The organism is Rheinheimera metallidurans (assembly GCF_036983985.1).
Classification (GTDB): Bacteria; Pseudomonadota; Gammaproteobacteria; order Enterobacterales; family Alteromonadaceae; genus Alishewanella; species Alishewanella metallidurans.
The window spans coordinates 1-57,671 of record NZ_JALAHQ010000003.1; the positions used below are offsets into that span (position 1 = coordinate 1).

The following is a 57,671-nucleotide window of genomic DNA, read 5'->3' on the forward strand; positions in this document are numbered from 1 at the left end:
AAGTGAAACGCAGCTGCGACGATGGTAGTGTGGCATTCGCCATGCGAGAGTAGTTCACCGCCAGGCTCCCAATTCAAAAAAGCCCGTCTCGTAAGAGCCGGGCTTTTTTACTATTTCTCCGCCTAGCTTGCTAAGATTATTGCATCGAGTTTGCGGAGTATTGGTTGCCTGAAAGCAGCGCAAGATCAGCCGCGGTAATTCTCTCACGGTAAAACAAGCCTTTTAAGCCTTGCAAACCACCGGTATGAAAAAAGCTCAGCCTACTTCCTGCTGCAATAGCGCCGGAACTAATTAGTGAAAATACCCCAGCCAGTGCTTTGCCAGTATAAACCGGTTCAACATAAAGCTGATGCCGCGCTAGATCACGACAAAACTGCAATAACGTCTCGTCAAACTGTCCGTACCCTTTACCGGTGAAGGCCATATTAATTTGCCAATTTTTGTTGGTACTGTCGGTTGTTAATAGCTGCTTGACGCGTGTTGGTAACGACTGATCCTTTACGACAGCAATACCTAATATATTGCTGGCATGCCGCTCAATAAGTCCGGCTAAGGTGCCGCCACTGGCCGTTGCTGTAGTAATTAAGTTAGCTTTACCATCTGGCGTATTAAGTAAGTCAAGCTCTGTTACGCCTCGCACGCCAGCCTCAGATGAACCACCTTCTGGTACGATTAATAGCGTTGGGTGTTGGCTCTGTAATTGACTAATAAATGCGGGTTCTGAGCGGCGTCTGTAGGTTGTTCTATCTAATGCATGTAGTTGCATGCCCATACGCAAGCAAAACGCTAAAGTGGGGTTTGCTGTATCTAACGTGTCTGTTCTAACGTAGGCCACGCTTTGTAAGCCAAGCCAATTGCAGCTGGCGGCAACCGCCGCAAGATGATTAGAAAACGCGCCACCAAAGGTGAGTATGCCGGATTTGTTTTCAGCGACAACCTGTTGTAGGTGATACTTCAGCTTAAGGCATTTATTACCCGAGACTTCAGGCAAAGAAGTATCAAGATGGCTAATCCAAAGCTGAATATGCTTTTGTTGTAACAACGGATGCTGCAATAGCTGCCAACGTTGTTTCGTCGCAATAAGCTGGTTTTGGCACGAAAGCGGCATTATTTAGAGGTTTTTTTCAGTAAAGGTTCATATTTTGTCATTATACTATGTCAATTTTTTAATACTGGTAGAAAAATTCAACCAGAACTTGGTTTAATTGAATAAAAATGTAAGATAAAGCTATTCACATGGCGGTGACTTACTTAGAATAACCTCCAGCTTTTTTATCTTCACTGTTATGCTACGACAAAACGGTGCTGAGTAGTGTCTGTTTACTCAGGTTTATAAGGATCCGGTTCTTTCATGTTTAATAAATTGCGTGGCCTATTTTCAAATGACTTGTCCATTGACCTTGGTACAGCTAACACTCTTATTTATGTTAAAGATCAAGGTATAGTGCTAGATGAGCCGTCCGTAGTTGCTATACGGCAGGAGCGGGCAGGTGGACCGAAAAGTGTTGCTGCAGTAGGTCATGCTGCAAAGCGCATGCTGGGTCGTACGCCGGGTAACATTAAAGCGATTCGCCCGATGAAGGATGGTGTTATAGCTGACTTCTACGTAACAGAAAAAATGTTACAGCATTTTATTCGCCAAGCACACAGCAATAGTTTTTTTCGGCCAAGCCCTCGCGTTTTAGTGTGTGTACCTTGCGGTTCTACGCAAGTAGAGCGTCGAGCCATTAGAGAATCAGCGCAAGGCGCTGGTGCACGAGAAGTGTATTTAATTGATGAACCAATGGCTGCGGCTATTGGTGCTGGCTTACCGGTGTCTGAAGCGACCGGCTCTATGGTAGTCGATATTGGTGGTGGTACCACTGAAGTCGCTATTATCTCTTTAAATGGCGTAGTTTACTCATCATCAGTGCGTATAGGTGGCGATAAGTTTGATGACTCTATCGTTAATTATATTCGTCGTAACTATGGCATTTTAATTGGTGAAGCCACGGCAGAGCGGATTAAAACCGAAATTGGTTCTGCTTATCCTAGTGACGATGTACTAGAGATAGAAGTTCGCGGCCGCAACTTAGCTGAAGGTGTCCCGCGTAGCTTTATTATGACGAGCAACGAGATTTTAGAAGCACTGCAAGAGCCCTTAGCCGGCATTGTTAGTGCGGTTATGGTTGCGTTAGAGCAGTCTCCGCCAGAATTAGCATCAGACATTTCAGAGCGCGGTATGGTATTAACCGGTGGCGGTGCATTATTGCGAGATTTAGACCGCTTATTAATGGAAGAAACTGGGATCCCAGTTGTTGTAGCCGATGATCCGCTAACCTGTGTTGCCCGAGGTGGTGGTAAAGCATTAGAGATGATTGATATGCATGGCGGTGATGTGTTTAGTTATGACTAACTGAACTTATAGATGTATTTGAACCTGTATGAACCAGATTTATAGCAGGCGCTCTTCATTACCACTACGGTTATTTTTAGCTGTGGTGTGTAGTGCTGGATTAATGTTTTTAGACCGCTACACCGATAGTTCAACGCAATTACGTAGTTACCTTTCTACTGCTGCTACCCCATTTTTTTACGTTGCCAGCTTACCGCAAACCTTATTCTCTGGCGCTTCTGAGCAGTTTATGTCGCAGCAAGAGATGTTAGAACAAAATGCCCGTTTAAAAGAGACTCTGCTCAAGCAAAATGGTCAGCTACAATTGTTGCGTTTTTTGCAGCAAGAAAATGAAAAGCTACGTGCATTGCTTAGCTCTACTGCCGTTGTTGAAGATAAGCTGCTAGTTGCTGATGTGCTTGCGGTTTACAGCCATCCCTTTAGCCATCAGGTAATGTTAAATAAAGGCAGTAATGATGGCGTAACAGAATTTCAACCCATAATTGATGAGCAAGGTGTGGTTGGTCAAATTGTTAGTGTTGGGCCAACAAGTAGCCGAGCACTTCTAATATCAGACAACACTCATGCTTTATCAGTGCGTACCGAGCGTACGGGTGTGCGAGCCGTTGTTGAGGGACTAGGACAGTGGGATGTATTGCGGGTGATGTATCTACCGCACAGCACCGATATTCGCGAAGGTGATCGCTTATTGACATCTGGTTTAGATGGGCGTTTTCCTGAGGGTTATCCTGTGGCTCGTGTAACCATGATTAGCCAAGATGCAAACCAACCCTTTATGGTGGTTTATGCCGAACCTTTCGCTAGATTAGACCGAATTCGTCACGTTCTACTGCTGTCTGGCCGCACTGTGGCTCCGCTAGCACCTATGATACCAGAAGCACAGGAGCAGCCTTAATGCGTAAACCACAGGGCCTAGGCTTTATTTACTTGTCATTACTGGTTGCGTTGCTATTAACTGTAATGCCCATGCCACAAGCAGTTAAACTGGCGCGACCTGATTGGGCATTGTTGGTTTTAATGTATTGGACCATGGCATTGCCGCAGCGTGTCGGTGTTATTACGGCATTTTTTACCGGCGTTATTGTCGACGTGTTGGTAGGTACAGTGCTTGGTGTTAATGCGCTGGCATTTTCTGTAGTTATGTTTGTTTTGGCACAGCATCACCTAAAAATGCGTAATTTTGGTGTGCTACAGCAGTCATTAGTGCTGGGTATCTTACTCGCTTTTTACCAACTACAATTGTTTTGGTTAAGCCATTTTCTTACCGGCGTAAACTTTAGGCCGCAATATTTGTGGCCAGCGCTTACGGGCATGCTAGTTTGGCCTTGGCTATTTTGGTTATTACGCCGCTATCGGCGACAATTGAAGATCCAATGACTTACCCAACCATCGCTTTAGCTTCTTCTTCTCCGCGGCGCCGTGAACTGCTGACACAATTAGGTGTCAACTATGAACTGGTTAAAGCCGATATCGATGAAACCCCGTTTAATAATGAATCTGCAGTGCATTATGTGCAGCGGCTGGCCTTAGCTAAGGCTCGCGCTGGCTTAGCGCGATTAAGTGTCGAGCTACCTGTGCTAGGTGCTGATACCATTGTTGTCGTTGATGGCAATATCCTAGGTAAACCAGCAAGCTTTGCTGAGTTTAAACTGAGTATGCAGTTGTTGTCTGGGCGCAGCCATCAGGTAATGACCGCAGTGGCACTAGTAAGTCATACTCGGCAGCTACAACAGCTGGTTTGTACCGATGTGTACTTTCGCGTGCTTAGCGAAACAGAAATTAGCCATTATTGGCATAGCGGTGAGCCACAAGATAAAGCAGGTGGTTATGGCATTCAAGGCCTGGCAGCAAAGTTTATCCAGCGTATTAACGGCAGTTATACCGGTGTCGTCGGCCTGCCTCTGTGTGAAACTGAACAAATGCTACGACAGTGGCAGGAGCTAGAATGAGTGCAGAGTTACTGCTAAACGTCACCCCAAGCGAGACTCGGGTTGCACTAATTGAAAATGGCGTACTGCAAGAGCTGCATATCGAGCGCCAAGCAAGGCTAGGTTTAGTTGGTAATATTTATATTGGTAAAGTAAGTCGCGTTTTACCGGGAATGCAAGCCGCATTTGTGGATATTGGTTTAGATAAAGCCGCGTTTTTACATGCTTCCGACATTGTGCAGCACGACAGTCTAAGCGAACTGGACGGCCGGCCACAAGCGAGCAAAGACATTCGCGTGTTGGTGCACGAAGGCCAGTTTTTGTTGGTGCAAGTGGTTAAAGACCCGCTGGGCACCAAAGGCGCTAGGCTGACGACAGATATTACCCTCCCTTCGCGTTATTTAGTGTTTATGCCGGGTTCGCCGCATGTTGGTGTGTCGCAGCGTTTAGAAACCGAAGCTGAGCGGCAACGGCTAAAAGATATTGTTAGTCAGTATTTAGATGACAGTGGTGGTTTTATTGTTCGTACCGCCGCAGAGGGCGCCAAGGAAGAAGAGTTAGCACAAGATGCAAAGTTTCTCAAAAAACTCTGGGCTAAGGTTATTAAGCGCAAGCAAAAAACGCGTAAAGAAAGTGTTGTTTATGAAGATCTTACTTTAGCTTACCGTATTCTTCGTGATTTTGTCGGCACTGAATTAGAGCGAGTGCGGGTTGATTCTAAAATAACCTATCAGCAACTTACCGCGTTTTGTGAAGAGTTTATTCCGCATATGACACCCTTGCTCGAATATTATCCTGGTGAGCGGCCGATCTTCGACATGTTTGATGTGGAAAATGAAATACAGCGCGCATTAGAACGTAAAGTACCGTTAAAAAGCGGTGGTTATTTGATTATTGATCAAACCGAAGCCATGACCACCATTGACGTAAATACCGGTGCCTTTGTTGGCCATCGTAATTTAGAAGAAACCATATTTAATACTAATACCGAAGCGACCCAGGCTATTGCCCGCCAGCTTAGGCTGCGTAATTTAGGTGGTATTATTATTATCGACTTTATTGATATGCAAAGCAGTGAGCATAAACGACGGGTATCTCATAGCTTAGAGTTAGCGCTGTCGCGTGATCGGGCGAAAACCAATATTCATGGTTTTTCAGCGTTAGGCTTAGTGGAAATGACGCGAAAACGAACCCGCGAAAGCTTAGAACATATTCTGTGCTCTGAATGCCCTGTTTGCGAAGGGCGTGGTAGTTTAAAAACAGTAGAAACGGTGTGCTTTGAAGTGCTGCGAGAAATAGTCCGCGTAAATAGAGCCTATGCGGCCGATAAGTTTATGGTTTATGTGTCGCCAGCAGTAAAAGATGCCCTAACTAATGATGAGTTTCACAGCCTAGCTGAGCTTCAAGTATTTATTGGCAAGCAAATTAATATTCAAACAGAACCGCTTTATACTCAGGAACAATTTGATGTGGTGATGATGTAGTGCAAAAGGTAAAACAGTTTTGTTTTTACTGTTTACACAAACTCTGGCTGACACTGGCCGTGTTGCTGGTGCTTTTGGCTGTGTTTATTTCGCTATTACGTTATAGCCTGCCGTATGCCGATAATTACAAGCAGCATATTGAACAGTTAATTCAAAGCCGTTATGGCGCTGCTGTGCAAATTAACGAGCTTAGCGCCGGTTGGCAAAAGTTTGGCCCCGCACTGTTACTCAACAACGTTAAGTTATACAACGACCAGCAACAGTTGCAGCTTAGTATTGCTGAAACTCGCGTGCAAATCGATTTTTGGCGTAGCATACTAAATCGGCAACTCACGGCTAAGCATTTCGAACTGGTTGGCCTGAAATATCATATTGATGCAAATAGCTTGCTTGCCGGTGAATCGGCAGCCGCCTTAGATACCGCTCCGGTATTAGCTGCATTAGAAACGTTGTTTTTTCAGCAGCTGGCCTACTTTTCGGTGCTAGATAGCCAGTTAATACTACAAAGTGAAAACGAGCTCGACGTTGTTGTTAATATTAAACAGCTTGATTGGGCCAATAGTAGTAACCGCCATCAGGGCTATGGTGAATTATCTTTAGCTGGTGTTACTGTTAATACGTTATCGTTTATTTTAGATCTGAACGGTAACACGCTAGACTCAGCGTCTGGCCAGCTGTATTTAGAGGGTGATAAGTTAGACGTATTACCTTGGCTGGCAACTATTTTGCCGCCTAGCCAAAAATTACAACAAGCGAGCATTAATTTTAAGGCTTGGGGCAGTATTGATAAAGGCTTATTACAACGTATCCAAGTAGAGCTAGCCGATAACAGTGTAAGTTGGCAGCGAAATGCCGAGAGCCATTTATTGCGTTTAGGCCAAGGCCAGCTGTTATGGCAGCCCACCGCAAGCGGCTGGTCATTATACTCTGGCGCGCTAACCATGGCTGCAGAGCAGCAACAGTGGCAAGACCTACAACTGCAGTTACATCATGCCGATGGTGTCTGGCAAGGCGGACTAAATAACTTTCGTCTTGAGGCCGTTACACCGCTGGCAAATTTATTAGCAGATGATATTGAGCTACTGCAAAAGCTAGTACTGCATCAGCCAAGTGGCCATCTAAAGCAATTGCTTTGGCGCATTAGTGATAAAAAATGGCAACTTGCTGGGCAGTTTGATGCGCTACATTTAGCACCTAGCAATGATATTCCCGGTGTTAATGATATTTCCGGACAGTTTTGGCTTAGTAATGCTGTATCTAAGTTAGTCGTGCAGGCTGAGCATGGCGAGTTAAGTTGGGACGGTTTATTTACTCAGCCCACCGCCTACGACAGCCTTGCTGCTACCGTATATTTGCAGCCTATAGCCGATACTTGGCAAGTATTAATACCGCAGTTCAGTTTAAGCAACCCTGATTTACAGCTAGATGCGAGTATCAAGTTTGAACACCGACTAGAAATTCTTGCCCGTGTACAGCAAGTTAATGCCGCAAATGCCAGCTTATATTTTCCGCAGCGTTATATGCCAGAATCAGTGCGTGACTATTTAACCCCAGCTATTAGACAAGGGTTAGTAACAAATGCCACCTTGCTGTGGCATGGTGTGCCAAATGAGTTTCCGTATCATGAGCAGCAAGGTGTATTTCAGGTGTTGGCTGAAGTAGAGCAAGCTGAGTTCGCTTTCGCCCCTGATTGGCCAGAACTTACCCAGCTAAGTGCGACACTATGGTTTGAAAATGCGGCTATGTCGATTCAATCTAATGCCGGAGAGTTAGCTGGGTTAGCGCTAGAGCAAAGTGTAATGGCAAGCATTCCTGATCTGTTTCATGCTGATACTATCGATATTTATATTCAGCAACAGTTGCCGGCGGAAGACGTAACTGCATTAATACAGCAATCGCCATTGCAGCCTAATTTAGGTGCAACACTGCACTATCTTGGCGCAGTTGGTATGGTGCAAGGTGACGTTAAGCTAGCCATTGGCCTACATCAGCCTTCGGTTTTAGCCACTGGCGATGTCAGCTTTTCTGATATAAGCCTGACATTGCAAGCTCCAGATATGTATTTGTCTAACATTGCCGGTAAATTATCCTTTGAAAATGAGCGCATTTTTGCTGACAACTTAACATTAAGCTGGCGCGGCTTGCCATTAACGGCAGCATTGCAGGGTAAAGATAGCGATGCGGGTTATCAGCTAGCGCTGCAAATGCAAGGTAAGCAGGGTGCAAAGCCGTTGTTAGATGCCGTATACCCACCGGCAGCTGTGTTAGTTGATGGTAATACGCAGTGGCGGTTACAGTTGGCGCTGAGTTTGCCAGAGCAAGGCTTTAGCTATAGCGCTAAACTGCAATCAACACTGCAAGATACGGCGTTATTGCTACCAGCGCCTTACAACAAGCCCGCCGAGCAAGCTACTGAGCTAACAATAACTGCTGATGGCGATGCCACACGCTCATTATTAGCGGCACACTTTAATCAGCAATTACATTTTCATGCCGAATTGCAACATGACAACCAGCAGTTTAGCCGTGTGCATCTTATCGCTGCTGAGCATGACAGTGGTTTAAACAATGCTGGTTTTTTGGTTAGTGTGGACTTAGCCAAATTAGAATTTCTGCCTTGGCTTGAGTTGTTACAGCAGCAATTATCTGCCAGTGCACCGTCTGGGCAGCCGTTATTTCCAGAATTATTGCGTGTAGCAGGTAGGGTGCGTCAGCTTGATGTTGCTCCCGGCGTGGCGTTAAATAACACCGTATTTGAGCTAAACCAGTTGCCAGAGCATTGGCAGTTACAGCTAAATGGCACCGAAATAGCGAGCCAGTGGTTGTTTAGTAAAAACTGGCAGCAACAAGGTATTAGCGCGCAACTAGATTATTTGCATTTACCTATGCCACCGCAAGAAGCTACCGATACCGAGCTGGTTGCGCAGTTGGCACAAACTGCACAGCGCTGGTTATTAGAGCTGCCACCATTAACGCTTAGTTGTGCTGACTGCTCTATCGGTAATTATCAGTTTGGTCAGGTGCAAGCTAAAGCCCAGAGCACAAATAATCAGTGGCAGCTTACTGAGCTAACTGCTCGTTATAAACGTAACCAACTTAGTGCTAACGGCTATTGGCAAGACGATGGCTTACTGGGGAAAACTGAGTTTAGCGGTAAATTAAAATCTAATAATTTAGGTGCGTTACTAAATGAATATCAGATTACCTCGGCTATTTCAGGTAGTGCGGCAAATATTGATTTCAGCTTAGGCTGGGCTGGCGCCCCTACGCAATTCGAGCTGGGTAAACTTGCGGGTAATATCAGTTATAAACTGGCGGATGGTTCGTTAACCGAGGTTAGCGATCAGGGTGCTCGGTTGTTTTCGTTGTTTAGCTTAGACTCTTTACTGCGCAAATTGCGCTTAGACTTTCGTGATGTATTTTCTAAAGGCTTTTTTTATAACAGCATGAGCGGTAATTTGGCGCTGTCAGACGGCGTAGTGCAAACCAGTAATGCCGCTATTGACGGTGTACCCGGTAGTATACAAATTCAGGGTTATGCCGATTTAGTCAGTGAAAAAATAGATTACCAAATGGCGTTTTCGCCTAAAGTTACTTCAAGTTTACCCGTAATTATTGCTTGGATGGTAAACCCGGCAACCGGTTTAGCCGCGCTGGCGCTAGATGAAGTATTTCAAAGTGCCGAGGTTATCTCAAAAATCAATTTTACTGTTACCGGTACTTTTAGCCAGCCGGTAGTTACAGAGGTTAACCGCCACAGCAAAGAAGTGCCTGTGCCAGTGCGAGTAGCGCAACCGGATACCGTTATCGAACAACCCTCAGAGCAAAACTTAACACCAAAGCGGAACCCAGCACATGGCTAATTGGCGTTTGTCAGCGATTCAACTAACTAGTACACCGGAACCTGCGCAAAATTTTGCCCAGGTAGTTAACTATTTGCAGCAGCTGTGTGCCACCCATGCTGATGGTTTGCCGCATCTGGTAGCATTACCGGAATGCTTTGCCATTTTTGGTGGCCGCGATGGTTTGCAGCTAGAGCAGCAAGAGGTATTAGGGCAGGGCGTGATACAACAAGCCTGTGCCGCGTTAGCTAAGCGGTTTGGCGTGTATTTGCTGGCAGGATCTTTGCCTACCACTAGTCCAGAACCACAGCGCTTTAGCGCGAGCAGCCTATTATTTGCTCCTGATGGCAGCCTAATAGCTGATTATCAGAAAATGCATTTGTTTGATGTACAAGTGGCCGATAATACCGGTAGTTACTTGGAATCGGCCACTACTTACCCTGGGCAAAAAATTACTCTAGCCACGGTTGCCGAACTAAAGCTTGGCTTATCGGTGTGTTATGATGTGCGCTTTCCAGGTTTAATGCAGGCGCTTGGCGCACGTGGTATGAATGTGTTAACCGTACCTGCCGCCTTTACTAAGGTAACCGGCACTGCGCATTGGCATACCTTATTAAAAGCGCGGGCGATAGAAAACCAATGCTTTGTGCTGGCGCCTAATCAAACTGGTGTACATGCTAATGGCCGCGAAACTTATGGCCATAGCCTAATTGTTAGCCCGTGGGGCGAGGTGCTGGCTGATGCCGGTACCGAAGCCGGCTGGGTTTCAACCGTAATAGATTTAACCGATTGTGTACGGCTTAAGCAAAAAATGCCCGTGGCACACCATAACCGATTTAACAGTGAGCTCAAACCATGACTGCACCCGAGCAGAACCTGATCACCGCTTCAGAACTAACGGCTGATGATCTACAGCAAACGCTAGGCTATTTATTTGACCATCAGCTCGATTTTGCTGATTTGTATTTTCAATCCAGCGTGCATGAATCCTGGGTATTAGAAGATGGCTTAGTAAAAGACGGCTCGTTTAATATTGAGCGCGGCGTAGGTGTGCGAGCTATTAGTGGTGAAAAAACCGGTTTTGCTTATGCCGATACCATTAGTGCTGCAGCCTTAAAGCAAGCAGCTACCGCCGCGCGCGGCATTGCAATACAAGGCCAGCAGGGCAGTGTTAAAGCGTTTAGCAAAAGCGGTAATAGCAATATTTACCTGCCGTGTGAGCCGTTACAAAGCGTAACTAACACCGAAAAGGTAGCGTTACTGCACCAAATTGAAGCCTATATTCGCACCCTCGATAGCCGCGCCGAACAGGTAATGGTGAGCTTATCTGGCGTATACGAAGAAATATTAGTTGCAGCCAGTGATGGTACTTATGCTAGTGATATACGGCCATTAGTACGCTTAAACTGTTCAGTATTATTGCAGCAGGGCGACAGACGCGAGCGCGGCAGTGCAGGCGGTGGCGGTCGTACTACCTATCTCTATTTTACTGACTTAGTTAATAATGAACCGCGTTGGCAAAATTATGCCCGCGAAGCGGTGCGCCAAGCGCAAGTTAACCTAACTGCTATTGATGCGCCAGCTGGCGCAATGCCAGTTGTATTAGGCAGTGGTTGGCCAGGCGTATTACTGCATGAGGCAGTAGGGCACGGTTTAGAGGGCGACTTTAACCGCAAGGGTTCATCTACCTTCTCTGGCCGTATTGGTCAACAGGTGGCGTCTAAACTATGCACTATTGTTGATGATGGCACCTTAGCACATCGACGTGGCTCACTAAACGTAGATGATGAAGGCGTGCCAAGTCAGTACAATGTGTTAATAGAAAACGGTATTCTTAAAGGTTATATTCAAGACAAACACAATGCTATGCTGATGGGTGTTGCACCAACCGGTAACGGTCGTCGCGAGTCATTTGCGCATTTGCCGATGCCACGTATGACAAATACCTATATGTTAGCTGGCCAGCATGATCCACAAGAAATTATCGCCAGTGTAAAAAAAGGTATTTACGCGCCAAACTTTGGTGGTGGTCAAGTAGATATCACTTCCGGCAAGTTCGTGTTTTCAGCCTCTGAGGCCTACCTTATCGAAAACGGTAAAATTACTGCGCCAATTAAAGGCGCTACGTTAATTGGTAGTGGCCCAGAAGCGATGCAGCAGGTATCTATGGTTGGTAATGATCTAGCACTTGATGCCGGTGTTGGTGTGTGTGGCAAGCAAGGCCAAAGCGTACCGGTAGGCGTAGGCCAGCCAACTTTAAAGCTAGACATGCTAACGGTTGGTGGTACTCAGCATTAAATTTATAACTGGCTAGATTTAACCGCCTAGCCGGTAAAAACAACCCAGCAGGAAATTTAAACAATGGCAGCATTTGGCACGGTATTTACCCCGGAGATGATAATCTCTCGCTTTAATAGTAATGGTTGGAGTACGCCAGAGGTAGTGGCAAGCAACAGTATTAATTTGCACCCTGGTGCGCATGTGCTGCATTACGCCAGCACCTGTTTTGAAGGCTTAAAAGCCTTTAAACATGCAGATGGTTCAATTTATATCTTCCGTATGGAGCAAAACGTAGCGCGTTTGCAGCAAAGCAGTGCGTTATTAACCTTGCCTAAAGTTGATACTGCCATGCTGCGCCAAATGATTTTAGATATTGTAAAACGTTATGCTGTCGATGTACCAACGCCGCCGGGTTCTATGTACATTCGCCCTACACATATCGGTACGGAAGCCTCTATTGGTAAAGCTGCGGCGCCAAGCTTAGAGTCTATGTTATATGTGCTGTTATCACCGGTTGGCGACTACTTTGCTGGCGGCAGTAAAGCACTACGTTTATTGTTAGAAGACAACGCCCGCTGCGCTTCACACATGGGTATGGTAAAAAGTGGTGGTAACTACGCCAGTGCCTTGCAACCGATTATTAAAGCGCGGGCTACGGTAAATGCCGATCAGGTATTGTTTTGCCCCAATGGCGATGTGCAAGAAACCGGTGCGGCAAACTTTTTACTGTTCGATGGCAACGAAATTATTACCAAAGCGTTAGATAGCTCATTTTTGCACGGCATAACCCGTGACTCTATTTTAACGCTAGCCCGAGACCGTGGTATGAAGGTATCAGAGCGCGAGCTTACAGTAGACGAATTATTAGAACGGGTGCAAAAGCCGGGTACGGAAGCGGCACTGTCAGGTACGGCTGCGGTATTAACGCCAGTAGGCACGCTAATTCATAATGGTAAAGATTATGCAGTGGGCTCAGGCACTAGCGATACTACTAACGCACTGCGTCAAGCACTGAATGATATTCAATGGGGTAGCGCTGAAGATAAACATGGTTGGTTAACCAAGGTTTGTTAGTTAGCATCTAGCTTATAATCGCGTTGTCCACACCAACACGTGGTAAAAGGTTGGTTTAGGACAACGCTATTTAACTACTCTTTATATCTAACTCGTGTTTAGCTGCGTTTAACTTTTAAGAATTAACGGTTTAATTAACTGAAACAGCTCGCGGTAGGCTTTTGGCGGCAGTTGTTTTTCTTGTTCTTTTTTCGCATTACGAATTAGTTGGCGCAACTGCTGGGTATCGACCGTTGGGTGATCGGCAATAAACGCGGTAACTACGTCGTTATCTTCTAGCATTTTATCGCGCAACAGCTCTATTTTATGAAACTGCCGCGTCGCCGCTTGGTTAGTATTACGCAGTAGCGCTAAGCCTTGCTCTAATTCTTTTAAATCACGATCACGCATTAGGCGGCCAATAAACTGAATATGGCGGCGCAGCGCTTCGTGTTTTTTACTTAATTTATCGGCCAGTAACAGCGCGGCCACTAACTCTTCATCTAGCGGTAGTTTGGCGCGGGCGGCTGGGCTTAATGCCACTAGCTCTTCGCCTAACTCTTGCAGGGCGTGCATTTCGCGTTTTATCTGCGACTTACTCTTGCCTTCTTCTTCGTCCCAAGTGTCGCCGTTTATAAAATTAGTCATTGTGTTGGTTCGCATTAGCCATAATGTTGCTAAGTATACATGATAGTAGCGCACAGCAGCAGCCAGCTTTCGCAGACTATGATAAACTTGTGGCAAATAATTTGGCTGAACTAACATTATGCACGTAACACAACCGACTATTTGGCAAGAAATTGACGAAGTAAAACAAGCTGTAGCTGAAGTTCTGGCCCATGCTAAACAGCTAGGTGCAACTAGCGCAGAAGCATCAATGAGCCGTACCAAAGGCCTAAGCGTAGAAACCCGCCACGGCGAGGTAGAAACGGTAGAGTTTAATCAAGACGGCGGTTTAGGCATTAGCCTGTATTTTGGCCAGCGCAAAGGCTCGGCATCTACTGCCGACTTAAGCCCGCAAGCACTACGTCGCACCGTTGAAGCCGCGGCCGATATTGCCCGTTATACTTCGGAAGACCCACACACCGGTTTAGCCGAAGCGGGCTGGTTAGAAATGTCGCCACCTAATTTAGACCTATACTACCCTGATACCATCGGCACTGATGAAGCCATAGCGTTATGTGCCAGCTCTGAAGAAGCCGCATTTGCAACCGATAAGCGTATTACCAACTCAGAAGGTGCGTCGTTTTCATCGCATACTGGTTTAAAGGTTTACGGCAATAGCCATGGTCAGTTGGTAGGGCATCCTAGCTCACGCCACAGTTTTAGTTGCGTAGTTATTGGTGAAGACGGCGACGATATGCAGCGCGATTACAGCTTTACCGTCGCGCGTCAGTACAGCAAATTGCTGGATCCAAAACAGATTGGCCGTGAAGCGGCATTAGAAACTATCGCGCGATTAAATGCGCGGCAAATTCCGACACAAAAAGTACCAGTAATATTTCGCGCCGATATTGCTAGCAGCTTGTTTGGCCATTTAGTGTCGGCTATAAGTGGTGGCAGCATTTACCGTAAGTCGAGTTTTTTATTGGATAAAGTAGGCCAGCCAGTTATGGCGCCAACGGTGACTATTTTAGAGCAGCCACATATAAAACAAGGCTTAGCATCTAGCCCGTTTGATGGCGAAGGTGTCAAAACCCGCGATCTTATAGTAATAGAACAGGGTGTATTAAATACTTACCTAACTACTAGCTATTCGGCGCGTAAGCTGGGTATGGCTAGCACTGGGCACGCCGGTGGTATTCATAACTGGCTAATTCAGCACGGCGATGCTGACTTGGCGGCATTGTGTCGTCAAATGGGCAAAGGCTTGTTAGTAACCGAGTTAATGGGCCAAGGTGTCAATACCGTTACTGGCGATTATTCGCGCGGCGCCGCTGGCTTTTGGGTTGAGCATGGCGAAATTCAGTTCCCAGTAGCTGAAGTAACCATTGCCGGTAATTTAAAAGATATGTTTATGCAAATTGCCGCGATAGGTAATGATGTAGACCGCCGCGGTGGCGTGTTAACTGGGTCGATACTGATTAGCCAAATGCAGGTAGCCGGTAGTTAATATTCATTGCTAGAAATAAAAAAGCCCCGCAGTTAGTTGCGGGGCTTTTTGTTGGTGGTGCTTGTTATTACTTAAGTGACTTGCTGTGGGTTTGCTCACACCAACACGCCGTAAATACATCCCTGTAGGCTCGTTTATAAACTTCATCCATGAAGTTTATCCTGCGGACCAGCGGAGCTGTTCAAATTCGTTCCTGACGAATTTGTCAGACATCCATGTCTTCAACGGTCGGTTTAGAGCAAGCACACAGCCAGCGTGGTTCGGATTAATCGACTTTAGTTTTTAAACCACGACGAATTAACAGCGCGTCAGTCGTTGGTTCTTGGCCACGAAAGGCTTTATACGACTCCATCGGCAAGCGTGAATTGCCCACAGCTAAAATATTTTTCCGATGATTTTGGCCATTCTCTAACTTTAAACCGCCTTGTTGTTGCACATAAGCAAAGGCGTCGGCGGCTAAAATTTCGCTCCACATATAGGCATAATAACCGGCAGAGTAACCGCCACCCATAGAATGCGAAAAGAAGGTGGATTTATAGCGTGGCGGCACCGCAGCTAGTGTTATACCGTGCTTTTTAAGTGCAGCAGCTTCAAAGGCATTAACGTCTTGTAGTGGCTCATCCGCGCTTAATGAGTGCCATTCCATATCCAGTAGCGCCGCTGACAAGTATTCTAAGGTATCAAAACCTTGATTAAAGCTACGTGATTTGATCACTTTCGCCAGTAGTTCAGCAGGAATAGGTTCACCGGTTTGATAGTGCTTAGCGTAGTTAGCAATAACCTCAGGGTGAGCGGCCCAATCTTCTTGGAAGGTTGACGGAAACTCAACAAAGTCGCGAGATACCGATGTGCCCGCTAGCGTAGGGTAATTTACGTTAGAAAACATGCCATGCAAGCCGTGGCCTAGCTCATGGAACATGGTGGTAACGTTGTCATAACTAACTAAGGTTGGCTCGCCATCTGGGGCTTTAGGAATATTCATTACGTTAACCACCACTGGCTTTTGACCAAGTAGTTTTGACTGGCCAACAAAGCTGCTCATCCAAGCGCCGCCGCGTTTACCGTCACGCGCAAAGTAGTCGGCATAAAAAATGGCTAAGCTTGAGCCGTCAGTATCAAATAATTCATAGGCTTTTACATCTGGATGATAGGTCGGTAAATCGGGTCGTGGTTTAAAGGTAACGCCATATAAGCGATTAAAGGTGTAAAATACCCCGTCTTTTAACACCCGCTCAAACTCAAAGTATGGCTTAACTTCGTTTTCATCTAAGTCATATCTGGCTTTGCGCACTAGCTCGCTATAAAACTCCCAATCCCAAGGTTCAAGCTCAAAGTCTGCACCAGTTTGTTTCATCATTGCGCTAATAGCGGCCGCTTCTGTATTGGTATTTGCCACAACCGCTGGCACCATGGCACCTAACATATCAAACACCGCTTGGGGTGTTTTTGCCATTTGCGACTCTAAGCCATAGCTAGCCCAGCTGTCATAGCCTAACAACCGCGCGCGCTCTGCCCGTAATTGCGCTAAACGAGCTACGATAGGGCGGTTATCGGTAGAGCCGGTTTGGTTACGGTTTGCTGACGCTTGCCATATTTTTTTTCGCAACTCACGGTTAGTTAACTGGCTTAATATTGGCTGGCGCGTAGTGTTAGTAAGGCCTAGCAAATATTTACCTTCGTGGTCTGCTTCGGTTGCGGCTAAGGCGGCGGCAGTAATTTGTGATGCTGACAAGCCATCGAGTTCCGCTTTATTATCTACTACTACGGCAATGTTTTTTGTTTCAGCCAGCAAGTTTTGCGCAAACTGGTTGGTTAGCGTTGAATGCTCTTCGTTTAGGGCGCGAATGGCGGTTTTTTGCTCATCGGTTAGCTGGGCACCCGCGCGAACAAAGCGCTCATAATACACTTCAATTAAACGCACCGACTCAGCGTCAAGCTTTAGCTCATTGCGCTGGTTATATACGCTTTTAATGCGGGCAAACAATTGTGGGTTAAGGTTAATGTTGTCAGAATGCGCCGCCATTTTTGGTGCTAGTTCAGATTGTATTTCACGGCGTTGCGGGTTTGAATTAGAGCCAACCAAGTTGTAAAAAATGCGCGAGACACGGGTAAGCAGCTCACCACTTTTCTCCAGCGCAACGAAAGTGTTTTCAAAGGTAGCTGGCGCAGGGTTGTTCGCAATCGCCATTACTTCGGTAATTTGCTGCTTAATACCTTCTTCAAAAGCCGGTAAAAACTGGCTGTCTTTAATTTCGGCGAAATTCGGCGCTTCGTATTGCAATGTGCTTACACTCATTAGCGGGTTGGTTTGAGCCAGTTCGACCATTGTTGTTACCTCGGTTTCGCTTTGCGGCGCAGTGTTCTTCGTAACCGCCGTATCGTCTGAACAGGCTGATAACGCCAGCGCTGCGGCAACTGAAGTGGCAATAAAAGAGTTTCGCATTAGTATTTTCCTACAAAGTAAATTAACAAAAGGGTTTATAGCTGTAACGCTGCAATATAGGGTAAATCGAAATAGAAGCAGCTACCATGTTGTGGTGCTGGTTTATAACCCATATTACCCTGCATCTGGCTAATTAAGCTGTAGCTAATGGCCAAACCTAGCCCTGTGCCGGCATAGGCGCGGCTATCTGAGCTATCTGCTTGGTTAAAGCGGCTAAATAATAACGGCACAAAGTGCTCTGCTACACCGTTACCTTGATCTTGCACCTGCAGCCTAATGTTATCTGCAACTACGCTAATGCTTATAGAGACGCTGGTTTTTGCTGGTGAAAACTTTATCGCATTACTCAATAAGTGCTGCACCACGTGCTGTAAATGTGCGGCATCGGCATTTACGTTAATCTGTTGTAGTTGTTCTGGGCATTCCAGCATTAGCGGCGTATCAGGATGCAGTAGCTGCGTTTGCTCAACACATTGCTGCACTAACGGTAATAATGCAACGGGCACAAGTTCGACATTGAGTGTACCGCTTGTTATCTTTTCTACATTCAGTAAATCGTTTACTAACTCAGTAAGCTGATGGCAGTTGGCTTGCGCCAGTTGTAACATACGCTGTTGCGATGGGTTAAGCGCGCCTAACGCACCTGACACCGACAAACCCAGTACGCCGTTTATTGATGTCAGAGGGGTGCGCAGTTCGTGGCTAATGGTAGAAATAAACTGCTGTTTTAATTGTTCAGTTTTGTGGCGCTCGGATAAATCTCTAAGTACCAATAGCTGTTTTTGTTGTTGCTGTAGCGTGATCTGGCTGCGCAGCACCATTATTGGAAATAAACTGTTATCGCGTCGCCGGCCTTGAGTTTCAAACTCAGTTTTAGCGCTAGACGTGGCACTATATAACTCATCTAAGCGTTCTGGCTGCGCTAAAAGCTCTGACCAATGCATGCCCGGCAGCGTATTCGCCGCATAGCCAAACATCGGATAACACGACATGTTAACTTGCTCTATGCTGCCATCTAACGAGGTAGTAATAATGGCGTCGTTTACGTTATCCATCATGCTGCGTAAATACAGCTTACTTTGCTGTTGTGCCGCGGCACTTAAGCGGAGCTTTTGCCAAGAAATAAGCAGCCAAGCTAACAAAACAATAAGCAGTACTGTGCCAGTATATGCCGCTATGCGAATGTACCATACCCGATCTGGCGGTTTAGCCAATGAACGTACCGCCATTTGCCATAAAGCACCGCGTAAATTAATGCTCAGCAACAGGCTGTCATCATAAAATAAGCGGTTATCGCCATAAAACACCGTACCGCCGTGGCCAAGCTCCGACAAGTTACGAATGGCAACCTGCACATCTTGCTCTGTGGTTTGTTTTTCTAATAAAGCCCACACTGAATTTATATCAACAACCGTACTAATAAGGCCCCAATATTTATCGATGCCCAAGTACACAGGTATGCGGTAAATAAAGGCAATACCGCCCTGAGTTAAATCAACAGGCCCTACTAACCGCGCCTCATGCTGGGCAATAATGCTGGCTATTTCTGGCCACTGCTCGGTTAAATCGGGATAGTACAAACCAATGGCTTGTTCATTACCTAACGTAGGGTAAATAAAACGCAGTGTATTTTGCGGCGCGACACTAATATTGCGAATATGCCTAGCCTGCCGCGCTAAATCCGGCAGTAGCATATTTAATTCTCTATCTGAAATATTGCCGTTATTGGCCTGTATGTGCGCAGTAAGACCCAGCGTAAGATAAAGTGGAATACTAAGTTCAGATTCAATAAGCGCACGTAACTGCCCCGCACTGGTCACCTCGTGCCGAAACTGCAAGCTACGAGCATGCTGCTGCTCATGTTGCACTAAGGTTTCGGTGGCCAATATGGCGCAAAGTAGCAGCACTAATAACAACAGGCATTGCCAAAAAGATAACAGAAATTTATTACTCATTAGCCAATGCGCAGTACCAAAATTAATAATTAGCACCACTCTATCGCTAAGCGGTTGAACTTGTAAATACGTTGCCCAATTCTAACTGCGGAAAAAACGCGCTGATAAGCAATAGACAGGCAGGTTAAGGCTGTCTATAATGCGCAACTTCTGTATAACAGCAGATTACGCACCCGTAGCTCAGCTGGATAGAGTACTGCCCTCCGAAGGCAGGGGTCCCGCGTTCGAATCGCGGCGGGTGCGCCATAAAACATTAAAACCACCTTCAGGGTGGTTTTTGTGTTTTTAGCACTTGCCCGATGAGAGCGCGTTGCTCGACCAAAATGTCGAGAGCGTTGTTGATATGCTCTGCTAGATAATTAATGGCGCATCACGTATACCGACTCAGTTTCTACGCATATAACTTTAATGATACCAAACAACACATTACTAACTGCTAGTGGGCTGCTTTGCGGCCACAGAGAAATTTCACGTTTTATCCGCTTTACGATAGTTACCTTGATAATCAAAAATTCGTTCTTGTACCTGCCAATAACGCTTCTTTTTGCGGGCAATAACGAAATCAGGTACTGGCAATAAGGTTTTTATTGCCAGTACTTGTTCAAGCTGGCTGAATGCTTGTGGTAATTGGCTATTAGCTAAGCGCCGACCAAATAACTTATTAAAGATATTACGCTGTGCCGGTTTACTGAAATCAAACCACTCGCTAAGCTCTTCGCCGTCTTCACCGTGATAGGTAATTTTTAACTTACTTTTATGGTTGCTAAGCGTGTTATCTATCGTAGCTTCGGCATTTAAGCTAATGCCAGCACAGCGAATTACCATAGCGTCTTTTAGTTTTAGTGCATCGCGTAGCTGGTCATCGGGGTCAATAATGGCATTTTTACACTGATGGCAATTACGCGCGGCAATATCATTCTCGCTGCCGCAGTGCGGGCATGCTTTAAAACGAAAGCGATAATCACATTGTTCAGGGCGCGGGTTAGGCGCTGTAAGCTCGTTATCTTCATCAGTTTCTAATAGCCCCTGACAACGGCGGCCATAGTGTTCAATTACTTGGCCGTTACCGTTTGTTTTGCCCCAAAATATATTGGCAAAGCCACAGCCTGGGCATAATACCTGCACCGGCTCAGTGTCGGCGTTTGGTTTTTTTTCACCCACCTCAGGATGATATAAATTAATATTATTCCCCGCATAATCAATAACTAGGCAGTTTTGTTTGCCTTCGCTTAAACGTAAACCACGGCCTACAATTTGCTGATACAAACTCACTGACTGAGTAGGGCGCAAAATAGCAATAAAATCGACATGGGGCGCATCAAACCCCGTTGTAAGTACAGACACATTAACTAAATACTTTAACTGGCGCTGTTTAAAGCGCTGGATCAGCTTATCCCGCTCACGCTGCTCAGTGGCGCCGGTAATTAATGCGGTGTGTTCTGGTGGCAAATAGCCGATGATCTCCTTAGCATGATCTACTGTTGCGGCAAAAATCATCACTGCTTGGCGTTTAACGGCTAGCTCTGTCACTTGCTCAATAATGGCTTGGGTAACACGTTGGTGCTTGCTTAACAGCTGGTTCACGTCCTTGTCAGCGTACTCGCCAAAGCGGTTTTGCGTTAGCGCTGAGAAATCATATTGCGCCACCGCGGCGTCAATTAACTCAGGCTTAGTTAAATAGCCTTTATTAATCATATAAATCAAAGACAGCTCGTTAATGCAGTGCACAAAAGGTTTGTTTTGCTCGTCACTCTGGTTATGGCAGCTGCGCACAAAGCCACGATAATGATAACGGTAGATCCAACCCGTGCCTAAGCGATAAGGTGTGGCGGTAAGCCCCAGCACTTTAAGGCCGACATTTTGCTGGCGCAGTTGTGCAATAATGCGCTGATACTGGCTGGTCTCATCGTCACTGACTCGATGACACTCATCAATAATAACTAAAGAGTATTCATCTTTAAACTGCGCTAAACTTGCCGACACAGACTGCACGCTAGCAAACGTTACCTGATAACGGTGTTCTTTACGGTTTAACCCCGCAGAGAAAATACCCCCCACTAAGCCATAACTTTGGTATTTAGCATGATTCTGCTCAACCAGTTCTTTTACGTGAGCCAGTACCAGAATTTTACGCCGTGCAAGACGGGCCAACTCGGCAATAACTAAACTTTTACCGGCACCGGTCGGCAACACTATTACCGCAGACTCATCTGATTTACGAAAGTGCTTTACCGTGGCATCAACGGCTTCCTGTTGGTAAGGCCGCAGTTTAAAAGGCGCATTCATTTGGCATTACTTAATATGATTAGGCTCAACGCAGCCATATTAACAAATACTGCCGCTATTACTTGCCCGCCAGCAAAAAAACGCCGAACATATCAAAATGCTGTGTTGGCTGATAACTTACCCTGTGCTCTAGCCCCGCGGTAGTCCCCCTCATTTTTAATGGAAGTTAGCGGTAGAATTACGCTTAAATTAGATCACTACTTAAATATTTATTTTTGTAATATCAGTGGCTTGTGAGCGTAAGTGCCTTGTTCTAGCTAAAATGTTATCACTTACTTTATTGAGATATTCAATATCTTTAAGTGTGATAAATGTGTCGTCTTTCATGGCGTTGATTAACTGCTTACTGGTAAGTAAATCAATAACTATATCAGCTAAGTTTATTAATAAACGTGTTAAGAGTTTTTTGTTGATGCCGCAAGTTTCTGCGAAATCAGCTAGTTGATAAGCATTTATATCGTTTGGTTCAAACTCATCGCCCATTGCCATGGCTAATACGTGTTTAAATTGATTAAACATCGCTACATTAACGAGATCGTAGCTTGGGGTAAATTTACTGGTGTTTTTATCAAAAAATATTGATATGTTTTTACCATGGCTATCGTAGTTGTTGATCATTAAGTTGAACAACTGCCAGTTGATAAGTATTTGGGTGCTTTGAGCTGGAGCACTCATCGTTTTACAAAATGCGAATAGACTCTCTAAATTTGCACCGTCTCGTATATGCTTTACGTCACGCCCGTCGCCTAAGTTTCGCTCATATTTATAGTCCCTAGGTAAATTTAATGCTTGGCAGCCATCAATAACATGCCGGCGCATAACTTTATTTGTATTACTTACATATTTACGATCAAATCGGGTGACGAGGAGGGCAGGATGTTTTCCAAACCTGACAAATTTAACGTCTGCCGTAGGTAACTTTGCGGCTGCCGATAGTCTCATACAAAAGTATTCATTTAGAACTAGGTTTGGACAACTTTTTTTTTCAAATTTAATGATATGGGTTGAGCATAATGAGCCATCCCCAAATCCTATGTTATTTTGGTCGTCAATAAACACGTTTAGCTTATCTTGAACCCCTGCAACACTTAGTCGCGGTTTGTCGTCCCAAATAAGTAATCCAAGCTCTTCTTTATGATCTAAGCGCGTTTCTAACTCTTCGGGTTCTAGATGCCTGAATATAGCTTGAGAGTTTGTACTGAGTTGGTTATTTGGAGGTGATAATTTTCTAAATGTTATGGCCCCAGCAAGATCATTCCCTAGCTCTCGTACTTGTGAATAAACATTTTTTTCGGATACGCCTAAGTTTTCAGCTAGCAAGGTTCTTGCTTGGCCTTCGGGTAATGCGTTGTCAAAGTAGTTATATGCTACTTCGGGCAAATGCAAGTTATCTAAAGAGAGACTAGGTGATATTGCAAAGCCATTTTTTTGCCAATACTCATTATATTTTAACTTTAATAAGTTGGTGGTTTTATCTAGAAACAGTGTGCCTATTAATGTATCAGCATAATTAACATCTAAAGAATATGCTGATTCGAGTGTAACTTTAGTATTCATAGCTTTTAAATCCACTCATCGTTTAAAGAGGAGTCTTGTGGATCTAATAACTCATTGGTAATGAGTTTGATCCCTAAGCCATTGAGTACTGAAAAAATAGCAGACAAAGTGCAATTAGCATTGCCATTTTCAATACGGGATAATGTATTGATACCGATCCCACATAATGCAGCACAATCAGCCAGTTTTAGGCCTACCCCTGTTCTTTTCGCTTTGATTAGTTTGCCTAACACCTCAGCATTATCAATAAATGGAGAAGTAGGCATTTCTGACGCAATTACTTTATTAGCCATAAAGATTCTCTATTATTCATCGCAAACGGTGATTATATTTAAAATTTCTGATTTTGCAATAATATTCACCACTTACGGTTAATATATGCTTAGCATTAGCTTCAAACGCACTAATCATCGATATTGGTTAATTATTGTCGTGGTGGTTAAACTATTCTTATAGATAGGAATAGCATTATAACAACTGAGAGTTATTACCATGAAACGCAAAGATGATGTTGCTCGCTTTAAAGTTAAAGAAAAGTGAGTGATATTGAAAACGACATAGGCAATCTTTGACAAGACAACGTTAGCGGCGAAAGCCGGTACTCCTTTGCACGGTTAAAGCTAGACATAATAAAGGGTAGTAAAGAAGTTAACGAGTTAAGCTTGGTTTAACCCTAGTTTCATACAGCAGCGTTAACGCTTCATCTATTGTCATATCTTCGTCTTCACTTAAATAGCGGTCTACTTGTTTGTGCACAAAAATAACTGCTTGCTTATGCTGTTTGGCAAATTGGTTACAACGCGTTTTTAATTGCTTTTGAAACGCTTTATCAGCTACTTCCTTATGGATGGCGATAATCGCTTTTTCAAAGCTATTATCGTGGTCAGCAAAATACTCTTTAAGGGTGTTTTTAGAAATTCGATACGCTTTACTGGCAAAGTCTAGTGCATCTCTAAATGTGGTAAATTGCTCGCCGAACACATCAAAATGCTGTGCTGGCCCATAATTTACTTGGTGCTCTAGCCCCGCGGCTTCAAACTTAAAACCCGGAAACAATAAGCGATTGGTGGTCTCTTCACCCAGTTGCAAACCTGCTGCCACACTGTGGCGCAAACTAAAATCTAAACCATCTAATTCTTCTTTTGACCACATTTCATAAATAGTAAGCGCTTTATCGTACTTTTTCGCCAGCCTTTTTTTAGCAAAGTCTTTGCGCTCATCAAGCGAGCCCGCTTTACACATTTTCAAATGCTCATAACACTCGTTACAACATGGTATTTTTAAAAATTCAGACGGTTCTTTGGTTGCCAGATAAAACTCAAGATACTGTAAAGGCGGAGCATAATCGTGCTCGCTCGCAATACAGCCGCAATAGAAACAAGTATTAAAATTAGCGCTGTGAGAAGGAATTAATAAAAAGTACTGCTTATCTATAACCATTAAATTACCAACGTAAAAGTGTTTATTGCAGTCTGCCAGGCGCAGTGAATCATTATTAAGTTAATCTGCCTAGAGTTTCTAACTTATATCAGTTAAATTGCCAATAATTAAATGCGTAATTAATAGCAAAATTGCTGTCAAAAATACCCCAAGGAACGGTGAGTTGTATGCCTAATTCCACGCTCACTTATTATAACAACAACGCACAAAGCTTTAGTGATTCAACTCGCAATGTTGATATGTCGGCGTTATATGCTGAGTTTTTACCTCTTATACCCGCACAGGGTTTTATCGTTAGTTGTATTAGCACTGAGGGCAAATGAACAAACTTGATGATTCTTTAATGCATTATGTTGATACCGATTTTACTGAGCTTGATGTAGCTTGTAGTGAAATTGACGGTAAGACCTTTGCTAATTGTACGTTTAAGCGCAGTAATTTTAGTGAGGCCACGTTGTCGAGTTGCCGCTTTGAAGAGTGTGAGTTTGTTAGCTGTAATTTAAGTTTGGTGAAAATTCCAGATTGTGTGTTTTATGAAACAACCTTTACTGATTGTAAACTGCTGGGGGTTAATTGGACGAGTGCGCGTTGGTCTAACGTAAAAATGCATGCGCCCATTAAATTTACCGGTTGTGTTGTTAATGACAGTTCATTTTATGGTTTGCACCTTGCTGAAATTCAATTTCAACACTGTAAAATACATGACGTCGATTTTACTGAATGTGTACTGGACGATGCCAGCTTCTGTTTCTCTGATTTAAGGCACAGCGTATTTAGAAACACGAGCTTAAATCGGGCCGATTTTGTTGATGCCACAAACTATCAAATTGATATATTTTGTAATCAGTTAGAACAAGCTAAGTTTTCATTGCCTGAAGCCTCGTCATTGCTTAACAGTTTAAATATCGAGCTATACGATTAATCTTTATGATTATTTTGGTGCCCAATATCATTTAAGTAGGACAATTATGAACAAAACTAACAGCGGCGCGCAGGCCTATCAGCAACAAGAGCAAGGCTATCGCGATCGGGCGTTAAAAATGTATCCTTGGGTGTGCGGGCGCTGTGCCCGTGAATTTGTGCATTCTAATTTGCGTGAGTTAACGGTGCATCATATCGATCATAACCACAGCAATAACCCAGCCGATGGTAGCAACTGGGAATTACTGTGTATTTATTGCCACGATAATGAGCACAATAAGTATCACGAATATGTTATGTACGGCGGCACCACCGAGCAAAAAGTAGCCGCGGCCACGCATAACCCGTTTGCCGATTTAAAAGCGCTGCTTAATAAGCCTAAATAGCCGTATAAAACCGCAGCTAAGCTTTAAATTGGCTTTAGTTTACTTCCGTAATAAACTGCTCGCGACTGCGGCGTACTTTGGTTAGGTTTACCAACCAGTCGCCGTCATCAGCACGGTAGCCAAGTGGCATTAACAGTACTGAGCGTAAGCCTTTTTCTTGTAAATTCAGTATTTCATCTACTTTAGCCGGATCAAAGCCTTCTATTGGCGTACTGTCTACTTTTAGCTCTGCTGCAGCAATAAGCGCTGAACCTAAACCAATGTATGCTTGACGCGCAGCATGTTGGTAGTTGGTTTCAGCATCGCGCGGCGGGTAGGTGTTAAGTAGCTGGTTGCGGTAGTTTTCCCAACCTTCGTTTTTAAAACCACGTATATCATTGGTTAAATCAAACATCTGGTTAATACGCTCTGCGGTGTAGTTATCCCACGCGGCAAATACCAGTAAGTGAGAGCAGTCGGTGATCTGGCTTTGGTTCCACGCATGCGGTTTAATTTGTTCACGCACGGCGTTATTCGTAACCACCAAGACTTCATAGGGCTGTAAACCGCTTGAAGACGCGCTTAAGCGAATAGCTTCAAGTATTAAATCAACCTTATCTTGGGCAACAACTTTGCTTGGGTCATACTTTTTGGTGGCATAACGCCATTCTAAATTGTTAATTAAACTCGACATCTACTACTTCCTTACTACATAAGCCAACAACGGCATAAATTATGGGCTGATTATACGTTATGTCGCTTCGGTTGGTTTAGTTAAAGTTATTCTAATATAGACAAAATTAACCTGTAATTTGGCATTGAAAATGCGGCGCGTTGCCCGTAGCGGTATTAAAAAAATAAGCTATTGCGTTGTACCGATACTCGGCCATCCGAGAATAGCCAGCGGCCTTTAGCCATGACGGCTTTGAGTTCTAGGCTGGTTTTGTCTATGAGTAATAAGTCAGCATCCGCACCAACTTTCAGGTTACCTTTGTGTGGTAACTTTAAAATGCGCGCAGGGTTGGCCGTTACCACGCGCAGAGCGTGCTCTACCGGTACACCTAGGCGAATCGCGTCGATCATTTCTTCATATAAACTGGCAATGCGGCCTTCACCTAAGCCGATAAAATTATTTTGCGCATCAAATACCGGCAGCGAAGCATTGGCGTCAGATGAAAAAGTCAGATGTTGCAGATTAGCGCCGGCGTTAACCGCTTGCAGTAGTGCGTCGGCACACTTAACTTCGCCCATAGCAATATCTTGTGCGGTGGTGCTGGTGGTTAAATCGATATAACCGCCTTGGGCAATATATGCAAAACCCATTTGCAGTAGCTGTTGATTACGGTTCATATGGGTGGGATAAAACTGAGTGATAGGAATATCGGTAGTGGTTGCCACTTGCAGTAGTTGCGCAATGCCTTCAGGCGAGGGGCCAACGTGCACGCTAACAATACCGGCTTTGCCGGCCAGCATGCCGCCAACCCGAGCTTGTGATGCCAAACGTGCTAACTCTTGTACCGTAGGCTGCGACGAGCGGTGATCAGCAATGGCAACTTCGCCAACGCCTATAAACTTGTCAATTAGCACGATATCTTGCAGCAAATCACCCATCAGCGTGTAGGCTGGGATTTGATAAGAACCGGTGTGACAATAACAAGTTAGGCCTTCTTCATCTAATGCATGCGCTTTAGCTAACAGGTTGGTGAGGGTGCGGGTAATGGCATCTGTGCCTAGCACGCCAACGAGGGTGGTAACGCCGGCGGCAATCGCATCGGCGACTTTTAGCTCGGAAGTGCGGCTGCGAAATCCGCCTTCGCCGCCGCCGCCAATAATATGTGCTAATGAATCAACTAAACCAGGTACAACCCAGCAGTCGCTGGCGTCTACCGTTTGCACTATCTCACCTTGCAGTGTTGCTTGCTCACCTAATGCGGCTATTTGCTGGCCGGCTACTAATAAATCAGTTTGGCCTAAAGGTTCTGGCGAATAACAGATCCCGTTTACTATTCTGGTGATCATAAAAATCTCTTCTTCTTTGGCTGACAGCAGCCGTTAATAACCTATGGCAACGGCGACAAACATTGTCAGCATGCTCATTGTTGTTAGTAATAACCATAACGGCCACATAGCGCGTAACCACTGTGTAAATTCAACGCCAGCAATAGCTAAGGTGCCCATTAACGCGGCTGATGTGGGATAAAATAGATGAGCCAAACCATCGCCGAGTTGAAACGCTAAAACGGCAATTTGCCGACTAACGCCAACCAGATCCGATAACGGCGCCATTAGCGGCATAGTAAGTGCGGCTTGGCCGGAGCCAGAGGTAACAAAGAAATTAAAGCCACTTTGAAACACCAGCATGGCCTGTGCAGCAAATAGCTCGGAATGGCCGTTAATACTGGTCGCTGCGTAATGCAGCATGGTATTTAAAATAGTGGGTTGCTCAGGGTTGGTGCCGCCAAGCAGTAAAATAATACCTTGTGCTATGCCGACCACTAATGCGGCCGGTAACAGTTGGTTTGCGCCGGTTTTAAAGGCGTCGACATAATCATTTAGGCTGGCGCTATTAAGTTTAAGTACCGTGCCTAAGGTCATGCTAATAATGGCCATGACAAAAAACTGTGTGGCAATTTCACGCAAAAAATAGCCCTGCATTACTACACCCCACACCACCCATACCATACCGCCCACTAGCGTGAGTACTACTAACGAATGGCCCCAGCGAAATTGATGGCTAATTTCAAAGTCGGTTTTTATATCCGCTTTACGTCTAAGCCGTTCTGCGCGCCAGATAAACCATGCGATATAAATTAAGGTAAACACCAACCACATAGCAATACGAAAACCAGAGCCAGATAAAGGCTGCAAGCCAGCAATGCTTTGGGCGATAGCAACAGAAAATGGGTTCATCCACGAGGTAGCAAAACCAATTTGGGTGGCGCCATAGGTTAATAAGACTGCTGTAATAGCGTCATAGCCCAGCATGCGAACCAGTGGCACCAACAAGATGGCAAAGGCCATTGCCTCTTCACCCATACCAAAAATAGCGCCGCCGAGTGAAAAAAACAGCGCCATAACCGGTAGTAAATAACGGGCTTTATGCTGCATTTTGCTAATTAGCAGCTTTAATAGTTCGTCAACGGCGCCGGTGCGCAGTAACACGCCAAAACTGCCGCCGACTAGGAGAATAAAAATAATTACGCCAATAGCTGAGCCATTTCTAGAGCCTGAGGTCATGCCATCGAAAAATGCGGTCAGCACACCGGTTTTTTCGCCATCGGCAAATAATGATACTGCCTGCGGCTCGCCGTTAAATGCGCTACGGTAGCTATCGGCAACTAATAACTGCCGCCCGGTATTGGCATCTAGCGCGGTGTCAAACTGGCCTTGTGGCACAATTAAGGTGAGTAACGCAGAGCAAAGCAGCACCGCAAACACAATAAGCAAGGTGTCTGGCATGCGCCAGCCGCTATTTATTGACTCTGCTGGCAGCTTACTCATAGTTCACCTGCAAACTCATGGGTAAGTTTAGGTAACGCCACCGACCATCGGCACGTTGGCAGGCTTGCACTTGGCCGGCGTCGGCTTGCCAGATCCGGCCATCTGCGTTGCTATAGGTGTTGGGCGCTACCTTGCTGTTTTCCATTAGATCTGGCGTAGCACATTGCAATGTAGCGCGCTGAATGCCGTGCTGAAAAAATGCACTGTCACCCGCGAGTAAGTGGGTAAACTTCATGCCGGTTGCAGCCCAGGCGGTGGTTTTATCCGTTGGTTTTACTACTGTCGTTTTTGTTGCGCTAGTATCGGCAATCCAAACACCACCGCGGCCTTCAACCTGCAGCTGTGCGCTGTCTGGAGTAGTAAAGTTGGCGCGCAGTACGGTAGCTTCATCCATGCCAAAGCCAAAATTGGTATTGGTATCGATGAGTAAGCGTAATAACCGGCCTTCGCGGTTGCGCTCACGAAAATGGGTGTCGGTAACACCTAACGTAAAAGACTGTAAGCCTCCTGCTACGCGATAGGTTAACAAGCTGCTGTCTAGCTTAGAGCTACAGCTTTGGTGAAACTGGCACAAAGGGGCATTAGGTTCGTCAGCATAGGCGCCATAGCGCAAGGCTTTACTGGTTTGGCCGCCACTGATCATGGGGAAGTTTTTTACCGGATGTCCCGATTGCACCGCAGTGCCGGCACTAGAACCCGCCAGCGGTACACCGGCATTAATGCGTTGGTGCAGTAGCTGTGCTAGTTCAGTAAATTCGCCCGGTTTTTTCTGTAAGCTGCGCATGGTGTGCGACTGATCACCACCGTTAATAAAAATGGCGTCGGCTTGCTCAAGTAATTGCCTCATTAGCGCCGGCTCACGGCACATTTTCTGTTGATAAGCGGCTAGCTCTGGGTAGCGTGCGGCGCGTTTATATTGGCCATTCCAGCGAAATCGGTCTTGATCTAAGGTCTCGCAATTACCCGCTTGTACTAGCGCAGGTTCAATGGGTAGCCACACCGCATTGGCTCCGGCGGCGTTAAATAATTGCAGGTAATAATCGACCCAATCCATAGAGCTATTCGATGAAGCGGTAATTAATACCAGTGTAGGTTTTTGTGTTAACGCTTGTTGTGCTGCGGCCGCATTTAGCTGTTTAGCCCGCGCTATGGCGCGGTTTTTTGCTGACTGAATAAAGTGCTGAAACATCTGCTGTACATAGAGCTCAGTACCATCAAAATACACTTTAACCTGCGCGGTGCTGCCATCTTGCAATACGGGGCGCTGTTCAAATATATCGTCGAGTAGGTTCTGCTCATCGTCTGATAAATCAAAACGCTTAAATTCGTTGTACCAGCTATCTTCTGACCAGCTTTTGTTGAGCATCTGTTGCAGTTGCGTCAGTAATTCTGGTTTTACCTGCTGTTGTCGAATGTGGTTAGCCGGCCACGCAGTTAAGGCTTTTAATTCGTTTAGCGTTTGCGGTTCTGGTCGAAAATGTTTTTCGCGCACCGCTTGGTGTTGTGTAAAGTAAGCCTCCGCTGCAGCTGTTTTATCTGGCGCGCAGCGCGATATTTCTACACTCGAACAAATAGGCTCTCCGCCACCAAATAGCCAGAGTTCTTTGCCAGTAACACTGTTTGTAGCCGGTTCTATTGCTTGCACGTAAGCCGCGAAACACAGCGCTAACGGCAGTAACAGTTGCGAGCGCAGTAGTAAGCGTTGGTTATAGGTTTGATTAAACATTACATCAGATCCCGTTGGCATTGTTGGCTATAACATATAGCGCAACCGAACAAAAAGACGGGCTGTTTACACAGCCCTGCCTTAATTTTAAAGCGAGTGTTTAGAATGAGTAACGCGCGGTTAAACGCACAGAGCGCGGGCTCTGATAGTTTTGATCGTTTAAGAAATTCGGGTTTTGCCCCGCATCTTCCAGCGACAAATCACCTTTTTCATTGTATTCGGTTACTCGGCCCATATTTAATACGTTAAACACGTTGGCTTGCAGTAATAGGCCTTTTGCCCAGTCCGGGCGATATGAGAGGCCTAAATTTACCGTGTAGGTCCAAGGTGTACGGCCAAACTGGCCACGTTGCGTTAATTCTTGCTCGCCCGTGGCATTGCGACAATACAGGCTAGACGCGGCATAGCGCTCAAATACCTCATATTCGGGATCGTCTTCGGCAAACGGAGGATAACCAAAGCAGCTAACCGGGCGACCCGATTGCAATAATACGTTGGCCGATATTTCCAATTGCTCGGTTAGCTCATAACCACCAAATAGTTTAACGGTGTGACGACGGTCGTTTGACAGGTAGCCGTCGGTGCCATCAACAAACACTTTGTGGTCAAAATCGTTGGTTAAACCCGGCGACTCAGACTCTAGCCAGCTATTCACTAAGCCTTCGCTATTACCTTGGCTTTTTGCAAAAACGTAACTGCCTTGCATGTACCAGCCGTTATCGCTGGCGCGCTCAACGTTAAACTCGAGTGCTTGGTAAGTCCGTTTATAGTTGTCTAGTTGCAGATAAGAGTTAGGCACGGTAACGCGTTTTAATACGCCATCGCCAGCCACGTCCATATCCATTTCTAAGTCTCTACCTGGGTTTAAAATGATGCAGGTAGCTAATGAATCAGCATCAAAGTCGCTGTAGCCTTGATCGTCAGCAAAGTTGATAAACGCTTGGCGGCCACAGTAATCGTCGACACCATTTTTCACTTCACGATAAATAAAGCTAACACCGCCGGTCCATAAGTCAGACAGTTGGCGCTGGTAGCCTAAAATTAATTCGTCTTGCATCATAGGCTCTAAGTTTGCCGAAGCCACCGTGGCCGGATCAGGCGAGGTATTACGGCCGCTGGTTAACGTAGAGCCAAGCTTGTCACCTAATTGCAGTGGCGCCTGAGTTGCAGGGTCAACTAGGCCATCGTACAGATAATATTCTGTCGTGACATACTGCCAGTTAGAGGCGCGGATATTGGTGTTGGCAGCAATAGGAATATAGTAACGGCCAGCGTTGGCATACAGTTTAGAGCTGGCATCACCGTTTACGTCCCAAACAAAACCTAAACGTGGCGCTATCATGTTTTTCGCATCGACAAACGACACACCATCGGCGTTTAAGTTGTCAAACGACTCACTGCGCAGGCCAGCGTAAATCATCACGCTGTCGGTAACGTAAAAGCTGTCTTCAATGTAAAACGCCGAGTTTTTTACTTCGTAACGGCCTGATGGCGACGTGCGGGTGCGTTTGCGCACGACATGCGCATCGGCAGGTATATCAACACCATTCCAGCGATCGGCAAAATCTACTGGCGTATAGCGGCGGTAAAATACGCCGCCAGAATATTCAGCACCGGCAATGCGCGAGGTAAAGGTTTCGTCGTCATAACCAAAACGCAACGTATGCTCACCAATACGCCATTCGGCATCAAAGCGTAGCGCTTTGCGCTCGTCGTTATCGGGGCCAAAAGCCAGCGAACGCACGTTAATATTGTTCCAACAACCAACGTCTATTACGTCGTCGGTGTCTTGATCATAAATATCAACTAATGGGCATTCGTCGCCGGCTAACGGGTCTGGCGTAATATAACCAGAATCATTGGTTAAACGGCCAACTAATACGCCAAGGGTAAAGTCTTCGGTTAAATGGCCGGTATATTTACCAATTAGAATTTCACCGCCGTTACGTTCGGTATAACGTACTCGTTCGGTGCCATGTTGGCCGGTAAAATAACGGTCATCTGGGTTTAAGTAGTCAACATAATCGGTTTTTTCAACGTTACGAATACCGGTTACTTCTAAAATGTGGTTGTCGGTAATATACCAGTCAAACTTCACTAAACCGTTAGGCGACGTGTTGTCACCTGCGGTGCTGCGATCGCTGCCGTATGAATCAAAGCTGTCTTTTTTACCTTCAAGCATGCCGTAAAAAAACAACTTATCTTGCACTAAGGCACCGCCGCCTGACACGCTATACGACAGCTCATCTTGTTTGTCTGCTGAGCGGTAAGCCGAGTAATAACTGCGCTCGCCTGCAACACCTGTGCGGCTGATGACATCCTTACCTGAGGCGGCTAAGTCGGAAGGTGACCAAACCACAGAGCCGTTAAATTTCCAGTCGTTAGTACCGCGTTTGGTCACAATATTTACTACACCACCCAGAGCGCGGCCATACTCAGCGCCAAAGCCACCGGTTTTTATTTCTTGCTCGCCAATGGCATCAAAGGGTACACGGCCGTATGATAAAAATGTACGCGCGTTGGTAACGTCAAAACCATTGATGTAGTAGCCGTTTTCGGCCACCGACGAGCCACCAAAAGAAGCCAGCTTACCAAAACCACTGTCGCCGCGCACAGTACCTGGCGCTAATAGGGCGACATCGCTAATATCACGGCCGATGGGTAAGCGCTCCATTTGTGCGGCGGTAAATACCGTGCTCGACTCCACTGATGAGGTATCAATAGGGCTAATGGTTGAGCCAACAACAGAAATACGCTCCATGGCGTCATCACTGAAACTGACCGGCGTACCTGTGCCTATACCAACCACAACTTCGCGGGTTACGCCTTTGGCCACTACTTGATAACGGCCACTGGGTAATTGTGAGAAATTAAATCGGCCGCTATTGTCGGAGGTGAGTTCACGTTTTAAACCGGTTTCTAGATTTTTTACCGAAATGGTGATGCCGGTGTCAGTCTGGCCAAAAATAGACCCGACAGATAAATCGGCATAGGCCATATTCTGGCTAAGTGCGGCGGTAATAAATATTGCTAAGGCGGAACGGCGTAGGTATTTAAGCTTCTGTTGTGTCATGTTATTAACTCCGGCTTGCTGCTACAGGTCCATGTCCGCCTGTTATTGTTATTTTTTGGGCTTGTTTGTAACAGCGTAGCTCTGTTTTAGCCGTTAGCGCCCAGCTCTTATTCTTTCTACTCTGATAATAGAGAGTAAAAGTAAAAGCTTATATATCCTGTTAGGTATAGTAATTTACAGAATTGGCCAATGAATTAGCGTTGCGCCTACCCCGAAAGAAATAGTCTGTTTTTTAAACAGCGCAGTGCTGCATTAGTATTGGTGCTGCGCTAATAACAGTATTTAAAGCCGATGATTTTGCTGATACAGCTGCAGTGGGTCGCTGTCTTCATCTGGCCGTGCAAAAGGAATGCAGTTGATAAATAAAGAAAAAAGCTCAGCCTGCGAGCTGATTTCTAGTTTACGGTAAATGTTCTTGCGGTGAATTTTTACCGTACCGTCTGAGGTATTTAGCTTCTGCGCCGTTAGTGCTGACGAATAACCACGCAGCATATATAGCAATACATCGCGCTCGCGTTTTGTTAACAGCGAGCTAGCAAAATGACTTAACGTACATTCTACTTGTTGATGTGTTTTATCGTCGGGGTTGGCCTGTGGCAACGCGGTGGCTAGCTGGTAGTGTTTAGTTAATGCCTCAGATAATATCGGCAACACCATATTTAATGCCGTTAAATCAGCTGCGGTAAATTCGTTGCTATGAATATTACGCTGCATAAAAAACACTAAGGCAGAATCGTCATCAATTCGCCACAGCACATCAATAGAGTCAGCGACACCGGTTTTAGAATAAAAGGTTTGGTAGTACTCGCTAGAGTAAAAATCGTCAGGCGCAACATTACGCAGCCAATAAGCACCCGTTGGGCAGCCCGCTAAAAACAACCGGTATTGCGGATCTAACGCATAAGGCCCAGTAGAATAAATATCGGCGGCAACTTTACGTTGCACGGGGTTAAAGCGGTGCAACAAACTTAAGGGTTTACGCTGGCGGTAATACACTAAAATACCGCAGGAGTCGGTGGCACATACCGCATCTAATACGTCCATTACCGCCGCGCTAAAATCGGCGGTGCCCAAGCAGCGCCAAAGGCTTGCAAATGCGGCAATAACGCGCTCGTCAAAGGTTAACGCTAAGGTTGATCTATAGGTTTTACCCTTGGTTGGCTCCATGCTTACCTCTGTTAAAAACTAAAAACCGACGACACGGGTAACGCTAATATTTATAATTACGGTATTAAAGCGCAGCTACAGTAGGGCGGCAAACACTGGCAGGCTAAACTGTTTAACAAGCGCCGAGTGTGGCAAATTTATTGCTAATTGCATAGCGCTACCGGCGGGAATATAAAGCTCAAGTGAATGTGTTTGCGTCATAAGCTGTTGCAGATCAACTTTACTGAACTACATTAAGCTATCATAATGCACAAAACTACGTGGCTAAAATTCAATCAAATGTTATTAGTTTTCGCTTAATTTCTGAAGGTTACTGCTAATCTAATGCATAAATTCAACGAATATTTACCGATTAAGCTCGTAATGGCTCGTGAAGTAACCATGTCTTTTTTCCGCCCGATACTGCATGAAGCGGACTTTACCGATCAGCAGTGGCGTGTACTTCGCGCTTTAAGTGAGTTCAGCGGTTTAGAGTTTAAAGAATTAGCTAAGTTAACCTGTATTTTAAGCCCGAGCTTAACTGGCCTTATTAAGCGGCTAAAAGAGCGAAATTTAATTTAGTAACGGCATATTTTCCGAGCCTAAATGCCGCACCGAACGCAGTAATTCATTATCGGCAGTAAGGCTAATTTGCAGCACATTACTAAAGCTTTGAGCAATGCGGTCGCTGTAATTAAGGTCGTTCATTAACGAGCTAGCCTGCATATTGTTTAAGCTTTGTAGCCGTATCGCGCTAAAAATACGATGGCGAAACTCTTTAACAAAATGTTCGGTTTCGCTATTTATTTTGGCTAACGCTTGCAATGATTGCTCGTCGGTTAAATCTGTGCGGCTTAATTCGCTAGCTTGGCGTAATACCCAAAACACATGCCGGCGTAGATCCAAATAAAGATTACGCGCAAAAATAGAATCATCACGTAAATAACGATAGAGGTTCTTCTGCAAATGCTTAGCATTTTTTACTGCGTCAACTAATTGCAATGCCACCATGTGGCAAGTCATCCAAAACTTTTGCTGTTCTTCATCTAACTCAATATTTAACCGGCTCATAAAGCCTAATAAATCAGAGTAAACCCCTTTAATATGGGTTTGATACAGCTCTTTTGCATCTAAGCTTTTACTGTCGTCGGGCAAGGTGTTAAGTATTTTATCATCTACGGTGTGAGCGTTAAGTTGCTCAGTGGGTAAATACACCGCGTGGCAAATTACCTCTAAGCTTAACCGACCTAAATGCTGAAGCTCTTGCACCACCGCACTAGCTGCTGTATCGGCAGAGGCTAGCGCTGCGTCGTTAAGATAACGCGCATGGTTACTGGCAACTTGTAGTTTTTTCGGCTTAACCTGCGGCTCTGGCGGTACATCTACGTCGGTAATCAGTATTTCTGGCTCAACCACATTGGGTAAAATGTAGCACAACCCGCGTTCTATTTTGCTTTGTAATGGCCAAAACATTATTACGCCAATAAGGTTAAATAAGGTTTGAAACAGCGCTAATTGTAGCAGCGTGTTATCAGCTGCACCAAACAGTGCCATAGTCTGTTGCGACAGCCACATTAATGGCATTAGTAAGGCAAGGGTAACGATACCGGTAACGATATTAAATAACGCATGCACTAATACTAAGCGCTGACCGCTGCGGTTACCACTTAGCCATCCGACTAATGCGGTGGTAACGCTACTGCCAATATTGCCGCCAATAGCAATGGCCATAGCTTGCCATAATTCTATTTGGCCACCAGACAACGCGGCTAACACTAACATCAGCGTGGCATGGCTAGATTGCAGAACGGCGGTTAGCGCAATACCCGCTGCGACAAAAGCTAACTGGCCTAATAGCGTGGAGTCAAATTGCTGAGTTAAATCTAAGTTACTGCCAAACTCACTAAAGCCGCCTTTAATTTGATCAATACCTAAGAAAATAAAGGCAATACCCAACACAATACGACCTGCGGCTTTACTTTTCGGGCCATTAAAACCGGCTAATACACCGAACACCAGTAAAGGTAACGCCAGCGGACTTAAACTAAAGTTTTGCCCCGCCGCCGCTAATAACCAAATACCGGCGCTGGCACCTAAATTAACCCCTAATAAAATCGCAATTCCGCTACCCAGTTGAATTAAACCGGTACTAATAAAGGCGATAGTTAGTAACGACACTAAGGTGGTCGATTGCAGCAACATAGTGCCGCCGATACCAATTAAAAAACTTTTAAACCGCGTAGAGGTGCCGCGTGCTAAAACTTGTTCAAGTTTGCCGCCGGCTAATTGTTTTAGGCCTTCTTCTAAACACTGCATGCCGAATAAAAATAACGCTAAGCCCGCACAAAGTTGCAGCCAACCGCCGCTAAACCAAAAGCTGACAGCAAGCAGCACTAAAATTACAACAGGCAGTAATAAGACTTTAAATTTACGCATTAATAGCTCAACAACCTCGGGCAGTTAAAATGCGCTTAGATTAAGGCTTAGCGCATAACTTGGCTAGTAGATTCAATATTAGCGGGCATTAAAATGCATAACGAGGTGATCGTATTTGCCGTTAGTTGACTATATAGCTCAAAGCATTGCGAGTTACTCCAATATTAATGGTAATTAAAAAAGCACACTTGCCAGAAAAAATATGTAGCAGATGCCAGCGGCCGTTTAGTTGGCGGAAAAAATGGCAAAAAAACTGGTTAGAGGTTAAATATTGCTCAAAACGCTGTGCAGGGCAGCGTAACTGAATGATCTAGACTATATTTTATTTGATACAGAAAGTTCCATATATGCGTTTAAGTTCTAGCTTCATAAAATTAATTATAATTACGCTATATAAAATTGATGTATTGTTTATACATTGCTTAATAAGAGGACAGCATGATGATACCTAAAATTTCTTACTTGGCATCAAGCCTAGGTTTGGCCATAGCCGTTAGTGCGCCAACTGTTTTTGCGCAGCAGGTTAACGATGCTGACGTAGAAAAAATTTCGGTAATTGGTAGCCGCTTATCAGTGCGTTCGGCGACAGAAAGTACCGCACCGGTAGATATTATTGGTGTTGCCGAACTGCAAGCTACCGGTATGACTGAAACCGCCCGCGCGTTACAGTTTTTAGTGCCTAGCTTTAACTTTCCTACCTCATCGATTACTGACGGCAGTGATGCAGTGCGCCCGGCGAGTTTGCGCGGTTTATCGCCTGACCATACCTTGGTTTTGATTAATGGTAAACGTAGGCATGGTTCTGCATTAGTGCATTTAAACGGCACGATGGGCCGCGGTAGTTCTAACGTTGATTTAAACGCTATTCCAATGAGCGCAATTAAACGAATTGAAATATTACGTGACGGTGCAGCCGCACAATATGGCTCAGACGCGATAGCGGGTGTAATAAATTTAGTACTAAAAGATAATATGTCGGGGGGCGAAATTAGCCTTAACGGCGGCCAAACCTTTGATGATGATGGCGAACAATACAAAATTAGCAGCAGCCAAGGCATACGCTTTGCCGAAGATGGTTTTGCTACCATTAGCGCTGAATATCACCATAAAAATAAAACTAACCGTGCCGGCTTAGACCCTCGTAAACAATATGCCGATATTAACGGCCAACCTGATCCACGTGAAGCCACCGCCAACCGCTTAAATCACAGCGTGGGCGATGCGTCTTTTGAAAACTTAGCGCTAATGGTGAATGTGGGTTATAAGCTAGGTGAAGGCGAGATTTATGCTTTTGCTGATATCTCGCAGCGCAAAACACAGTCGGGCGCATTTTTTCGCTTACCTTCAGATGCGCGTAATATTCCAGAAATTTATCCAGATGGTTTTTTACCAGAAATAGCACCAGAAACCAATGATCACGCTATTACACTCGGCTATAAGTTTGAACTTGCTGATTGGCAATGGGATTTATCGGCGAATACCGGTGCCAGCCGTTACCAATATTATGTCAATAATTCACTGAACGCCTCACTTGGTCCAACTAGCCCCACTAGTGCTTATGCCGGTGGCATGAGAAACAACGAGCAAAACCTTAATTTAGACGCCAGTAAATTGTTTGCCTTTGTGAATGATTCAGATTTAGTCGTATCAGGTGGCGTTTCCTACCGGAAAAACAGTTATAAAATTTTTCAGGGTGATGAGCTTTCATACCAGAATTATGGTTACCAAAATAAAGGTGCAGGTATGCAAGGTTTTGGTGGCTTTACGCCAGCGTCAACGGTTGACGAGTCACGTAATAATGTCGGCGTTTATGTTGAAGTAGAAAACCAATTAACCGAGCAATTTAACTGGGGTGCGGCGCTGCGCCAAGAGCATTATTCTGACTTTGGTAATAATACCAGTTGGAAGTTAGCTGGCCGGTATGAATTTGCGCCAAACTGGGCTATTCGTAGCACCATAAATAGCGGTTTTAGAGCGCCAAGTGTGCAGCAATTATATTTCTCTAACTTATCAACCCTGTTTGTGGCCGACCCCATTACTGGCGTACTTAACCCAGTGGAATCGGGCACCTTTAATAACACTTCGCCAGTGGTTAAAGCCTTAGGCCAAGGTGAGTTAAAAGCGGAAGAATCGAGAAGTGTCAGTTTGGGCTTAACCTATCAGGGTGATAATGGTGTGACTTTTACCTTAGATGGTTATCGTATTGATATTGACGACCGTATTATTTTAACCGGCAGTGTAAGCCGAGCTAACCCTGTAATAGATCAGTTACTTGGTAACAATGCCGCGCAGTCGGTGCGGTTTTTCACTAATGCGGTAGATAGCCGTACCCAAGGTGTGGAGGCCGTAGTGGCTTATCAAATGTCGTTAGCGGAATATGGTGACGTAAAGTTAAGTTTATCGGCACAATATAGCGATACGGATATTAAACAGATAAAAGTACCTAGTTTATTGGGCGGTTTAGAGCAAGCGTTGTTTGATGATGTTGAAAAAACGCGCTTAACCGACGCTAACCCGAAAAACAGCTTTAGTGCCGGTATCAGCCATACCTATGGCGACTTTACTACTAACTTACGTTTAAACCGCTTTGGCCCTTATACACTGGGCTACGCCACCGGTAACTACGAGTTTGGTGCGAAAACTATTGCTGATATTTCCGTTAATTATGCGGTTAATTCGCAGTTAGATTTTACCTTAGGCGTCAATAACTTATTTGATACTTACCCAGATGAGCAGCCGGTGATTAATCAGTTTAACGGCATTTTTAAATACCCAAATACCAACGCGCCATTTGGTTTTAATGGGGGTTACTATTTTGCTGAAGCACGTTATACGTTCTAATTAGTGATGTAATAGGCTGACCAAGTAAAACCGCTTTATGTTTGCCAATAGCTGGCGCATTAAGCGGTTTTTTGCGTTAGCTGGTATTCCTACATTAAACCTAGGCTAGCGCTCTAAAGGTATTGGATGTTTTGTTGTGGCGTGAGAGTGACTTATAATATTGATGATCTGGACGCGGTAAGCCATATAGATAGTGGTTATTAAACAGTTTTTTTGTAATTTTAGCAGTCTTATATTGATTACATACAGACTTGTATGTATATTGCCGTTCTTATTCTGCCTAAGCTTTACGTTGTGTTAATTGGGCAGTGTCTCACAGGAGTTTATATGCGTGTAAAAATGAAGCTGTTAACGGCACCGTTAGCAGCACTGTTGTTGGTAGCCTGTAGTGAACCGCAATCGGGTGGTGGCATGGGAGCGCCGTCTGCGCCAGAGGTTGGGGTTGTAACTTTGAATACAGCGCCATTGGCATTAGTCACTGAATTATCAGGTCGCACTACTGATTTTCGCCAAGCGCAAATTCGGCCACAAGTAAATGGTATTTTACAACAACGCATGTTTACTGAAGGGCAGTTAGTGTCGGCGGGCGATGTGTTGTACAAAATTGATGCCGCACCGTATCAGGCGGCACTGGCCAATGCTAAGGCAAATTTAGGTAGTAATAAAGCGGTAGCGCATAACGTTAAGTTAAAAATGGAACGTTTAAAAGGCTTGTTAGGCAGCAAAGCGGTAAGCCAGCAAGACTATGATGATGCCCAAGCGACATTAATGCAGGCAGAAGCTGGCGTTGCTAGTGCAGAAGCTGCGTTGCAAACCGCGCAAATTAATATGAACTATACGCAAATTACGGCACCAATTTCTGGCCAAATTGGCCGTTCTGAAGTAACCGAAGGTGCGTTATTAACAGCAAATCAGGCGCAGGTATTGGCTACTATCCGCCAGTTAGATCCAATTTATGTCGATTTAACGCAATCAAGTGCAGAGTTGTTAAAGCTGAAAAAGCAGAACGCCAGCGATAAGGTAACCGTAGATTTGCTGTTAGATGACGACAGCACTTACGCTGAGCAAGGCAGTTTACAGTTTTCCGAAGTTAACGTTGACCCAAGCACGGGTATGGTGACATTACGCGCGGTATTCCCAAATAAACAGGGTGACTTATTACCGGGTATGTTTGTCCGTGCTCGCTTGCATCATGGCGTGGATAATAACGCACTGCTGGTACCCCAAGCTGCCGTAAGCCGCACGCCTAAAGGCCAAGCATCCGTTATGCTGGTTAATGCTGATAATCAGGTTGAAGCGCGCATTATTGAAGTTGGCCGTGCGGTTGAGCAAGGCTGGCAAGTGCTGTCAGGCTTAAAAGCCGGTGATCAAGTTATTGTTACGGGGCTACAAAAAGTGCGGCCAGGTAGCCAAGTGAAAGTCGTTAACGCAACGGCTAATAAAGCAAATGGCACTAACAATACTGCTACGCAGTAAGCAGGGGTAGCAGATGGCGAATTTCTTTATAAGTAGGCCAATATTTGCTTGGGTAATTGCCTTAGTAATTATGCTGGCAGGATTATTGTCAATTAAACAGTTACCGGTAGAGCAATATCCACGTATCGCACCACCGGCTGTAACTATTAGTGCATCATACCGTGGTGCATCGGCACAAACGGCAGAAGATGCAGTAACTCAGGTTATTGAGCAGGCGATGAACGGCTTAGATAACCTGATGTATATGTCGGCTAGCACCGACTCGTCAGGCGGCGTTAGTTTAACGCTAACCTTTGAAACGGGTACTGATGCCGATATTGCCCAGGTACAAGTGCAAAATAAGCTACAGCAAGCCTTACCGTTGTTGCCACAAGAAGTGCAGCAAAATGGTGTGCGGGTAGCTAAGTCTAACGGCTCATTTTTAATGGTTATAGGTTTTATTTCTGAAAACCAAAGCCTAGAACGAGATGATATTGCCGACTTTGTGGTAGCTAACGTAAAAGACCCAATTAGCCGCACCGCCGGTGTGGGTAACGTAGTGGTATTTGGTAGCCAGTATGCAATGCGGGTATGGTTAAATGCTGATCAACTTAACCAATATCAGCTTACGCCTGCCGATGTTACCGCAGCGATAAAAGTACAAAATAATCAGGTTACAGCGGGCCAGTTAGGTGGTACACCAGCATTACCTGGCCAGCAATTTAATGCGGCAATATTAGCGCAAACTCGGTTAACGTCTGCCGAAGAGTTTGGCGAAATTTTGCTACGTGTTAACGCTGACGGTTCTACTGTTAAATTGTCTGATGTTGCGCGCGTAGAATTGGGCGGTGAAGATTACTCCGTCATTGCTCGTTACAACGGCAAAACTGCAACAGGCATCGCAATTGAATTAGCCACTGGTGCCAACGCGCTAGATACCGCCGCGGCAGTGAAGAAAAAAATAGCCGAACTAGAACCGTATTTCCCTGAAGGCGTTAGCACGGTTATACCCTACGATACGACGCCGTTCGTTGAGCTATCTATTAGTTCAGTAGTGCAAACCTTAATTGAAGCTATCATTTTGGTGTTCTTGGTTATGTATCTGTTTTTACAGAACTTCCGCGCAACACTGATCCCAACTCTAGCTGTACCTGTAGTTTTATTAGGTACGTTTGGTGTAATGTCAGCACTGGGTTTCACTATTAATACGTTAACCATGTTCGGTATGGTATTAGCCATCGGCTTGTTAGTTGACGATGCTATTGTCGTTGTTGAAAACGTTGAGCGGGTAATGAGCGAAGAGGGCTTAGGCCCAGTTGAAGCTACGCGTAAATCTATGGGACAAATTACCGGTGCCTTAGTTGGTATAGGCTTAGTATTGTCAGCTGTATTTGTACCTATGGCGTTCTTTGGTGGCGCAACCGGTGCTATCTATCAGCAGTTTTCTATTACTATAGTCACGGCGATGGCCTTGTCGGTATTGGTCGCGTTAATTTTCACGCCAGCACTATGTGCCACTATGTTAAAACCAGTAAAAGGCAACCATAACACTAAAAGCGGTTTTTTTGGTTGGTTTAATCGTGGCTTCGATAGCACTAACCACAATTACCAGCGCGGTGTGGCCGGCATGTTGGCACGGCCAAAACGTTCAATGTTGGTGTATTTGGCGATAGTGGTAGTGATGGCGGTGCTATTTGTGCGCTTGCCAACGTCATTTTTACCAGAAGAAGACCAAGGTATTTTTATTACCTTAGTACAACTACCTACTAGTGCTACCCAAGAGCGTACTGAAGCGGTGATGGATAAAGTAGCTGCGCATTACGGTAATGAAAGTGCAGTGCAGTCGGTATTTACCGTATCGGGTTTTAGCTTTTCTGGTAGTGGCCAAAATATGGGCTTAGCCTTTGTGCGATTAAAAGACTGGGACCAACGTGGCCCAGCTGATAGCGTACAGGCGGTTATTGGCCGTGCTTGGGGCTTTTTTGGCTCAGTAAAAGAAGCACAAATATTTGCTTTTAACTTACCGCCGATCATGGAGTTGGGCCGTGCCACTGGTTTTACGCTGTTCTTGCAAGATAGAGGCGGAGTAGGGCACGAAGCACTTTTAAATGCCCGTAACCAATTACTGGGTATGGCATCGCAACAACCCAATTTAATTGGTGTGCGGCCCAATGGTATGGAAGATGCGCCGCAGTTACAAATAGAAATTGATCAGCTAAAAGCGCAAGCCTTAGGTGTATCGTTAAGTGATATTAACCAAACGCTGTCGATCGGTTGGGGTTCAACCTATGTTAATGACTTTGTTGACCGTGGCCGAGTGAAAAAAGTATTTGTGCAGGCCGAACCTGAGTTTCGTATGACACCAGAAGATATTAATCGCTGGCAAGTGCGTAATAATAAGGGCGAAATGGTGAGCTTTGCTTCTATTGCCCGCAGTCACTGGGTTTACGGTGCACAGCGTTTAGAGCGTTATAACGGCGCCTCGGCCATGGAAATTCAAGGCGAACCAGCACCAGGTACAAGTTCTGGCGATGCCATGATGACAATGGAACGGCTAATTAGCCAATTGCCAGCCGGTGTCGGTTTTGAATGGACTGCAACGTCTTATCAAGAGAAGCTGTCAGGTTCGCAAGCGCCAGCGCTATACGCGTTATCTGTTTTGGTGGTATTTTTATGTCTAGCTGCTTTGTATGAAAGCTGGAGCGTGCCGTTCGCCGTAATCTTGGTAGTGCCATTAGGTATTATCGGTGCTTTAATTGCGGCCTATGTTAGCGGGCTTGGTAATGACGTGTACTTCCAAGTGGGATTATTAACTACGATGGGCTTGGCGTCGAAAAACGCGATCTTAATTGTCGAGTTTGCCCGAGAACTGCAGCAGCAAGGTAAAGAGCTTACGGAGGCGATATTAGAAGCGGTGCGCTTACGTTTACGTCCGATTATTATGACGTCGATGGCGTTTTCGTTAGGTGTGTTACCGTTAGTTATTAGCTCTGGTGCTGGCTCGGCTAGCCGCAATGCTATAGGTACTAGTGTGCTAGGCGGAATGATTTCAGCGACGGTACTGGCGGTGTTTTTAGTGCCGGTGTTTTATCTAGTGATTATGAAGTTGTTTGCCAGTAAGCCAAAACCTACTGTGTAGCATTACCGGATAACTTATAGCGGCTTAGGCCGCTATAAGTGCCAACCTAAACCGACTGTATTATGCTAATACAGTCGGTTTTTTTATATCTTTTCGGCCTACTTTTTCAGCCCTACTAGCATGGTGTCTATCATGGCACCGGCGTGTTGGCGCAAATCACATTGTTGTGGCTTTAATAAAAACTTACTAATAATACCACCAACATACATATGCAATGCCAAGCCAGCTAGGCGTGGGCATAGGCCATCACGTAGTGTGCCGGCTTGCTCTGCGCGTTCAAATGCGCGTTGCAATACGGCTACCGCTAATGTGTCTAAATCATCTTGTTTGGTTACGGCTGGGTTTAGCTCGTCAATATATTCGCAGCGATGAAATACAATGGTTAGTACGCGATGATGTTGTTCACTTGAAGCAATTAAACTTAAGCTATCTATCATCAAATTCCGTACTTGTTCAAACGGATCTGCGGTGGGATTTTTGTCTATTTCGTCAAGCAAATGCTGATAAGGCAAGCGCACTCGATCTAGCATGGCGTTAAATAAATCGGCTTTGTTTTGGAAATGCCAATAAATAGCACCGCGAGTTACATTAGCCGCGACAGCGATTTTTTCTAAAGTAGTGCGTGATACACCTTGTTGAAAAAACAACACTTCAGCGGCATCTAAAATTGCGGTTCTAGTGCCTTCAGCTTCTGCTTTGGTGCGTCTTGCCATTTTACTTCTCTCAACATAACTAATTGCTTATTACCGCAGCAATTCTACCACAAATTGGTGTTGTGAACCTTAGCTATTAAGTTAAGCAAGGCTTAACACAGATCATAGTAATGGCGTTATTGTATGACAAAATCAAAGTATTGCTCGGTATACACCGGCGGTTGGTGGGTAAAATGCCACCACTCCATGTTATAGACTTTAAAACCGGCGCTAAGCATTAGGCTTTCGAGTAACTGCCGATGTTCTTGCTGCCGCTTTGTAATACTAGCAGCACCAACGTTGGATATGGGGTCGAACAGATCAAATGGTGAACCCATATCAATAGGTTGCCATTGGCCACTCGCATTTTGCCGCGCTAAGGTTAGGTCAACGGTGCTGCCACGGCTATGGCCAGATTTTTCTGCTATGTAGCCGCCGACCAAGGTATCTTTAGCTAAATTGGGGTAAAACTCGGCTTTGGTGCTGGTATCTGCTAAATCGGCAGCCCAACGCATAAAATGATCAACCGCGCGTTGTGGCCGATAGCAGTCCCAAATCCATAGGCTGTAGCCGTTGGCCATGGCGGCTTGTTGCACTTTAACTAATGCTTTGGCGGCATTTTGTTGTAGGTAGCATTTATTGGCTTTATAGCCGTCGACCGGGGCACCAACAAAGTTATTGCCACCCAAATAGGCCATATGCACCTGGATATCAGCACTAAGCTGGCTAACATCGTTAAAATCAGCTGGTACGTCTGACGCTAATGCGGCTGTCGAACTCGTTGCCAGTAATAATGTGGCTAAGGTGGCTAGCTTCATATCATCAATACTCCTGCGGCTAAAAATGCCAGCAATGCTAAGACCCCACAAAATAGCGCATAAGGTAACTGAGTTTTAACGTGCTCTAATAAATCGCAACCGGAGGCGACCGAGCTCACGGCGGTACTGTCAGATATGGGCGAGCAGTGATCACCAAATACGCCGCCGCTTAAAATGGCGGCCAACACCAACGACGGTGGTAAGCTTAGTAATTCAACCATTGGCATACCTATCGGGATCAAAATAGCAAAGGTGCCCCAACTGGTACCTGTGGTGAAAGATATAAGTGCACCGGCTAAAAACAACAGCGCCGGAATAAGTACCAAGGGTAGGCTATCGCTAACAATAGAAGCAATAAAGGTGCCGGTGCCCAGTACTTTTAAACTACTGCCTAACGCCAGCGAGAGCAGCACTATAGTAACCAGTGGTAATAATTCGCTCATGCCTTTAAAGCCAATATCTACCAACTGCTGATGCTTAAAACGCTTACTTAGTAGCATCATGCTATACGCAACTAAACAGGCTAAGGTAGTGGCATATAATACCGACTGCGACCCCGAACCCTCTACTAAGCGCCCATTGCCTGTCATTAACATAAAACCGATCATTGACGCGACTAAGGTAATTAAAGGCACCAGCATATAGCGAGATTGCGTAGGTTTAACATCAATTTCAGTATGTGCCGCTAAGGTATGCAGTTCTTTTTCTGAGCGACGCATTGGGCCATATACCTTGCCGGTAATGATGGTGTATAGCACTAAAGCTAAGGTAAATAAGGCATAGAAATTTAGCGGTATAGTGCCAATAAGCACGGAAACAGCGTTGTCGCCCAGCGAATAATTACTTAATAAACTTAAAATATAAGCGCCCCAGCCATTAAGTAAAATAATGATACAAATAGGCGCACTGGTGCTGTCTATAATATAGGCCAGCCGAGCGCGGCTCATTTTAAATTTATCAAATAAACCGCGTGAGCTAATACCTGCAGTTAACGAGCTAAGGTTAGACTCGATAAAGGTAACTGAGCTAATAAAAAAAGTGAGCAAGCCAGCTTGGCGCGGCGTTTTAGCGATGCCTTTTTCTACTAATAATTTTACCGTTGCCGACACGCCGCCCGAATCCCGCATATACGCTAGTAAGCCGCCAACCAGTAACGAGAACATAAGAATGCGCGCGTTATCACCATCTCGGGTTACGGCCACGATGCGCTCTATGGTTTGAATGCTACCGTCGATGAGTAAGCCACCACCAAGACCTTGTGCAGCCTGGATAAAAATCAGTAACTCGGCACTAAATAATGACAGCAGTAAGGCTAGAATAACTTCTTTACGCCACAATACGACGATAATGGCGACCAACGCCGGGACTAAGGTGAACCAATCAGACAAAATAGACTCCTGGTATTATTATTCTATTTTTCAAAGCGCAGAATAATTTATACAGTTTGTGCCGGCGTGTCGCAAGCACTGCGCCTAATTTTGCGATAAAGAGGGTCTTGCGATGGACAGCGCTATGCAGCCGATTGCTGGTATCAACGTGTCTTGCTATTTCTAGCATAAGTACCGATGCTAACAGGTTAGAGTAATTCAGTAAGGGTACTTTATGCGGTGTGCATTAAGAGGGCTTCTGGTCGGTGTTTTCAGTTTAACGATGGCGGTGCAGGCAATGACAGTAAATACTTTGTCGGTAGAACAATATCAGCAAATTAAACAAAGCGGGCTAGATAAACCGCAACTTACGTATAATGATATTGCGCCTGTATTAAAACAACACCAGCAAAACCCGTTATTTAAATTTACGCAATTGGGGCAGTCAGCACTGGGTACACCCATTTGGCAAATTGATATTGGTACTGGCCCTATCAAGCTTTTAGCGTGGTCGCAAATGCACGGTGACGAATCTACCGCCACTGCCGCCTTGATGGACTTACTCAACTTTATTAGTGCTGCTGAGCAGAAAAAATGGCGCGATACTTGGTTAAATGAAGTCAGTTTGCGCTTAGTACCAATGGTAAACCCAGATGGCGCTGCAGCGCATACGCGCTTTAACAGTATGGGCATAGATATTAACCGCGATGCCAAAGCGTTACAAACGCCCGAAGGGCAGCTGCTGATGCAGGTAGCAAAAGACTTCAAACCCGATTTTGGTCTAAATTTGCATGATCAAAATCGTTTCTATGCAGTGGGTGATAGCAACAAGCAAACAACTATTTCTGTTTTAGCACCAGCATTTAACGATGCCAAAGATATTGATGCACCGCGAAAAAAGGCCATGCAACTGATTGGTGATATGGCTGATTTAATGGCACAGCAGTTACCGGGATATTTAGGCAAATATGACGATACGTTTTCTTGGCGTTCGTTTGGTGACACGTTTTCAGGCATGGGCATTAGCACCATACTTATCGAATCTGGCGGTCACCCAGCTGATGATAACCGGCAGGTAGCGCGGCGTTTAAATACCCAGCTGCTGGTAATGAGTATAGAAAGTATCGGCAGTAAGGCATATCAACGTCAGCCGCTTACGGCGTACCAAGGCATACCTTTTAATCGCAGTGATGCCATTAAAGACGTATTGATTAAAAACTTAGGCATTAGTGTTAACGGACACAGTGCAAGGGTAGACCTTGCATTAGAGCTTGGCATAAACAACAGTAAGCCGGCGCGTATTCAAGATATTGGCGATCTCTCTATTTATTCTAGTTACCATCAATTTGATGCGAGCCAGTTGGTTTATCAAGCCGGAAAAACGTATGCGTTAACGAAAAAACTTAAGCTTGATAAAACCACCTATCTTCAGCTATTACGTGATGGTTACAGCCATTTTAGTGGCGACACTAAGCTTATTGAAAACCAAACAGATTGGCCTGTCGTGTTTAGCAATAAAGGTCTTAATTCAGCTTATCCAATGCGTTATCAACAGGCTACGTTTTTACTCGCTACCGCCGAAGGTGTTGAATTTGCGCTACTTAATGGCCAATTATTAGCATTAACTCAGGCTAGGCTGCTATACGCAAATGGCCGCTAGCGGCGCAAAAAAGAGCAAATGAAACTAGCGCTTTAGCGGTGATATGCCACACTTCTAATCAAAATCACTATTTTGGGGATGTGTGGTGTACTTTTTTAGGTCGCTATTATTACTAAGCTTGCTGTGCTGTAGTGCCAATGCCGTGGATGCGTTGGCAACTAATAGTAGGCTAAAGTCGGCTGCACTTAAGCAGGATGCTGGTTCACAAGTACTTCGGTTTGGTTTGTATTACCCGCATTTATCGCCATACATTTATACCGCGCCAATCAATAATCAGGTTATAGGCATAGTGCCTGAGGTGCTGGCACCGTTTTTTAAGCAACATAATATTACTATTGAATATGTGTTTGATAAGGTATCAGCGTTAAAGCGGCGGTTAAATAATAGCGACATTGATATGATGATTTTAAATGCGTCCTGGGCGATTAATCCTGAACAGGTGTTGTTTTCTGCAGGGGTAGTGCCGTACAACGATTACTTATATTCACGCCTGCCAGAACAAGAAATTACCGAACCGCAACAGTTAGATAATAAAGCGATATGCACACGCCAATATTATGTTTATCCTAAATTGTCGGCGTTGTTTACCGGTGAGTTATCGCTGCGTGTTGATTCTTCGAGCCAGGCAGCACAGTTACGTATGTTATTTAGTCAGCGCTGTGATTATGCCTACATCAATGAGATCGTGGCGAAGTGGGAATTACAAAATCAGTTTCAGAACCAGCAAATATATCGCTCTGCAGTATACCAAGGCGAGTCAATGCTCACGTTAGGGGTTAGCCCGAAATTGGAGAAACTACTACCAGAATTAAACGCCTATATACAGCAGCAACAGCAAAGTGGCGAAATAAAACGGATTATTAATCGTTATGTTCATTATGACTAGCGGTACAATAAATAAGGTTGTCGTTGTTGCTTAAATTGCGCTAACCCTGCTTGCCAACTGGCACGGATATCATGCTCTGACATACCCTGAGTAATTTGTAAACGCAGCTGATCGGTACCGGCAAGCTTATCCATAAAGGCCGGTGCCGTAAAAAATACGTCGTTATGCTTGGCAAACAACTGCTGCCAACGCAGTAAATAGCTTAGGTTTAAGCCTGAAGCGCTAACATGGCGTAAATCTTCACCGTGCAGAGCTTTATTCATTAATGGCGGCGTTAATGCTGCACCGGGTGTTGATACTGGTGTAAACGCAAAATCGCCTAGTGCAAACTTGTCATAGCCAATAACTTGAAATGCAAATGCAGTACCGCGGCCAATGCTTAGTGGTGTGGCCTCAAAAAAGCCGAGTGACGGGTAAAGAGCAATTGACTGCTCATTGGGCAAATTTGGGCTTGGCCTAACTGGCAGCGCATACGGCATATCGCGCTGATAACCGGCCACTGGAATTACGTTAAGGGTTAGCTTATCGGCATTAGCTATCCAACCTTCGCCTTTTATCATTTGTGCAAGTTCGCCCACTGTCATGCCGTGCAATAGTGGAATGGGGTGCATGCCTACGAAAGATTGAAATTTAACATCTAACACAGGGCCGTCAACATAGGCGCCGTTAGGGTTTGGCCGGTCTAACACTAACATAGCCACGTTATTTTGCGCCGCCGCTTCCATTAAGTAATGCATTGAACTGATATAGGTGTAATAGCGCACCCCAACGTCTTGAATATCAAATACCACAATATCAACTTGCTGCATTTGCGCAGCACTAGGTTTTTTATTTGCGCCGTATAAAGATAATAGTGGTAAGCCAGTTTTGCTATCGGTGCTGTTATTAACCTTGGCACCGGCGTCATAATCGCCACGAAAACCATGCTCAGGGGCAAAAATACTGACAATATTAACGTTGTTGGCTAGCAGTACATCGACTAAATGTTGTTCACCTACCTGCGAGGTTTGGTTAACCAACACGGCCACCCGTTTACCCTGTAACAGCGGTAAATAACGTTCTAACTGCTCTGCGCCAGTTTGTATTGGCGTAGCCCCTAGGTTGTTGGCGTTAGCGGCGTTGATGAGTAATAAACCACTAAGCAGCAACCAGACTAAGGTTTTCATTAGCTGTTGTCCTGCTGTAATACTTTACGAATAAAGCCCTGTTGTTGCTGTAGCTGAATTTTACAGTGTGCAACACTCTGGCCGCTAAGAATATGCAAAATAGCCAGTTTAGCGTTCATTTCGGCGGCTTTTAACGCTTCGCGCGCAGTAGCAAGGTCGCATTCAGTCGCTTGCACTACAATACGAATTGCCCGTGCTACCAGCTTTTCGTTGCTGGCGTGTAAATCGACCATTAGGTTTTGATACACTTTGCCACTGCGGATCATCGCGCTAGTACTAAGCATATTTAAAATTAATTTTTGCGCTGTGCCGGCTTTCATTCGGGTAGAACCGGTAACCACTTCTGGGCCGACAACGGCACTAATGCCAATATCAGCGGCACTGAGCACCGGTGCATTGGCATTGCAGCTAATGGCTGCCGTGAAACAACCCATACTGCGTGCATAAGCTAAGCCACCTAGCACATAAGGCGTGCGGCCGCTGGCGGCTATGCCAACTAAGATATCATTTGCACTTAGGTTTATGCGCTTTAAATCAGTTTCTGCCAACTGTGGGTTGTCTTCAGCACCTTCAACCGCTTTATAGATTGCACTCTCGCCACCAGCTATTAGCGCTACTACCTGAGCGGCGGGCACGCTAAAAGTGGGCGGGCATTCTACCGCATCAAGTATACCCAAGCGGCCACTGGTGCCTGCGCCTAAATAAACTAATCTGCCGCCAGCGGCAAATGCATCGACAATGCGATCGACTACGGCAGCTACGCTGGGTAAACATTGCTGTAGGCTTTTCGCAACAGTTTGATCTTCAGCATTAATACGCTGCACTATCTCAAGGCTAGATAGCAAGTCAATATCCCAACTGTTGGGGTTGCGTGCTTCTGAGCTCATGCTATTGAGTTGTTCCAGTAAAACGTCCTGAGTATTATTCGTCATGAGTGTGTCCAGAAAAGGGTGAAGAGCTGCTTAATTGAGATGCAAGAATATAGGCGCCATCTAAAGCCGTGCCTAATGCAGGCTGCAGTAAAGTTCGACAATGCTCAGTTAATAACGGCTTGGTTACTTCGGCCAAACCACCAAGTAGCACTACCGGTAAGTCAAATTGTTCACGTGCGCTAAACACCAACTGCTGTACCGCATCAACATGGCGTTGCAGCAGGTTAGCAGCGAGTGGACATTGCCAAGCATGGTTAAATATTAACGGTGTTAACGCTGCGAATTCAGCAGGGCTAGCGGTTTTTAACCAAGGCAGTAAGCTGGCGGCATTGTTGCCAATTTGCACGGCTATTTGCTGTAATAACGGGCTGCTTATACCTGCTAGGCTATCTATTTGCCACAGCAACTCGCGTACCGCTTGTTTGCCTAACCAAGCGCCACCGCCTTCGTCGCCAATATTAAAGCCCCAGCCACCTACTTGATGTTCAGAGCCATCAGCTAATAAACGCATAGCAACCGAGCCAGTGCCTAAGGCCACTACTAATACCGGCTGGCCTAAATTGGCACCATATAAAGACGTTTTAGCATCAGTGGTGAGTAAAAAGTTTGCATAATGCCCACTGAGTTGCTCGCTGGCTAGTTGTTGTTGCTGCGGATTACCTGCACCAGCTAAGCCCATAACGGCAAAGGCTTGTTGGCTGCTGATACCGGCTTGTTGGCATACACCTCTGGTCAGCTGGTTAATATTGGTTATTGCCAAGGCAAAATCGTTGGTCAACGACGCCGGTCCGGCTTGTTGTTGCCAGCGTTCACCCGTGATGTTGTTCGTTAGGCGTGCCAGTGTTTTACTGCCGCCGCCATCAATCGCGATGGTCCACATCATATTATTCCTATACTACCAGTTGCTTCGTACTAGCAGAGCCACTTAAGCAGACTAAAGTTGCTATAAAAGTGCCAATACAGAGTTGCCAGGTAAAGCCTAAATCTAACGCTGCCAAGGAAGGGCTAAGGTATTGTAAAACATAGGGCTGCAGTAATAGTGTGACGACAAAGCCGCTTAGTAGCGCGGCAGTTACCGAATAGCGGTTACCGCGACGACTAAATAAGGCAGTAAAAAATACGCCCAGTAATCCACTGTATGAAAACACCATTACGCTAAGGGCAAAGGCTAATAACGGCATGTCAGAGTATTGCTGCCAGTAAAAGCACAGTATGGCCATTGCAGCCAAGGTTATAGCCGTAATTAACATACCAAATTGCCCCGCACGAACAAAATGTTGCTCAGTTGCAGCGGGTTGTCGTTTCAGTTTCCACGGTTTATACATATCAGCCACTAATACGGATGACATAGAGTTTAACCCTGATGTTATGGTAGAAAGTGCGGCGGCAATGACGCCCACAACCACTAAACCACGTAACCCTGACGGCATTTCATTTAATACATAGTACATAAATACCGTTACTTTTTCGCCGGCAAAATTGTCGGCAAAGTTTTGTGTCGGGAGATATAAGTCGGGCCGTTGGTAAAAAATATACAATAAAAACCCAATTAGAATAAACACCAACATGGTGGGGATCACCATTAACGCAGAGCTTAGTAATGCGCGCGCGCCAGCTTTGCTGTCTTTACAGGTTAGCACCCGTTGCGTCATATCTTGATCTAAACCAAACGCAGCAATATTTAGCAGAATAAAGCCCGTTAGTGCCGACCACATATTAAATACGCCGGCAGAGCTAAAATCAAACTGCCAATCAAATAACAGTAGTTTAGATGGTCCGCCTTCAATCGGGTGTTGTAGTGCGTGAGTCAGTGTGCCAATGTCTAAGCCAATACTGTGATACAAATACCCTAACACTAATAATGCCGCTAAAATATATACCGCGCATTGCAGCGCATCGGTATAAATAACTGAGCGTATACCGCCTACTACCGTGCAAGCTAGGCCAATAAAGGCCAGTAATACCACGGCTGCTAGCACGCTACTTGCGTCTATATTGTTAAATAACAGCATAGCTACGGCAATTGCTGCCATATATAACCGCGCGCCGCTGGCAAAAACACGGCCAAACAAATACATTTGCCCCGCGTGTTCTTTGGCGCTGGCACCAAAGCGCTGCTCTAGTAACTCGTACACGGTAGTAACTTTAAGTTGGTAATAGCGTGGCAACAAATAGCGGATCACAATAAAGGTCGCAATGAGTGCGCCAATATTGGTGGCGATATAACTAAGGTTGCCGCGAAAGCCCATGTCGGGCCCGCCAAGAAAGGTAGCGGCAGATTGTGAAGTGGCAAGCACAGATACGGCAACGACCCATACTGGCATGCTATTAGCTGCAAGAAAATAATCGTTACTATTACCCGCTTTTTTCCGGTTTACTAACCAGCCGACTAATACTAATAAAGTGAAGTAAGCAAAAAATACTGCCCAGTCTAATAGTGTCAGTTGCATGTATAGCTCATCAAAAGAAGAAAGTACTTAACCATAGCATAATGTATAGTTGACGAGTAAAGTATTCATTTAAATTTAGCTTGTGTGAATAATTTATTTTTGTTGTACTGCGAGCAGCTTTCGCCACAATAACAGGATACCGTCGTGAACGTTCACTTTTTTAGGAATGCTATGTCATGCTTCAGCCGTATTTCTCTATTTTTGCTCAGTACCGGCACGTTAAGTTTACCGGTGTTTGCTATGCCTGTTGAAACTGCCATGCCAGCCGCCAATATAAAACAAATGCTAGGCCAAAAACTGATGTTAGATTTGCGATATTACTGTGCGCAAATTCCGGTTAATGGCCAGTGTCGCACACCCATGACCCAGCTTCCGCCAGAACTATTTGCGTTAATACGCGATTACGATATTGGCGGCGTTATTTTATTTGCTGAAAACTTAGTTGATATTAAGCAAATTGTGCAGCTTAACCGCGACTTACAGCAAGCTGCGGCTAAATCTACGCTTAAGTTACCGCTGTTTATTAGTATTGATCAAGAGGGCGGCCGGGTTGCACGTTTACCGCGCATGTTGGCTACCTCGTTTGCCGGCAATATGGCAATAGGCGCAACCTACGCTGAGCATGGCACCGCTTTTTCCAGCCAAGTAGGGCAAGTATTGGCCGATGAATTGCTGGCTCTGGGGATTAACCTTAATTTTGCGCCGACTATAGATGTAAACGTTAACCCAGATAACCCAGTCATTAATGTGCGCGCCTTTGGTGAAGATGCAACTATGGTGGCCGAGCTTGGTGGTGCTATGACAGCTGCGATGCAACAGCAAGGTATGATCGCAGCACTAAAACACTTCCCTGGCCATGGTGATACCGAGGTAGATAGTCACTTAGGTTTGCCGCGAGTTGAGCACAGTAGTGAGCAAATTCGCAACGTAGATTTACTGCCGTTTGCACAAATTATTAAGCAGCATAATCCAGGAATGATTATGACCGCGCATATTCAATATCCGGCATTAGATAACACCACCTTTGTGTCAAAAGATGGCGAAACCATGCTAAAGCCGGCGACGTTATCGCATAAAATTTTACAGGGCGTATTACGCGACGAACTAGGCTATAACGGCGTAATAGTAACCGACGCGCTAGATATGGCCGGTATTAGCAAATTTTTTAGCCACACTGAAGCGGTAGTGCAAACCTTTGCTGCCGGTGCTGATATTGCGTTAATGCCAGTTAAATTACAGCATCCAGCTGAGCTAACGGCGCTATCAAGCTTACTTGATGCCTTGCAAGCTGCGGTAAATGACGGCGTTATTGCTAAACAAGAGCTGGCAGCATCTTATCAGCGCATTGTGGCATTAAAACAACAATACCCGCTGTTACCGGCAATCGCCTCGGCTGATAAGCAAGTACAATATGCGCAGCAGTTATTGGGAAGTGCTGAGCATCGTCAAGCTGAATTAGCTTTGGCAAAAGCTGCATTAACCCAGGTAAAGCCGAGTTCGAGCACGTTGCCTTTTACACTGAAGACAATGAAAAAACTGTTGTTGATTATGCCGGATACGCAAAAAGGGCAAGCATTAGCTGCGGCATTACAACATTATAGTAAGCAACGCTTTATTGTTGATATTATAAGTTTACAGCAAACCGATTTAAGCCTAGCGGCTAAAAAAATTGCCACAGCTGATGTGGTTATAAGTGGTTTTATCTCGCCAATGCAAAGCTTGGCCGATATTGGTGGCATGGACGATTTAACCGGTATAGCCAATATTGCTGCGGCCTATCAGCGGCAGACCTTGCAATATGAGCATCTATTACCGCAAATTAAAACACAGCACAAACCGCATGTTTTTTTAAGCTTACGTGCACCTTATGACATAACTCGTTATGGGCAATACGCTGATATTGTCTTGGCAACTTATGCCTATAATACCGCTGAAGATGTTACAGCGATGGGGGCGGGTAATGCCACCTATGAGGCGCTGGCTCAAGCACTGTTAGGCCAATATAAGTTAACCGGCACCTTGCCGGTAACCGTAGCAGCGAGTACAAACTAATGTTTGCTGCAATTAAGCGACACTGTCAGGCAATTTTGTCACAGACGCCAACTAACCGCTTATTGGCGTTAGATGTGTTGCGCGGCCTAACTATTACCGCCATGATTTTGGTTAATAACCCCGGAAGCTGGAGTTATGTATATGGCCCATTGCGCCACGCAGAGTGGCATGGCTGGACGCTGACCGACCTTATCTTTCCGTTTTTTATTGTTATTGTTGGTATTTCGTTGCAGCTTAGCTTGCAGCGCCAGCAGCTGGTTGGCAAGGCA

45 protein-coding genes and 1 tRNA gene (1 of these 46 running past the window's edge) are annotated in these 57,671 nt (G+C 45.3%); 23 read left to right on the forward strand and 23 right to left on the reverse strand.

What is annotated here, in order from left to right:
- Nucleotides 1–136 precede the first annotated feature (136 nt).
- Complete coding sequence (locus tag MN199_RS09175) at nucleotides 137–1,108, reverse strand: 1-aminocyclopropane-1-carboxylate deaminase/D-cysteine desulfhydrase (RefSeq protein ID WP_132585926.1); 972 nt, start codon at nucleotides 1,106–1,108, stop codon at nucleotides 137–139.
- A gap of 243 nt (nucleotides 1,109–1,351) precedes the next feature.
- On the opposite strand from MN199_RS09175, the gene MN199_RS09180 reads away from it, so the two are divergent.
- From MN199_RS09180 to MN199_RS09220, 9 genes are all read left to right on the forward strand, one after another.
- On the forward strand, nucleotides 1,352–2,395 hold the full coding sequence (locus MN199_RS09180; RefSeq protein ID WP_132585923.1) for a rod shape-determining protein: 1,044 nt from the start codon (nucleotides 1,352–1,354) through the stop codon (nucleotides 2,393–2,395).
- Between the two features lie 28 nt (nucleotides 2,396–2,423).
- Nucleotides 2,424–3,290: a rod shape-determining protein MreC gene (gene mreC, locus MN199_RS09185; protein ID WP_132585920.1), complete on the forward strand. Its 867-nt coding sequence runs from the start codon at nucleotides 2,424–2,426 to the stop codon at nucleotides 3,288–3,290.
- Complete coding sequence (mreD, locus tag MN199_RS09190) at nucleotides 3,290–3,772, forward strand: rod shape-determining protein MreD (RefSeq protein ID WP_132585917.1); 483 nt, start codon at nucleotides 3,290–3,292, stop codon at nucleotides 3,770–3,772. Before mreC ends, mreD begins: the two co-directional genes overlap by 1 nt.
- On the forward strand, nucleotides 3,688–4,344 hold the full coding sequence (locus MN199_RS09195) for a Maf family protein (protein WP_335739201.1): 657 nt from the start codon (nucleotides 3,688–3,690) through the stop codon (nucleotides 4,342–4,344). The genes mreD and MN199_RS09195 overlap by 85 nt, the downstream gene beginning before the upstream one ends.
- Nucleotides 4,341–5,807, forward strand: coding sequence for a ribonuclease G (gene rng, locus MN199_RS09200; protein ID WP_132585911.1), 1,467 nt, complete (start codon nucleotides 4,341–4,343; stop codon nucleotides 5,805–5,807). Before MN199_RS09195 ends, rng begins: the two co-directional genes overlap by 4 nt.
- A complete protein-coding gene (locus MN199_RS09205; RefSeq protein WP_335739202.1) occupies nucleotides 5,807–9,670 on the forward strand; it encodes a YhdP family protein in 3,864 nt (1,287 codons plus the stop codon). The genes rng and MN199_RS09205 overlap by 1 nt, the downstream gene beginning before the upstream one ends.
- The gene (locus tag MN199_RS09210) at nucleotides 9,663–10,508 is read left to right on the forward strand and encodes a carbon-nitrogen hydrolase family protein (RefSeq protein ID WP_335739203.1); all 846 of its coding nucleotides are present in this window, start codon (nucleotides 9,663–9,665) and stop codon (nucleotides 10,506–10,508) included. Before MN199_RS09205 ends, MN199_RS09210 begins: the two co-directional genes overlap by 8 nt.
- Complete coding sequence (tldD, locus tag MN199_RS09215; protein ID WP_335739204.1) at nucleotides 10,505–11,947, forward strand: metalloprotease TldD; 1,443 nt, start codon at nucleotides 10,505–10,507, stop codon at nucleotides 11,945–11,947. The genes MN199_RS09210 and tldD overlap by 4 nt, the downstream gene beginning before the upstream one ends.
- Nucleotides 11,948–12,010: 63 nt before the next feature.
- A complete protein-coding gene (locus MN199_RS09220; RefSeq protein ID WP_335739205.1) occupies nucleotides 12,011–13,003 on the forward strand; it encodes a branched-chain amino acid aminotransferase in 993 nt (330 codons plus the stop codon).
- Between the two features lie 108 nt (nucleotides 13,004–13,111).
- Here MN199_RS09220 and yjgA read toward each other — a convergent pair whose 3' ends face one another.
- Nucleotides 13,112–13,630, reverse strand: a complete 519-nt coding sequence (gene yjgA / locus MN199_RS09225; protein WP_335739206.1) for a ribosome biogenesis factor YjgA — start codon at nucleotides 13,628–13,630, stop codon at nucleotides 13,112–13,114.
- 118 nt (nucleotides 13,631–13,748) lie between these two features.
- On the opposite strand from yjgA, the gene pmbA reads away from it, so the two are divergent.
- Nucleotides 13,749–15,095 (forward strand): metalloprotease PmbA, encoded by a 1,347-nt coding sequence (pmbA, locus tag MN199_RS09230; RefSeq protein WP_335739207.1) that lies wholly within the window; start codon nucleotides 13,749–13,751, stop codon nucleotides 15,093–15,095.
- Between the two features lie 265 nt (nucleotides 15,096–15,360).
- On the opposite strand, the gene MN199_RS09235 is transcribed toward pmbA, so the two are convergent.
- Nucleotides 15,361–17,538 carry a M3 family metallopeptidase gene (locus MN199_RS09235; RefSeq protein ID WP_335739208.1) on the reverse strand — a complete coding sequence of 726 codons (2,178 nt, stop codon included), beginning with the start codon at nucleotides 17,536–17,538 and terminating at the stop codon, nucleotides 15,361–15,363.
- A 35-nt stretch (nucleotides 17,539–17,573) separates the two neighbouring features.
- Nucleotides 17,574–19,493, reverse strand: coding sequence for an ATP-binding protein (locus MN199_RS09240; protein ID WP_132585887.1), 1,920 nt, complete (start codon nucleotides 19,491–19,493; stop codon nucleotides 17,574–17,576).
- Between the two features lie 169 nt (nucleotides 19,494–19,662).
- Between MN199_RS09240 and MN199_RS09245 the strand changes: the two genes are divergently transcribed.
- Nucleotides 19,663–19,739 (forward strand) — tRNA-Arg (locus MN199_RS09245).
- Between the two features lie 222 nt (nucleotides 19,740–19,961).
- On the opposite strand, the gene radD is transcribed toward MN199_RS09245, so the two are convergent.
- The 4 genes from radD to MN199_RS09265 all read right to left on the reverse strand — a co-directional run bounded on the left by radD (nucleotide 19,962) and on the right by MN199_RS09265 (nucleotide 24,578).
- Nucleotides 19,962–21,779, reverse strand: a complete 1,818-nt coding sequence (gene radD / locus MN199_RS09250) for a DNA repair helicase RadD (RefSeq protein WP_335739209.1) — start codon at nucleotides 21,777–21,779, stop codon at nucleotides 19,962–19,964.
- Nucleotides 21,780–21,980: 201 nt separating this feature from the next.
- The gene (locus MN199_RS09255) at nucleotides 21,981–23,336 is read right to left on the reverse strand and encodes a HipA domain-containing protein (RefSeq protein ID WP_335739210.1); all 1,356 of its coding nucleotides are present in this window, start codon (nucleotides 23,334–23,336) and stop codon (nucleotides 21,981–21,983) included.
- 5 nt (nucleotides 23,337–23,341) lie between these two features.
- Nucleotides 23,342–23,629, reverse strand: a complete 288-nt coding sequence (locus MN199_RS09260; RefSeq protein WP_335739211.1) for a helix-turn-helix domain-containing protein — start codon at nucleotides 23,627–23,629, stop codon at nucleotides 23,342–23,344.
- Nucleotides 23,630–23,984: 355 nt separating this feature from the next.
- Complete coding sequence (locus tag MN199_RS09265) at nucleotides 23,985–24,578, reverse strand: hypothetical protein (protein WP_335739212.1); 594 nt, start codon at nucleotides 24,576–24,578, stop codon at nucleotides 23,985–23,987.
- A 365-nt stretch (nucleotides 24,579–24,943) separates the two neighbouring features.
- Between MN199_RS09265 and MN199_RS09270 the strand changes: the two genes are divergently transcribed.
- The 3 genes from MN199_RS09270 to MN199_RS09280 are packed head-to-tail and all read left to right on the forward strand — an operon-like array spanning nucleotide 24,944 to nucleotide 26,083.
- The gene (locus MN199_RS09270; protein ID WP_335739213.1) at nucleotides 24,944–25,099 is read left to right on the forward strand and encodes a hypothetical protein; all 156 of its coding nucleotides are present in this window, start codon (nucleotides 24,944–24,946) and stop codon (nucleotides 25,097–25,099) included.
- Nucleotides 25,096–25,698: a pentapeptide repeat-containing protein gene (locus tag MN199_RS09275; protein WP_335739214.1), complete on the forward strand. Its 603-nt coding sequence runs from the start codon at nucleotides 25,096–25,098 to the stop codon at nucleotides 25,696–25,698. Before MN199_RS09270 ends, MN199_RS09275 begins: the two co-directional genes overlap by 4 nt.
- 46 nt (nucleotides 25,699–25,744) lie before the next feature.
- Nucleotides 25,745–26,083, forward strand: coding sequence for a YajD family HNH nuclease (locus MN199_RS09280; RefSeq protein ID WP_335739215.1), 339 nt, complete (start codon nucleotides 25,745–25,747; stop codon nucleotides 26,081–26,083).
- Between the two features lie 34 nt (nucleotides 26,084–26,117).
- Here MN199_RS09280 and MN199_RS09285 read toward each other — a convergent pair whose 3' ends face one another.
- The 7 genes from MN199_RS09285 to MN199_RS09315 form a co-directional block, all read right to left on the reverse strand.
- Nucleotides 26,118–26,756 (reverse strand): NAD(P)H-dependent oxidoreductase, encoded by a 639-nt coding sequence (locus MN199_RS09285; RefSeq protein WP_335739216.1) that lies wholly within the window; start codon nucleotides 26,754–26,756, stop codon nucleotides 26,118–26,120.
- A 155-nt stretch (nucleotides 26,757–26,911) separates the two neighbouring features.
- A complete protein-coding gene (gene iadA / locus MN199_RS09290; RefSeq protein WP_335739217.1) occupies nucleotides 26,912–28,081 on the reverse strand; it encodes a beta-aspartyl-peptidase in 1,170 nt (389 codons plus the stop codon).
- Nucleotides 28,082–28,114: 33 nt separating this feature from the next.
- A complete protein-coding gene (yfcC, locus tag MN199_RS09295) occupies nucleotides 28,115–29,563 on the reverse strand; it encodes a putative basic amino acid antiporter YfcC (protein WP_335739218.1) in 1,449 nt (482 codons plus the stop codon).
- Nucleotides 29,556–31,289, reverse strand: a complete 1,734-nt coding sequence (locus MN199_RS09300; RefSeq protein WP_335739219.1) for a cyanophycinase — start codon at nucleotides 31,287–31,289, stop codon at nucleotides 29,556–29,558. The genes yfcC and MN199_RS09300 overlap by 8 nt, the downstream gene beginning before the upstream one ends.
- Before the next feature lie 100 nt (nucleotides 31,290–31,389).
- Nucleotides 31,390–34,362: a TonB-dependent receptor gene (locus tag MN199_RS09305; protein ID WP_335739220.1), complete on the reverse strand. Its 2,973-nt coding sequence runs from the start codon at nucleotides 34,360–34,362 to the stop codon at nucleotides 31,390–31,392.
- 282 nt (nucleotides 34,363–34,644) lie between these two features.
- A complete protein-coding gene (locus MN199_RS09310; protein WP_335739221.1) occupies nucleotides 34,645–35,529 on the reverse strand; it encodes a response regulator transcription factor in 885 nt (294 codons plus the stop codon).
- Nucleotides 35,530–35,604: 75 nt separating this feature from the next.
- On the reverse strand, nucleotides 35,605–35,730 hold the full coding sequence (locus MN199_RS09315) for a hypothetical protein (RefSeq protein ID WP_335739222.1): 126 nt from the start codon (nucleotides 35,728–35,730) through the stop codon (nucleotides 35,605–35,607).
- Nucleotides 35,731–35,853: 123 nt separating this feature from the next.
- Here MN199_RS09315 and MN199_RS09320 point away from each other — a divergent pair, with 123 nt between their 5' ends.
- A complete protein-coding gene (locus MN199_RS09320) occupies nucleotides 35,854–36,090 on the forward strand; it encodes a MarR family transcriptional regulator (protein WP_335739223.1) in 237 nt (78 codons plus the stop codon).
- Here MN199_RS09320 and MN199_RS09325 read toward each other — a convergent pair.
- A complete protein-coding gene (locus MN199_RS09325) occupies nucleotides 36,082–37,944 on the reverse strand; it encodes a Na/Pi cotransporter family protein (RefSeq protein ID WP_335739224.1) in 1,863 nt (620 codons plus the stop codon). The genes MN199_RS09320 and MN199_RS09325 overlap by 9 nt on opposite strands.
- 167 nt (nucleotides 37,945–38,111) lie before the next feature.
- On the opposite strand from MN199_RS09325, the gene MN199_RS09330 reads away from it, so the two are divergent.
- The 4 genes from MN199_RS09330 to MN199_RS09345 all read left to right on the forward strand — a co-directional run bounded on the left by MN199_RS09330 (nucleotide 38,112) and on the right by MN199_RS09345 (nucleotide 45,379).
- On the forward strand, nucleotides 38,112–38,249 hold the full coding sequence (locus MN199_RS09330; RefSeq protein ID WP_335739225.1) for a DUF2256 domain-containing protein: 138 nt from the start codon (nucleotides 38,112–38,114) through the stop codon (nucleotides 38,247–38,249).
- A 133-nt stretch (nucleotides 38,250–38,382) separates the two neighbouring features.
- Nucleotides 38,383–40,785: a TonB-dependent receptor plug domain-containing protein gene (locus MN199_RS09335; protein WP_335739226.1), complete on the forward strand. Its 2,403-nt coding sequence runs from the start codon at nucleotides 38,383–38,385 to the stop codon at nucleotides 40,783–40,785.
- A gap of 327 nt (nucleotides 40,786–41,112) precedes the next feature.
- Nucleotides 41,113–42,261, forward strand: coding sequence for an efflux RND transporter periplasmic adaptor subunit (locus MN199_RS09340; RefSeq protein ID WP_335739227.1), 1,149 nt, complete (start codon nucleotides 41,113–41,115; stop codon nucleotides 42,259–42,261).
- 13 nt (nucleotides 42,262–42,274) lie between these two features.
- Nucleotides 42,275–45,379, forward strand: a complete 3,105-nt coding sequence (locus MN199_RS09345) for an efflux RND transporter permease subunit (protein ID WP_335739228.1) — start codon at nucleotides 42,275–42,277, stop codon at nucleotides 45,377–45,379.
- Between the two features lie 98 nt (nucleotides 45,380–45,477).
- On the opposite strand, the gene MN199_RS09350 is transcribed toward MN199_RS09345, so the two are convergent.
- From MN199_RS09350 to MN199_RS09360, 3 genes are all read right to left on the reverse strand, one after another.
- The gene (locus MN199_RS09350; RefSeq protein ID WP_132585779.1) at nucleotides 45,478–46,092 is read right to left on the reverse strand and encodes a TetR family transcriptional regulator; all 615 of its coding nucleotides are present in this window, start codon (nucleotides 46,090–46,092) and stop codon (nucleotides 45,478–45,480) included.
- Between the two features lie 116 nt (nucleotides 46,093–46,208).
- Nucleotides 46,209–46,889, reverse strand: a complete 681-nt coding sequence (locus MN199_RS09355) for a M15 family metallopeptidase (protein WP_132585776.1) — start codon at nucleotides 46,887–46,889, stop codon at nucleotides 46,209–46,211.
- Nucleotides 46,886–48,277, reverse strand: a complete 1,392-nt coding sequence (locus MN199_RS09360; RefSeq protein WP_132585773.1) for a Na+/H+ antiporter NhaC family protein — start codon at nucleotides 48,275–48,277, stop codon at nucleotides 46,886–46,888. The genes MN199_RS09355 and MN199_RS09360 overlap by 4 nt, the downstream gene beginning before the upstream one ends.
- Before the next feature lie 277 nt (nucleotides 48,278–48,554).
- Here MN199_RS09360 and MN199_RS09365 point away from each other — a divergent pair, with 277 nt between their 5' ends.
- Both MN199_RS09365 and MN199_RS09370 read left to right on the forward strand, forming a co-directional pair.
- Nucleotides 48,555–49,916: a M14 family zinc carboxypeptidase gene (locus MN199_RS09365; protein WP_335739229.1), complete on the forward strand. Its 1,362-nt coding sequence runs from the start codon at nucleotides 48,555–48,557 to the stop codon at nucleotides 49,914–49,916.
- Between the two features lie 85 nt (nucleotides 49,917–50,001).
- Nucleotides 50,002–50,802 (forward strand): substrate-binding periplasmic protein, encoded by an 801-nt coding sequence (locus MN199_RS09370; RefSeq protein WP_335739230.1) that lies wholly within the window; start codon nucleotides 50,002–50,004, stop codon nucleotides 50,800–50,802.
- Here the strand turns inward: MN199_RS09370 and MN199_RS09375 are convergent.
- The 4 genes from MN199_RS09375 to MN199_RS09390 are packed head-to-tail and all read right to left on the reverse strand — an operon-like array spanning nucleotide 50,799 to nucleotide 55,350.
- Nucleotides 50,799–51,968 (reverse strand): exo-beta-N-acetylmuramidase NamZ family protein, encoded by a 1,170-nt coding sequence (locus MN199_RS09375; RefSeq protein ID WP_335739231.1) that lies wholly within the window; start codon nucleotides 51,966–51,968, stop codon nucleotides 50,799–50,801. The genes MN199_RS09370 and MN199_RS09375 overlap by 4 nt on opposite strands.
- Entirely contained in the window at nucleotides 51,968–52,900 is a 933-nt protein-coding gene (murQ, locus tag MN199_RS09380; RefSeq protein ID WP_132585764.1) for an N-acetylmuramic acid 6-phosphate etherase, read from the reverse strand. The genes MN199_RS09375 and murQ overlap by 1 nt, the downstream gene beginning before the upstream one ends.
- Entirely contained in the window at nucleotides 52,890–53,783 is an 894-nt protein-coding gene (locus MN199_RS09385) for a glucosamine kinase nucleotide-binding domain-containing protein (RefSeq protein ID WP_132585761.1), read from the reverse strand. The genes murQ and MN199_RS09385 overlap by 11 nt, the downstream gene beginning before the upstream one ends.
- A gap of 7 nt (nucleotides 53,784–53,790) precedes the next feature.
- Nucleotides 53,791–55,350, reverse strand: coding sequence for a sodium:solute symporter (locus MN199_RS09390; protein ID WP_132585758.1), 1,560 nt, complete (start codon nucleotides 55,348–55,350; stop codon nucleotides 53,791–53,793).
- Nucleotides 55,351–55,521: 171 nt separating this feature from the next.
- Between MN199_RS09390 and MN199_RS09395 the strand changes: the two genes are divergently transcribed.
- Together MN199_RS09395 and MN199_RS09400 are read left to right on the forward strand one after the other, a co-directional pair.
- Nucleotides 55,522–57,402: a glycoside hydrolase family 3 protein gene (locus tag MN199_RS09395; RefSeq protein ID WP_335739232.1), complete on the forward strand. Its 1,881-nt coding sequence runs from the start codon at nucleotides 55,522–55,524 to the stop codon at nucleotides 57,400–57,402.
- Nucleotides 57,402–57,671, forward strand: partial view of an acyltransferase family protein gene (locus tag MN199_RS09400; protein ID WP_335739233.1) — the 5' portion only. It continues 924 nt past the right edge of the window; only the first 270 of its 1,194 coding nucleotides appear in the window; it begins with the start codon at nucleotides 57,402–57,404; its stop codon lies beyond the right edge, outside the window. The genes MN199_RS09395 and MN199_RS09400 overlap by 1 nt, the downstream gene beginning before the upstream one ends.

Bases quoted from the DNA above. Each gene is read 5' to 3' on its own strand.
- MN199_RS09175 (WP_132585926.1), bottom strand. From the start codon at position 1,108: ATGCCGCTTTCGTGCCAAAACCAGCTTATTGCGACGAAACAACGTTGG.
- MN199_RS09180 (WP_132585923.1), top strand. From the start codon at position 1,352: ATGTTTAATAAATTGCGTGGCCTATTTTCAAATGACTTGTCCATTGAC.
- mreC (WP_132585920.1), top strand. From the start codon at position 2,424: ATGAACCAGATTTATAGCAGGCGCTCTTCATTACCACTACGGTTATTT.
- mreD (WP_132585917.1), top strand. From the start codon at position 3,290: ATGCGTAAACCACAGGGCCTAGGCTTTATTTACTTGTCATTACTGGTT.
- rng (WP_132585911.1), top strand. From the start codon at position 4,341: ATGAGTGCAGAGTTACTGCTAAACGTCACCCCAAGCGAGACTCGGGTT.
- MN199_RS09210 (WP_335739203.1), top strand. From the start codon at position 9,663: ATGGCTAATTGGCGTTTGTCAGCGATTCAACTAACTAGTACACCGGAA.
- tldD (WP_335739204.1), top strand. From the start codon at position 10,505: ATGACTGCACCCGAGCAGAACCTGATCACCGCTTCAGAACTAACGGCT.
- MN199_RS09220 (WP_335739205.1), top strand. From the start codon at position 12,011: ATGGCAGCATTTGGCACGGTATTTACCCCGGAGATGATAATCTCTCGC.
- yjgA (WP_335739206.1), bottom strand. From the start codon at position 13,630: ATGACTAATTTTATAAACGGCGACACTTGGGACGAAGAAGAAGGCAAG.
- pmbA (WP_335739207.1), top strand. From the start codon at position 13,749: ATGCACGTAACACAACCGACTATTTGGCAAGAAATTGACGAAGTAAAA.
- MN199_RS09235 (WP_335739208.1), bottom strand. From the start codon at position 17,538: ATGCGAAACTCTTTTATTGCCACTTCAGTTGCCGCAGCGCTGGCGTTA.
- MN199_RS09240 (WP_132585887.1), bottom strand. From the start codon at position 19,493: ATGAGTAATAAATTTCTGTTATCTTTTTGGCAATGCCTGTTGTTATTA.
- radD (WP_335739209.1), bottom strand. From the start codon at position 21,779: ATGAATGCGCCTTTTAAACTGCGGCCTTACCAACAGGAAGCCGTTGAT.
- MN199_RS09255 (WP_335739210.1), bottom strand. From the start codon at position 23,336: ATGAATACTAAAGTTACACTCGAATCAGCATATTCTTTAGATGTTAAT.
- MN199_RS09260 (WP_335739211.1), bottom strand. From the start codon at position 23,629: ATGGCTAATAAAGTAATTGCGTCAGAAATGCCTACTTCTCCATTTATT.
- MN199_RS09265 (WP_335739212.1), bottom strand. From the start codon at position 24,578: ATGTGTAAAGCGGGCTCGCTTGATGAGCGCAAAGACTTTGCTAAAAAA.
- MN199_RS09270 (WP_335739213.1), top strand. From the start codon at position 24,944: ATGCCTAATTCCACGCTCACTTATTATAACAACAACGCACAAAGCTTT.
- MN199_RS09275 (WP_335739214.1), top strand. From the start codon at position 25,096: ATGAACAAACTTGATGATTCTTTAATGCATTATGTTGATACCGATTTT.
- MN199_RS09280 (WP_335739215.1), top strand. From the start codon at position 25,745: ATGAACAAAACTAACAGCGGCGCGCAGGCCTATCAGCAACAAGAGCAA.
- MN199_RS09285 (WP_335739216.1), bottom strand. From the start codon at position 26,756: ATGTCGAGTTTAATTAACAATTTAGAATGGCGTTATGCCACCAAAAAG.
- iadA (WP_335739217.1), bottom strand. From the start codon at position 28,081: ATGATCACCAGAATAGTAAACGGGATCTGTTATTCGCCAGAACCTTTA.
- yfcC (WP_335739218.1), bottom strand. From the start codon at position 29,563: ATGAGTAAGCTGCCAGCAGAGTCAATAAATAGCGGCTGGCGCATGCCA.
- MN199_RS09300 (WP_335739219.1), bottom strand. From the start codon at position 31,289: ATGTTTAATCAAACCTATAACCAACGCTTACTACTGCGCTCGCAACTG.
- MN199_RS09305 (WP_335739220.1), bottom strand. From the start codon at position 34,362: ATGACACAACAGAAGCTTAAATACCTACGCCGTTCCGCCTTAGCAATA.
- MN199_RS09310 (WP_335739221.1), bottom strand. From the start codon at position 35,529: ATGGAGCCAACCAAGGGTAAAACCTATAGATCAACCTTAGCGTTAACC.
- MN199_RS09315 (WP_335739222.1), bottom strand. From the start codon at position 35,730: ATGACGCAAACACATTCACTTGAGCTTTATATTCCCGCCGGTAGCGCT.
- MN199_RS09320 (WP_335739223.1), top strand. From the start codon at position 35,854: ATGCATAAATTCAACGAATATTTACCGATTAAGCTCGTAATGGCTCGT.
- MN199_RS09325 (WP_335739224.1), bottom strand. From the start codon at position 37,944: ATGCGTAAATTTAAAGTCTTATTACTGCCTGTTGTAATTTTAGTGCTG.
- MN199_RS09330 (WP_335739225.1), top strand. From the start codon at position 38,112: ATGGTAATTAAAAAAGCACACTTGCCAGAAAAAATATGTAGCAGATGC.
- MN199_RS09335 (WP_335739226.1), top strand. From the start codon at position 38,383: ATGATGATACCTAAAATTTCTTACTTGGCATCAAGCCTAGGTTTGGCC.
- MN199_RS09340 (WP_335739227.1), top strand. From the start codon at position 41,113: ATGCGTGTAAAAATGAAGCTGTTAACGGCACCGTTAGCAGCACTGTTG.
- MN199_RS09345 (WP_335739228.1), top strand. From the start codon at position 42,275: ATGGCGAATTTCTTTATAAGTAGGCCAATATTTGCTTGGGTAATTGCC.
- MN199_RS09350 (WP_132585779.1), bottom strand. From the start codon at position 46,092: ATGGCAAGACGCACCAAAGCAGAAGCTGAAGGCACTAGAACCGCAATT.
- MN199_RS09355 (WP_132585776.1), bottom strand. From the start codon at position 46,889: ATGAAGCTAGCCACCTTAGCCACATTATTACTGGCAACGAGTTCGACA.
- MN199_RS09365 (WP_335739229.1), top strand. From the start codon at position 48,555: ATGACAGTAAATACTTTGTCGGTAGAACAATATCAGCAAATTAAACAA.
- MN199_RS09375 (WP_335739231.1), bottom strand. From the start codon at position 51,968: ATGAAAACCTTAGTCTGGTTGCTGCTTAGTGGTTTATTACTCATCAAC.
- murQ (WP_132585764.1), bottom strand. From the start codon at position 52,900: ATGACGAATAATACTCAGGACGTTTTACTGGAACAACTCAATAGCATG.
- MN199_RS09385 (WP_132585761.1), bottom strand. From the start codon at position 53,783: ATGATGTGGACCATCGCGATTGATGGCGGCGGCAGTAAAACACTGGCA.
- MN199_RS09390 (WP_132585758.1), bottom strand. From the start codon at position 55,350: ATGCAACTGACACTATTAGACTGGGCAGTATTTTTTGCTTACTTCACT.
- MN199_RS09395 (WP_335739232.1), top strand. From the start codon at position 55,522: ATGTCATGCTTCAGCCGTATTTCTCTATTTTTGCTCAGTACCGGCACG.